This is a genomic window from Anoxybacteroides voinovskiense, from assembly GCF_014196205.1.
GTDB classification, from domain to species: Bacteria; Bacillota; Bacilli; order Bacillales; family Anoxybacillaceae; genus Anoxybacteroides; species Anoxybacteroides voinovskiense.
In genome coordinates this window covers 1-57,671 of record NZ_JACIDE010000016.1, presented here as the reverse complement: position 1 = coordinate 57,671, position 57,671 = coordinate 1, and the positions used below count along the sequence as shown (strand labels likewise).

Here is a 57,671-nt window from a genome sequence, read left to right as displayed (position 1 = left end):
TTCTTGTAGACGTTGCACTAATTCGTCATTCACATCGACAAACACGACTTCATAGCCTGATTGTGAAAGCAAGCTCCCAATAAATCCTCTGCCGATATTCCCTGCACCAAAATGAACGGCTAACATATTAGTTCACCTCGTTTAACAGTTCGAGAATTTCTTCTTTCGTTGTCGCTTGAATCATTTTTTCCACATTTTCTGCTTCGGAACAAACGAGCGCGATTTTTGATAAAATTTCTAAATGCTCGTTATCTTTTCCGGCAATACCAATCAATATTTTCACGATATTCCCTGCGCCAAAATCAACGCCGTTTGGCACTTGGATAAACGAAAGCCCTGCTTTTTTCACAAGCGCCTTCGCTTCTTCTGTTCCGTGCGGAATCGCGATAAAATTTCCCATGTATGTCGATGTTAACGCTTCTCGTTCAAACATTTTGTCGATATACACGTCATCCACATAGCCCTGTTCGACTAACACTTTCCCTGCTAAGCGAATCGCTTCTTCTTTGTTCCCTATTTCAGCACCTAGTACGATGTTTTCTTTTGTTAACACTGACACAGTTATTCACTCCCTAGTTGAATAAAATGGTAAAAAAATGCTTCAAACTGCCGGCTTAAGAAAGCATGAAGCTGTGCTTCCGTTCCGTGTGCAAATAATGAAATGCTTTCCTCGTCTTTAATAATGAGCGAGCTTAAATGGCTGAGCACAGAAAGCATCGCTTCTGGCGCTTCACTTGGCGCCAATAACAACAACATGCGCTCCATCTTCATCGGCTGTTGATCCATGCCCATGACGGTCTGCGGGTGAGAAAGCGGATAGACCGTAAACGTAGGACGCAACACATCCGGGCTTCGCGCATGGTACAACGCTAACGTTGTTTCTGGAATCCCTAATCCTCCCGCTTGTTCTCTTCGTAACAATTCATTCACGACCGATTTGGCGTCTCGAATCGTTCCTTTCTTCTGTAGCTGTTGGCACGCCTCGACAAGCGCGTCGTGGACAGAATCGGTAGTTAGCGGTTGAACCGTTAATTCCTTTAGTAACTGTACAATCGTTTCGCTCACGACTTGAATGGCATTCATTTTTTGAATCATATTTCCAGCAGCGCTCGACTCTACTGGTCGCACTTTCGCTTTTTTGTCTTTAATAAATCGGCGAATTGCCACTACTTCGTCGTCTTGCAGCATCGGGCTGACGAGAAAATACGGCTCTTCTAACGAAATCGGCACAGTCGATACGATTAAATCATAGTGGCTAGGCTCAATGTACCGCAAGTCAAAAAACGATTTTTGCTCAATTTGCGAAATATCTGGTATTTCTTTTTTCAGCCGTGTTGCTAAGATTTTTGCTGTTCCTAACCCGCTAGAACAAATAACGAGCGCGTGCAATCCTTTCTTCCCACGCAATAATGCCGAGGCAAAATGAAGAACGACATACCCAATTTCTTCTTTTGGAATAACGACTTCCGAAAAGACATCGTTCATCGCTTCCTCGACGATGTGAAATAATTCGGAATAGTCTTTTGTAATTTTGTCAAGCAGCGGATTCGAAATGCCCATATTATGTTGAATGCGATAGAGCGCCGGCTTTAAATGGACGACTAAATCTTCGTACAGTGGATAATCATCCGTTAAATCGACATGCAGTTTATCGCTGACATATCGAATCAATTCCTGCGTTTTCATGCCGATTTCTAGACTTGCTTCCTCTAGCATATATCCTTGGCGGTCGCGCATCTTTGCACCCATTAAATGCATCGTAATATAGCCGATTTCTTCTTTTGGAATCGAAACCGAAAACGCTGCTTCTAATGACTGTGCGATTTTTTCTGCTGTTTTGTATTCTTTTGTCGTTTGAATCGTTTCTAAATATTGCGCCTCAAAGTTAATTGGCTCTCCTTGCATAATGCGCTCAATCGCTAGCGCCAGATGAATGACGAGCGCGATATACGAACTGTCCGCGATCGTAAACGGAAGTTCGGCCTTCATTTGTTCCATTTGTGCTTCGATGACAAACAGCTTTTTCTTATCAACTAGCCCAAGCAGTTTTTCTGTCACGGTGTTGATTGTATCGGCCGATTTTTTTTGAATCGATTCTTTCATAAACGAAAGAAATTGCGATTCATCAAAATGGCGGAACAACAATTCGCTCATCATTTTCCGCTTCGCTGCTTCTGACCCGGCAATTTCTACGCCATAGCCTCGTTTGCGAATGAGCGAAAGGCCTTGTTTTTCCAGTTCTTCTTGAATTTTGTCCAAATCGTTGCTGATGGTGGCGACGGTTACGTTTAAATCATTGGCTAGCGATAACAATTTGACTGGCTCTACCGCTTCTAATAACGCAATTAAAATCATCGTTTGGCGCTCTTCTGGCGTATACTCTGGATGCGATAAGTGAAAAAGGCGAATTTGCAGCTCGCGCTTTTTCTCTGCTTCACCGCTAATTTGAATGCCGACCCCTGCTTTTTTCACTAGCGCTAGTTCGTAGTCTTCTAAAAGGCGCTCAAGCCCTTTTAAATCGCGGTGAATCGTCCGTTCGCTCACATCAAGCATAGCGGCGATTTCCCCGATCGTAATTCCTTTCTCATGCGACAATAAAACGTCTAATATTTTCCGTTCCCTTGCCGATATATACACACCGTTCACCTCCTTAGCAACGATTTGTTGACAAAATTGAACATCATCTGCACCTTTCACTTTCAATTGTAAAACGCTTACCGAACAATCACAACCAATAGAAAGCATTGTTTCGTCCGGTTGATTGTTGACATTTTTTAAATAGACCAAAAGGTAAGTACGCGTACTTACCTTTTGGTGGTTTATTATTTTCCTTCTTTTAGCATTTGGACAAGTTCGTCATATTTTGGACTGCTTAAGAAGTTGTCGACCGATACGTGATAAGCGTTCGGCAATTTTTCTTTTGCGCGTGCGGTTAACGTTTGCTGCGTAATGACAACGTCGGCGTCCGCCGGAAGTTGGTTAATTGCTGTGTTGATGACTTCGATGTCTAGTCCTGCTTTTTGCACCTTGTTGCGCATGATCGACGCACCCATTGCGCTAGAACCCATGCCGGCATCGCATGCGAACACAATTTTTTTCACGTTTGATGGCGTAGCGTTTGTTTTTAGCATTGTTGCAGCATCGCTTTTCTTTCCTTTTAATTGCTGCATTTGCTCTGCTGCTTTGCTTAAATCTTCTTCGCCTTCATTTTGCTTAGATGTTTTTAAGAAGAATGAAGCGACAAGGAACGATACCGTTGCTGCGACAAGCACACCTGCTAATACTCCTAAGTAGTTGCCACGCGGTGTCATCGCAAGAAGGGCGAAAATACTACCTGGCGATGGAACGGCGACAAGCCCTGCGTTGAAAATTGTGAAAGTGAACACGCCGCTCACGCCGCCAGCCATTGCTGCTAAAATTAAAATCGGTCTCATTAAAATGTACGGAAAGTAAATTTCATGAATTCCACCAAGGAAATGGATAATGATTGCACCAGGTGCCGATTGTTTCGCCATTCCTTTGCCAAATAACCAGTATGCCAACAAAATACCAAGCCCTGGGCCTGGGTTTGTTTCCAATAAGAATAAAATCGATTTTCCTGCTTTTGCTGCTTGCTCTACGCCGAGCGGGCTTAAAATTCCATGGTTGATGGCGTTATTTAAAAAGAGTACTTTCGCTGGCTCGATGAAAAGGTTCGCAAGCGGTAACAATTTCATGTTCACAATCGCTTCGACGCCAGCGGCTAGCGTTTTGTTTAATCCTAATACGACAGGTCCGACTCCTTTAAACGCAATAAGCGTTAACAACCCACCGAGAATTCCGGCAGAGAAGTTGTTGACTAACATTTCAAACCCTTGTTTTACTTTTCCATGAATGAGTTCGTCAAATTTTTTGATTAAGTACCCGCCAAGCGGTCCCATAATCATGGCGCCTAAAAACATCGGAACGTCAGCCCCGACAACAACCCCCATCGTCGCCGTTGCCCCGACGACACCGCCGCGAACGTCGTAAATCATTTTACCGCCTGTATAACCGATTAATAATGGCAATAAGTACGTAATCATCGGCCCGACAAGTTTCGCAAACGACTCGTTCGGCGTCCATCCTGTTGGAATAAATAATGCGGTAATAATCCCCCAAGCGATAAATGCACCGATATTTGGCATGATCATGCCGCTTAAATAGCTACCAAACCGCTGCACTTTCACGCGAAAGCCTGTTTGATTTTCCATCTTTGTTCCTCCTTCATAAATTGGTCTTGCTATAGCTTCATCTTAAAGCGCTTACAGTGTCGTTTCAATGTAAAGTAAATATCATTTTGTCTGACACATTCTTGTCATTTTTTTAATAACGGCAAACGTAAAGCAAAAAGCTGTGTGAACGAATGCCACACAGCTTGCTTTCCTCATATAAAAATTTTCCCCGGATTTAAAATGCCGTTCGGGTCAAATAGTCGTTTAATTCCTTTCATTAACATGACGGAATCGCCATGTTCTTCGTACAAAAAGCGGCGTTTTCCGATCCCGATTCCGTGCTCGCCTGTGCATGTTCCGCCGCGCGCTAACGCGTAGCGGACGATGTGTTCGTGAATTTTTTCGATGCGTGTTACTTCTTCTGTATCGTTCGGATCAAAAGCGAGTACGGTATGATAATTCCCGTCGCCAACATGGCCGAAAATCGCTGCGGTTAGCCCGTGCTCCTCCACGAGTTGGCGCGTGTTGCGAATGGCTTCGGCAAGTTCCGAAACAGGCACGCAAACATCGGTCGACAATAGCGCTTTTCCGGGATACGCGGCTTGAATGGCGAACGCCGCATGATGCCGCGCTTCCCATAACGCCGTGCGGGCGATGGAGTCGTCTTCCATTTGGAATGCCACGCATTGTCCCTCTTCACACAATTGTCGGACGATTTCCGTCCCTTCTTTCACACTCGTTGCACTGCCGCTTAGTTCGATAAATAACGTCGGCGCCACTAAGTAATTGGTCTGTTTGTACCGATTGACGGCTTCGATTGTCTGCTCATCGACTAGCTCTATTTTTCCGAGCGCCACCCCTGCTTTCATGATTTCAGCTGCTGTTTGTGCAGCCATAGGCAAAGAAACAAAACTCGCTTTCAAGGCATTTGTTGCTTCTGGAATGCCTTGAAGGCGAACGATCAGGCGTGTAAATACGCCTAACGTCCCTTCCGAACCGACAAATAGTCCCGTCAAATCATATCCAGCAGACGATTTCAGCGCCATGCCGCCTGTATGCACGATCGTTCCATCAGCGAGTACGACTTCTAGCCCAAGCACTTGATCGCGCATGACGCCATATTTTACGCTATTTGTGCCGCTAGCATTCGTTGCCGCCATTCCGCCAATGGTCGCATCGGCTCCGGGGTCGACAGGGAAAAAGAGCCCGTACTTTTTAAGCGCTTCATTTAGCTGCATTCGCGTCACCCCAGGTTCGACGACAGCTAAAAAATCATCTGGACGAATCTCGAGAATGCGGTTCATTTTTGTCATATTTAACGTAATCCCGCCATTGACAGGAATAATATGCCCTTCTAAGCTGCTGCCGGCGCCAAACGGCGTGATCGGTATGTTCCGCTCGTTTGCATACGCCAGCACCGCACTTACTTCCGCCGCCGTATTCGGAAAAACAACGACATCCGGTTTTCGTGGGGCATGGTACGCTAACCCTTTGCTATGCTGTTCCAGTACTGTTTCGTTTCTTGTCACTCGCTCGCGGTCGCCAATTCGTTCGACGATGTCTTCATACATTCCCATCGCTATCCCTCCTAATAGCGCATGAGCATTTGCACGCCTTCTATCATGCGCGCTGCGTTAGGCAGCCAGTCGTCTTCTACCGACGGCACTGGATACGGTGTATCGTAACCGGTTATGCGCACAATTGGAGCGGACAGAGAAAACAACGCCCGCTCGCCAATGAGCGCTGCAATTTCTGCACCAAATCCATTTGTTTTCACCGCCTCATGGACAATCATTACGCGTCCTGTTTTGGAAACAGAGGAATAAATCGTATCCCAATCGAGCGGCTGTAACGAACGGAGGTCAATGACTTCTATGTCCACTTTCCCCTTCATTTCTTCTGCGATTTTTGCCGCAAGCGGTACGCTTGCTCCCCATGAAATGATCGTCACATCTTCTCCTTCTTTCACCACGCGCGCTTTTCCGAGCGGAATTTCGTACGGCTCTTCTGGCACTTCCATGCGAAAAGCGCGATATAGCTTCATCGGTTCTAAAAATAGCACCGGGTCTTCGTCGCGGATCGCTGAAATGAACAATCCTTTCGCATCGTAGGCGTTCGATGGCATGACAATTTTCAATCCTGGTGAATGGGCAAACAATCCTTCTAGTGCATCGGAGTGAAGCTCAGGAGTCCGCACGCCGCCACCATATGGACTGCGGACGACAAGCGGACATGTAAATCTTCCTGCTGAACGAAACCGAAGGCGCGCCGCTTGTGCCGCCAATTGATCCATCGCCTGATAGACAAAGCCAAGAAACTGGATTTCCGCAATCGGACGAAATCCGTTTGCCGCCAGCCCAATCGATGTGCCGATAATCCCCGATTCCGCAAGCGGAGTATCAAAAACGCGCGCTTCGCCAAACTGTTCGAATAGCCCGTCGGTTGCACGAAATACCCCGCCATTTTTCCCGACGTCTTCTCCTAATACAATAACGCGCTCGTCTCGCTCCATTTCTTGCCGCATCGCGTCATGGATTGCTTGAATCATCGTCATTTCCGCCATCTTACTTCCCCTCCTTCACACGATTTCTTCGAATCACTTCCTGCTGCTGCTCATACAACAATGGACTTGGTTCGTCGTATACATAGCGAAATATGTCGGCAAGCGACGGTGCTTCCACCGAAGCCGCTTCTTCGTACGCTTTCGTCACTTCATCGTTTACTTGCGCCACCCATGCTTCTTCTTGTGCGTCCGTCCAAATGTTGCGTTTTTCTAGTAGCTTTCGCAGGCGATGAAGTGGGTCTTTCGTTCGTTTCCATCGCTCTACTTCTTCTTCGCTTCGATATTTCGTCGGATCATCCGATGTCGTATGCGGCCCTAGCCGATAGGTTAGCGCTTCGATTAATACTGGGCCTTTCCCTTCCCGCGCCATCTGAACAGCTTCTTTCGTCGTTTTGTACACGGCAAGCACATCGTTGCCGTCGACGAGCACCCCTTTCATTCCGTAAGCGAGTGCTTTTTGGGCAATCGTTCGGCTCGCCGTTTGTTTTTGGATGGGAACGCTAATGGCATAGTGGTTGTTCTGGCAAAAGAAAATGACGGGAACTTGATAGACAGCGGCAAAATTAAGCGCCTCGTGAAAATCGCCTTCCGATGTAGCGCCATCTCCAAAATAGCAGACGGACACATGCCGTTCCCCTTTCAATTTCGTTGCCCACGCGCATCCTGTCGCATGCAACGTTTGCGCTCCGATAATAATTTGAATCGGGAAAATGTTTAGGCCATCTGGTGTTTTTCCGCCAAGCACATGTCCTCTCACGTAATGAAAAATTTGCGTCAATGGCATTCCATGTGCCAAACATGCCGCAATTTCTCGATAGCTTGGGAAAAGCCAATCTTCTTTATCTAACGCCAATACGCTTCCGATTTGTGCAGCTTCTTGTCCACTAAATGGGGCGTATGTGCCGATTCGGCCTTGCCGCTGCATTTTTAACAGCCGTTCATCAATCACCCTTGCTTTTCGCATCCACTGATACAGCGTAAGGAGAAGATCGTCGGAGAAAGATTGTAACGTTTCTTCCTCCCCGTTTCCGTTTTCATCCAATAGCTGCACCATCTCGATGCGCAACTCGTTTTGGTCTATCATTTTCCTTTCCCCCTTGAATTTGGATGATTTGCTAAGTTACCGGACATCTTGTTGGCAACATCGACTCCATTCCGCCGTTGGTAAGTTATCGGACATCTAGTAAAAGTTGTTCCGGTTTTTCTAACACGCTAGCGACTGCCGACATAAACTGTCCCGCTGGCTCCCCGTCGATGACGCGGTGGTCGAAGGTTAGCGAAATGCCCATCATATCCCGAATGACGATTTCTTCTCCGACGACGACTGGTTTTCGCTTTATCGCATGGACACCTAAAATTGCAACTTCTGGATAGTTAATAATCGGCGTCGCAAACCAGCCGCCGTTTGCTCCGGTACTTGTAATCGTGAACGTGCTTCCTTGCAATTCATCGACACGAAGCGTATGGCGATGGGCTTTTTCCGTCAACTTGGCAAGTTCTTCCGCAAGCTCGCGAATCGATTTTTGGTCGGCATGGCGAATAACTGGAACGACAAGCCCCTCTTTCGTCGCCGTGGCAATTCCGATATGATATTCTTTTTTCAGTACGATTTCGTTCGTCGCTTCATCGAGCGTTGCGTTAAACAGCGGGTGTTCCTTTAACGCACGCGTGACTGCTTTAATAACAAACGGCAAATAAGTAAGCTTTATAGACGTGCCTTCTAGCTGCTTCATTAAACTTGTCCGAATGTCGACAAGCTTTGTTACATCGACTTCATCCATTCCGGTGACATGTGGGGCAGTGTATGCTGATTTGACCATTTTCTCTGCAATTTTTTTTCGCAATCCGCGAATCGGAAGGCGTTCTTCCGCTTGCTTTAGTGGAGGCACCGTCGCCTCTATTGTTTCTAGCGCAGGGGCAACCGCGGCCGCTGCTCGTTCGGTTGCATACCGTTCTAAATCGGCAAAGACGACCCTTCCTCCTTCGCCTGTTCCTTTCACTTCTTCAATTGGGATCCCCATCTCCCGTGCCCGCTTTCGAACGGACGGCGCCGCAATCACGTGCTTTTTTCGGTGAGGGACAGGTTGCTCTATCGCTTGTTGTGGCGCAAGTGTTGCAATTGCCTGAGGCGACGCAGACGGTGCCGCCTGCTGCGGTGTATATGGTGCAACCGCTTCCATTTTTTCTTGCATATCGACGATGATAAGCGGCTCTCCTACCCTCACCACTTCTCCCTCAGATCCAGCAAGAGCAACGACTTTTCCCGCAACAGGGGTGGAAATTTCAACCGTCGCTTTATCGGTCTGGATTTCTGCAATTGGCTGATCGATTGCTACTTCTTCTCCTTCGTGAACGAACCATCGAACAATCTCCGCTTCATGCAGCCCTTCACCGACGTCCGGCAGTTTAAATTCGTAGCGCATCGGTATCTTCTCCTTTTCTTTCTTCATCGAACATGATGCCATGGAAGTTCATAGATGTGGGTCATCGATTCTAGATGTGAGGACAGTGTAGAAGCAGTTGTTTTTTTCGGCAAAATAAATAAGTCGAAATATTCTGAATGATATATTTATCATAATGGGCATTTTCTTCCACGTCAATCTCTATCTTTTAGACATTTTTCGCAAAAAAACGCGCGATTGGCGCGCAAGATAATGTTATGGTGAAATACAGTTGATTATGATGGAGCATATCGTCTACGTTAGTCCATAATAAAAACTCCTACCACGAACACATGGTTAGGAGAAAAAACGTCCTTCGATTAATTTCATCATGTCTTCAAAGTCAAACGGGGCTTCGCTTTTCAGCTTTTCGGCAAATGCGCTGATCGTTTGTAATACGGTTACGCTTTCTACTGGATGCTTTCCTGTGGCGCTTTCTGCCGATAACATCACCGCATTCGTGCCGTCGAGCACCGCTTGAAAAATGTCAGTCACTTCGGCGCGCGTGGGATTTTCTTGCTCCACCATCGACTGCAACATTTGTGTTGCTGTAATGATATACGTATGAGAGCGATTGCATTCGTAAATCATCGCCTTTTGTAAAAGCGGAACCCACGCCAAGGGCAGTTCGACTCCTAAATCGCCGCGTGCTACCATGATTCCGTCTGCTGCCTCGCGAATGGCTGGAAAGTTTTTCACCGCTTCTAACGTTTCTATTTTGGCGATAACTATCGGCTTTTTCGCATTGCCCATGGAAGCGATGAACCGACGAGCTTCATGCAAATGAGCTGCTTCCCGAACAAATGAACACGCGACCATATCGACTTCCTCACGCAACAAGAATTCCAAATCGCGCTCATCTTTTTTCGTCAAAGCTGGCAATGATAGTTTCGTTCCTGGCAAATTGACACTCTTCCGACTCCCAATTGGTCCACCGGTGATTACTTCTGTTTCGATTTCTTGTTCTCCTATTCGTTTGACGACCAATTCTACCGCTCCGTCATTTAATAAAATTTTTGCCCCGATGGTGACGTCTTTCGTCATTTGCTCATAGTCTACCCCTGCTTCCTTGTCTGTCCCGAGGCAGTCGGTCGTCCGTAACGTAAACCGTTGTCCTTTTTGTAATACGACCGTTCCGCCTTGTATGTCGCCTAACCGAATTTTTGGTCCTTGCAAATCCCCTAATATTTTTACTTTCTTTCCGAATTGTTTATTTAACGAGCGAACCGTTTCGATGACCTTTTGATGGTTACACTGTTCCCCGTGCGATAAATTGAGTCTTACAACCGTCATTCCATGCTCCATTAACGCTTGAATCATGTCCCGACGATTCGTCGCTGGTCCAATGGTGCAAATGAGATCGATTGCCATCTTTTCATCTCCTCTTTCACAAACATTTTCCTTTAGTTTGCCGCGATAGCCCGGTGGTTAAACAACATTTCTGCAAAAAAAGACGAACGAGAGGTAAACTCGTTCGCAAAAGGCATGGGGCAGCCGACAAGCTAAGCGTTGCTGACTACGGAAAAAAAGACTCGCTAGTTGTCCAGTGCTTGCTATGCAGCTATATGTCTGTCGCTGACGCTTCTCGACCATATTTTTCTCAAAGGCACTACTAAAAGGAGGTAAACAGAGCCAAAGAGTGCGAAACTGATAGCCAAAATTTTTTGCGGATCGGTATAAGCATGCAGCACCAAAAACAAGATAATTCCAATCATCCGCCCCAATCCTAAAGGAATTTCACGAATAACAATATAATCTAAACGCCGTTCTTGATAGGCTGGATCTTTTTCGATCGAAGCATACGTCCACGCATTAAACGTTGTTGTAATAAGATTAAATCCAATTGTTGATAGAATCGTATACACAACGAGAATCGAAAATGTTTGTTTCAGGCTAAGTAAAATCGATGAACCACAAAGCAACAACGCTCCGACAGCGTAAATATTCAGCCTCCGTTCCGGTCTAGACAATCTTGATAGCACGAATGAGGTAAACATGCCCATCACCGCAGCAAACGTAGCAAATCCGCCAAGGGCGAGCTCGCTTTTTAAGATCGAATAAGACATCATTGTCACAAGAAACGTTGAATACGTCCCTTCGACAACACCAGATCCCATAGTCACCCAATACATCCCTTTCCATTCTCGAGACGGGTTTTTCCATACTTCTATCAACTGTGATTGCCTCGGTACTTGTTTCCCTTTTAGCCTAAAGGACATTACCACAACTACTAAAAACCAAAGAAGAGTGAGGCTGAAAACTAGATAGTATCCTTTCATCCCCGCGTAACGTTCGATAAAATACCCCGCCACTATCGGTGCAATCATTCCACTAATGCTATTTAATACATTACCTAAGTAAAGAAAACGATCTCTCTCTTTGTCTTCCGTACTGTCCAACGATTGCATATGCATTCCAATGGCAAAAAAACTCGCTCCTAATCCCATCAAAAAGCCGATTTCGTAAATATGCGCTGCACTTTGTTCTTGATAAAACAATACGAAACCGAAAGTTAAAATAAAAAAGATAACGCCCAAACGCAAACTCGCCATCGGCGTTTTTTTGCGAGCATAAGAAGCACAAAGCGGAAAACTGACTAAAATGACAAAAGACCAAATGAAACTGTACTTGGCCAAAAAAGTGTACGATGAGTTCAACTTCCAAAGAAATACGTTGATGAACGTATTAGACATTCCGAATGCAAACGTAAAAAATGCCATCATCCACAAATATAAGCGAGCTTCTTTTGTCATTTCCCTACACCTTTCTAGAATAAAAGTTCAGGCGTGTTGATTAACCATTAAAAACCAGTTGAAATCGCTCTATTCCTAGCTTTTCTGCCGTAGTCGGCAAGCGGTTCGCTTGCCGACTGGGCATGCTGTACGCATGCTCTCCTCGAACAATGAACGCTTTGCGGGCAAATGACATTTGCCCGCCGGCGTTCTTGTTCGAGGGAAGAGGCAGAAAAGCTTGTGTTCAGTCAAATGATTCTGTGTTTTTAGTAAAATATTGGATAATCAACACTCGTGATAAAAGTTTCCTTGAAACCATTCACGTATGTAAGCAAAGAACGAATCTGCTGCTATCGATGTCTTTCCTCCCCCCTTTTCTCTTTTTTATGGAATCGATTTCATTTTTTCATTGAATAGCGCTCCGGAACACGTACACCGTATTCCCAACCACCAAAAAAGCGACTTACGCTTATTATTTAGTAAAACATATCTGGAAAAATAAATCAAAGCTAACGCCCTTTTCACAACAGACGCGATAGCGGAGAGAGAACGCCTAACAAACGAGTGATTGCCTAGCGTTTCTCCATACATTTTGCACATTTCTTTTTTATAATGATGGTACGATACAAGTGGATGGAGGGAAAGCGATGAAGAAATTATGGTTAGGAATTGTTTTAGCAGGAGTGGTTGCGATTAGTGCAGCTTGCTCCAATACGATGCAAGGACACGATATGTCCAACATGCATAAGAAAAAAGAAACTACTTCCAATAAAGAGAATTTGCCTTTGGCAACCGCTACAGAATCGCTATCTGGGAAAGAGATTCACCTTACCGCGAAGGAAGCATTATTACAAATTAACGATCAAGTCAAACTCCCGGTATACACGTATAATGGATCGGTACCCGGTGCGCAAATCCGCGTAAAACAAGGGGATCGCGTAAAAATTGTTTTTAAAAACGAATTACCTGAGCCGACAGCGATTCATTGGCACGGCTATCCTGTTCCAAATAGTCAAGATGGGGTTCCAGGCGCTACGATGAACGCCATTAAACCAGGGGAAACGTTTACGTATGAATTTACGGCAACCGTACCTGGAACGTATTGGTATCATTCGCATCAAAAAAGCGCCGAGCAAGTGGACAAAGGATTATACGGTACATTAATCGTTGAACCGAAAAATGAGGAAAAAGTCGATCGAGACTATACGCTTGTGTTAGACGAATGGATGAGCGATCCGAACGCAGAAAGCAATATGAACATGAATATGAGCGGCATGGATCATGGCAATATGGATATGAACAGCATGGGACATAACATGAATATGTACGATATTTTCACGATTAACGGAAAAAGCGGAACAGCCATTGAGCCTTTAAAAGTGAAAAAAGGGGAAAAAATACGGCTTCGCCTAATTAACGCAGGGTACATGTCCCACAAGCTTCATTTGCACGGACATAAGTTTCAAATTGTCGCAACGGATGGTCAGCCGATCAACAGCCCACAACCAATCAAAGACGAATTGTTAAATATCGCTCCAGGTGAGCGCTACGACATTGAGTTTATCGCGAATAACCCGGGTGAATGGCTGCTGGAATGCCACGGCGATATGAAAGGCACCGATGGCATGAAAGTGAACATTCAATACGAAGGACAAGCAAACAATACGGACAAAGCGAACGCAAAAGAAAATCTCCCTGTGGTAGATATTGAAAAATACGGAAAATATGAGACAGGTCCATTTACGTTAGACCAAAAATATGATGTAGAGTACACGATGGATTTAGGAACGGCGATGGGGAAAAATGGGATGATTTTCACGATTAATGGGAAAACGTATCCTGACACAGCGCCAATCAACGTGAAAAAAGGCGATCTCGTCAAAGTAAAATTCGTGAACCATTCACCGATGGATATACACCCGATGCATTTACACGGACATTTCTTCCAAGTATTAAGCAAAAACGGGAAGCCAGTCACAGGCGCTCCATTGATTAAAGATACGTTAAATATAAATCCGGGTGAAGAATATGTTGTCGCATTTCAAGCAGATAATCCAGGAAATTGGATGTTCCATTGCCACGACTTGCATCACGCTTCAGCGGGAATGGTCACCGAACTAAAATACAAAGACTACAAATCAAGCTATACGCCAGATCCGAATGATACAATGAATAAGGGAGAATAACGATAAACACCCCTCCAAATAAAAGCGTTGGAGGGGTGTTTAAATCTCTCTCTCATTTAGCAATTGCTTAATATGTTGCTTTAGCTTAGGGATTTTATTTTGGACAACATCCCAAACAATTCGGTAATTAATAGAGAAATAACCGTGAATCATCATATCCCTCATGCCAGCCATCTTTCTCCATTCGATATGTGGGGATGCCTGTCTCATTTCGTTTGGAATGTTTTTTGCTGCTTCTCCGATTACTAATATGTTTTTAATGACCGCATCTGATATTAAGTCATTATCTAGAAAGTCATCATAAGAAAGCCCTTGGGTGTACTTCTCAATTTTTTCTGCAGCGACCAAAATGTCTTGTAAAAAAACACTAGGCTCTCTCTGCATACTTAGCACTCCTTAAAATAATTGGCTTTAATGCCGGCTTAATATCATCTACAATCACTAAATCTACCGGTTTTTGAAAATGATCTTCCAAACTCAGTTTCAACTCCATATAATGATCAAACGTCACTGCATCATCCATAAATTCTACTAACACATCAATGTCACTCGATTCCCTTTGTTCTCCACGACTGTACGAACCAAATAACCCGATTCGCTTTACGCCATACTTTTTGCTCCATATATCTAAATTTTTTGACATTTCACGAAGTATGTCTTGTTGTGATAACAAATGAATCACCACCTTTTTCTTCGTATCTGCTATTTTCATTATAACATCTCGGTGAAAAAAAATTTGCGCTATTGAAAAGGGGTGCCCGATTCTTTTCGGGACACCCTCTCTCTCCTTACTTCACATCATATCCTTGCTCTTCAATCGCTTCTTTCATTTTTTCTACGCTAACCTTTGTTTCATCATACTCGACATCGACCGTACCTTCTTGCAAATGCACCTCTACACGGCTAACGCCATCCAATGCTTGAAGGGCGTTCGTCACCGCTGCTTTGCAATGTCCGCATGTCATTCCTTGTACTTGTAATGTAATCGTCATCATCCATTCCTCCTTAAATGTTTATATTTTCACGCGTTTCAAACGAAGCGCGTTTGTCACAACGGATACAGAGCTAAATGCCATCGCTGCCCCAGCGATCCATGGTTCCAATAATCCGAGAGCGGCTACAGGAATGCCAACTGTATTATAGAACAACGCCCAGAACAGATTTTGCCGAATGTTTTTCATTGTTTTGCGGCTTAACTCAATCGCTTTCGGGATATGCGCTAAATCCCCGCCGACCAAGGTAACATCGGCCGTTTCGATCGCGACATCTGCTCCTGTGCCAATCGCCATCCCAATATCCGCTTTCGCAAGAGCTGGAGCGTCGTTAATGCCATCGCCGACCATCGCGACTCGTTTTCCTTGTTTTTGCAAATCCTCCACGATGTTCGCTTTGTCTTCTGGAAGCACTTCCGAGTATACGTGTTCAATGCTGACTTGTTTCGCGATTGCTTCGGCTGTTCGTTTGTTGTCTCCCGTTACCATATACACGTCGATGCCCATTTGTTTTAATGTTTGAATCGCTTCTTTGGAGCTTTCTTTTACTGTATCCGCGACAGCAATGATGCCGGCAAGCTGTCCATCGATGGCAACGAGCATCACTGTTTTCCCTTGTTTTTCAAGCTCTACCATTTTATCTTCATGCACAGAAATCGCTACAGAGCGTTCCTTCATCAATTTTCGCGTTCCAATAAGGATGCTTTTTCCGTCAATGACAGCTTCAATTCCGTGGCCGGTAATGGCGGAGAAGTGCTCCAATGGCTTCATCGAAATCGCTTGTTTCTTCCCGTATTCGACAATCGCATGAGCCAACGGATGTTCCGAAGCGCTCTCGGCTGAAACGGCATAGTCAAGCATGTTTTCTTGGAATTGTAACACATCTGTCACTTCCGGTTTTCCTTTTGTCACTGTTCCTGTTTTATCGAGTAAGACCGCGTTGATTTTATGCGTTCCCTCTAGGTACTCACCTCCTTTAAAGAGAATCCCTTGTTCTGCCCCTTTGCCTGTACCGACCATAATCGATGTCGGCGTGGCAAGACCGAGCGCACAAGGACACGCAATGACGAGAACGGCGATGGCCACTTCAAGCGCTTTTGCCAAATCACCCGGCGCAACAAAGAAGTACCATATAATGAATGCAACGATAGCAATTCCTACAACAATCGGTACGAAAATACCTGAGATGACATCGGCCATTCGCTGAATCGGAGCTTTCGAACCTTGCGCCTCTTCGACGATTTTAATGATATTGGCGAGTGCTGTATCTTTCCCTACTTTTTCTGCGCGAATGGTCAGCACACCATTTGTATTGATGGTTGCCCCGATCACATAGTCGCCTTCCTTCTTATCAACCGGAATCGATTCACCGGTAATCATCGATTCGTCTACGGAAGATGCTCCGGCGATGACAGTACCGTCTACCGGGATTTTTTCTCCTGGCTTAACAATAATCGTATCCCCGATCATCACTTCTTCGAGCGGAACTTTTATTTCTTCCCCATTACGAATGACAGTAGCTTCTTTTGCCTGCAGGCTAAGTAGCTTTGAAATCGCTTCTGTTGTTCGCCCTTTCGCAAGAGCCTCAAAGTATTTTCCGACAAGCACAAGCGTAATCAAGACGGCACTCGTTTCAAAATATAATCTTGGCATATATTCAGGATTCCCAAGTGTCCGAAAAGCTTCGTACAAGCTGTAAAAGTACGCGGCCGATGTTCCAAGCGCCACTAGGACGTCCATGTTCGCGCTCTTATTTCGTAACGCCCGGTACGCCCCGACATAGAAAGGACCGCCGATGTAGAACTGAACCGGTGTAGCTAAAAGAAGCTGGAACCACGGATTCATCAGCAAATGCGGCATCGGCAAGCCTATATCAAACGGCATATGGGCAACCATCGTATAAAGTAGCGGCAACGATAAGATGATGGAAATGGCGAGTTGCCGTTGTTTTTGTTTAAGCCGCTCTTCTTTCCGGCCAGCATCGTCTTGTTCTTCGTTTCGAATTTGCCCTTTGTACCCAAGCTTTTTGATTTTCTCTAAAATGTCTTCGACCGACGTTACGCCTTCTTTATATTCGACCACCGCACTGTTTGTCGCTAAATTCACCGTAGCGCTTGTCACGCCCTCCATCCGATGCAATCCTTTTTCAATCCGTGTCGCACATGCCGCACATGTCATGCCTTCAATATCGAGCGTCACTTTTTCTGTCGCAACGCCATACCCTAACTTTTCAATTTTCGCTTCAATATCGGCAAGGCTATATTTATTCGGGTCGTATTGAACGGTCGCTTTTTCCATCGCTAAATTGACCGTTGCTTCTACACCGTCCATTTTATTCAACACTTTTTCAATGCGGGCAGAACAGGCGGCACATGTCATGCCGGTCACCTTCAGTGTCACCGTTCGCATCCATTTCCCCTCCCTTACTTCGAAAATTGATTAATGACCTCCATTAGCTCACGAATGGATTCTTCTCCGCTTCCTTCGCGGATCGCTTTCGACACACAATGGCTGACATGGCGTTCTAACAAACTCAATCCGACTTTATTTAACGCGGCCGTGATTGCAGAGATTTGCACTAAAATATCGATGCAATACCGATTGTCTTCGACCATTTTTTGCACCCCGCGCACTTGTCCTTCAATGCGCTTCAAGCGCTTAATAATGCTTTCGATTTCCTGTTCCGTTCGTGGAACCATTTTTTTATCCATATGTTGATCTTCACAATGGTTCATCAAACATCACCCCTTCAATTACATTATACCGGTAATGGGTATGAAACGCAACTAGGACATCTTACAATCATGTTCGCCAACAAGCCATAATAAACACTAAGTAGGAAAAATCCCATTTTCCACAAAAAATTCACAATTTTATTTTACAGTATCGTTATTAAGATTGAAGAGAGAGGATCGATCAATATGAACGATATCAATGTATTTCTAGCTTTCGGAGCGGGATTGCTGTCTTTTATATCCCCTTGTTGTTTACCACTATATCCAGCTTTTTTATCTTACATTACTGGAGTATCCGTTGATGAAATAAAGAAAGAGAATGGGATGCTTCAAAAACGCGCAATACTCCATACATTCTTTTTCTTGCTCGGTTTTTCCGTCATCTTCATCGCTATTGGTTTTGGGACTTCTGTAATAGGAAAATTATTCGTTAATTACCAAGATTTAATCAGACAAATTAGCGCCTTGTTCATTATCTTTTTTGGTCTCGTCATTTTAGGTGTATTTTCACCTTCCTTTATGATGAAAGATAAACGGTTAGTTTTCCGCAACAAGCCTTCCGGTTATTTTGGCTCTATTTTAATCGGAATAGGATTCGCAGCGGGCTGGACTCCCTGCACAGGTCCAATTCTTGTATCAGTGATCGCGTTAGCCGCTACCAAACCGAGTGCAGCCATGTTGTACATGTTCGCATATGTATTAGGGTTTGCCGTGCCTTTTTTCATCATGTCATTTTTTATCAGCAAGTTGAATTGGATAAAAAGATACAACGCTGTCATCGTCAAAGTCGGAGGAGTTCTTATGATTATCATGGGAATTATGCTGTTTTTTGATTGGATGACAAAGATCATTATCTTTTTTACAGGTTTGTTTGGTGGGTTCACAGGTTTTTAATATACTCCCGAAATCCCCTTGAGTGAATAGTAACAATTTTTGTTATTATCCACTCAGGAGGGATCGTTATTTAATTTTTATTGAATATTCGAGATCATGCGATCCATCGTTTCATAAGACATAGGACCTATATACTTATCTCTAATAACCCCGTTTTTATCGATGATATACGAAGTGGGGATCGTTATTGCACCGTATAGATTTCCAATTTCCCCTTGCTCATCAAGAACAACTTTAAATGTCACTCCCTTATTTTTCACAAAATCGTTCACCGCATCAGGACCTCGTTCGCTATTCGTTAAGTTGACTGCCAAAATTTCTACATTGTTATTTTTATTGTTTTCGTAGAACTTTTGCATTTCTGGCATTTCAGCTCTGCAAGGGGGACACCAAGTAGCCCAAAAATTCAATATCACCGTTTTTCCACGCAAATCAAACAATTTTATTTTATCCCCTGTAATTGAAAGTAATTCAAAATCCGGGGCAACTTCTCCTTTATTCGTTCCGATTTTTTCCGAATCCAATGAAGTAGACACGGTCGGCTTTGGTTTGATCTTTCCTGCTTCCTGTTGATTGTTAAAAATAGAAGCTACAGCAATACTTGCCATCATCACACCTAAAGCGAGTTGATTGATTGCATTTCTCCGTCCTTTATTCCCTTCCTCAAGAACCACTTCTCTTTCTCGCCTCTCTAACCAATATGAAATACATATAAAAGCGATAACGAGAGAGCCATACAACCACACTTCTTTTGATATGATTACTGTATTTACAAAATATTTTTTATACAAGGCTAGTTCGAATTGGATGAGATGGAACCATATAAGAAGGTGCAATAAAGTTTTTTGAGTTTTGACTCGTGATGCTACTATAAAAAAACAAATCGCTACTATTGCTTGCAAAATGATGAAATAATTTTCTGAATTTTCCATTACCCGGATCGATGCAAAAGTACTAAAATAGCCAAAATATACTGGAACCATTGCCCGCGTATAAGAAGCCACAGGAATATTTTGCTTTTTTACGTATAACCAAGTATAGATGGTGATAAAAACAATCGCCATACTAATGCCAACATATCCCCCGTTAAAATAAAGGATTGTCATCGGATTTTGTAAAACTGAATTCGGATGTAAAACGACATAACTAAATTTCCAAATGAGTACACCGTTAATAAAACTGTTCAAAATTAAATCCATGATGTTTCGTTCTATTTTTAATATCTTAATACCGTAATAAAACATGACATAACTAATCAGTAAGCCGCTTACGAGCAAAAGATTTTCGCCTTGAACTACAATATTGCCGAATTGCAATACGCATCCCTCCAAAATTTTATGTAGTTGGCTTATTATAAAGAAAAAATATGAATTTATTATGGAGATAAAAAGACACGAGTGTTGATTATCCACTATTTTACTAAAAAACACAGAATCATATGGCTGAACACAAGCTTTTCTGCCTCTTCCCTCGAACAAGAACGCCGGCGGGCAAATGTCATTTGCCCGCAAAGCGTTCATTGTTCGAGGAGGGCATGCGTACAGCATGCCCAGTCGGCAAGCTAGCTTAGCCGACTACGGCAGAAAAGCTAGGAATAGGGTGATGTCAACTTGTTTTTATTGGTTAATCAACACGCATGATAAAAAGAAGTTGTTGACAATGTAATCAACAACTTCCTTCATCTATGAAATGAAAAAAGGGGGGAGCAATAGTAAATCGCATCTCCTGTATAATATAACGACTACAATTTTTTGGATAACTGTTCAAATTCGTCTAAAGAAATCTCTCCTTTGGCTAGCCTCATTTTCAAGATTTCCAGCGGAGAGAGTTCTTCTTTACGATCATTGATAAAACGATATAAGAGATAAAAGCCAACAACGGTTAATACAACCCAAAAGAACATGATCCCAACCATCATGAAAGAACCGCCAAACATCATTGAGTTTCCCTCCTAACTTTAAAACCAATAAGTGATCGTATCTAATATACCAAGTGAAACCAGCACGATTCCGGCTGTTTTTTGAACAATCCCCCCTACCTGCCTTCCTTTTTTCATCAGAGTGCCGCTAAATCCTAAGTACCAAAGGACAAAGATAAAGAAAATAACAGGTACAGAAGTTCCAACGGCAAAGATGCTCGGTAATAGCACCCCATAAGACGTTGAATAGACGAGAGGCATGAGAGTGACAAAAAACAGCACAAACATCGTTGGACAAAAAGCTAATGAAAAGCCAAATCCCATGAAAAACGAACCGATTTTTCCTTTTCGCCATCTCTCAGGCACTTTGAACAAGGTAACGTTCCAATACATTTTAAAAAGCCCTAACAAATATAAGCCTACAAGAATGAGAATGGGACCAATGAGCTTTCTTAACCACGGAAAATACAATGTTAGCGTACTTTGAATCTCTTTCCCCATGAGCCAGACAATCAAGCCTAAACCGGAAAAAGCAACGATTTTACCGAAAATAAATAAAAGCAACTCTTTCCAAGCCATTCCTTTTTGCAAAGACTGATTACTGTATAATGTGATCGCTCCTAAATTACCAGTGAGTTGACACGGAGCCATCGCTCCCACGATGCCAAGAAGAAAGGCTGACAAAATAGGAATCGCTGTCATGCTATTTGCCATATTGAGAAACGGTTGACTTAGAAAGTTACTGATTTGACTCAAGAACGAATACACCCTTCTTCTCACCTTCTTCTTTATCTGATGCTTATATTGTAGCAGTGAATTTTGCAGAAATTGTGGAGCGATATATTTTCAGTAAGCAAAAAGACATGCACCCGCATGTCTTTTTATAGTTTCCCTTTCGATGCTAGTTTTGTCCAGCTTTCACCGTTATTTTTTGTCATGAAAATATCCCCGTTCATCGTCGCAATCACTATTTCGTTGTCATTTGTTGGATTAGAGGTGATATACATAATATGATCTTTTTTATCCAATGCAGGAACGGAAAGAACTTCTTCTTGTTTTGTGTCTAATGATTGTTTGATGAGGATCGGCTTATCGTTCTCTACCGCTGCAAATACAATCGATTTTTCTTGGAACGCAAACGTCGTCGTATTGATTTTTCGAGTGAACCGTTCAAACGTATTCCCATTATCTCTTGAAACAAAAATTCCTTCCGATGTACTAATTCCAACCATCTTTTCATCCGTTGGGTGGGCAGCAATCGTTCCCGCTGCTGTTTGCGGCAGGCCGTTCAATTGACTTGGCGACCACGTTTTGCCGTCGTCTTTACTGTAAAATACCCCTTGTCCGAGCGTTTTATTTTCTTCTTGGTTCACTACATAAATGGTATGGCTTTTATAGCCAACGGTCATATAATGAAAATCAGATTCTTTATAAAATCCTAAATTCATCAATGTTTGTCCATTATCAAAACTTTTCACGAGACCAAGTGGATTTCCTAACGATGAACCTTCTTCCGGATGCCCTGATGAATAAAAGCCGTCGTCTGTAGCCGAAAAGCCCATATAATCATGCTTATTAGAAATCGCTTCATACCATTTGTTATTTTGGTAAACGAATAACCCTTCATGTGTCGCAAAGTAAACCGCATGTTGGTTACCGGCGTAACCGATTCCGTGTAAATGTTCGATCTTTCCTTCCTTTTTTTCTTGAAAGAAAGGATTATTAGTAACAGATACATTCGATTTTGCTTGTTCTTTGCTTGTAATAAAGGCTTGCTCTTTTTCGTTGGATGAGGAACAAGCGCTTAGAAGAAAAATGGCTGATGTCATGATGATCGCTTTCGTCATTTTTGTCATGATTGATTCTCCTTTGTATAAACGTAGATTTTGTATATGCAAGATGTAATGGGGCGTTTACGTCTTGTTCTGAACAACTTTTTTCCAAGTAAATAGAAATAAAAAAACAGCAAAAACAGTCGATATCACTTTCCCTTGCCATGTCCAATTCATCACTTGATACACCGAATATGCCTCTAACAAAAGTGCTGGCAGTTTTCCAATGGAGCTGGCAATGATAAAAATCAGTAAGGAGGTGTGCCCGATCGCTGCCACAAACGTCACAAATCCCGACGGAACAAAAGGAAGAAGACGCAAAGACAGAATAAGCGAAAAGGCTTCTACCCCTTCTGCCGCAAGCAAACGTTTGACTTTCGGATAGGAAAACCATTTCGTTTCCGAAAGTTTGCGAAATCCTTTTCGATATAAAACGAAAGAAACAATCGCCCCAACCGCTTCCCCGACAAACGATACAAAAGTGCCTTTCCAAAAACCGAATACCGCCAAGTTAGCCGCAGTGAGAAAGACGCTCGGGACAACGCCTAAAATACTAATGATGACATTCGTTGCGATACTGATTAAAAAAGCAAATGGTTCATATGTTCGGAATAACGCAATCATCTGTTGTTCCATTTATGCCTCCCATTTATATCCTACTCCCCAAACGGTTTGCAGAAACTGATCAATCGGAAAACCAGCCTGGCGGAGCTTTTCGCGAATATTTTTCACATGCGAATCGATGGTCCGTTCTTCTGTATTGGCGTTATACCCCCATAATGTCACGATGAGTTGCTCTCGGCTAAATACTCGGTTTGGATGTTTGAGAAAAAGTCCTAAAATGGCAAACTCTTTTGGCGTGAGAAAAATATCGTGCCCTGCATATTGGACTTTATGCTGCGCTTCATCCCAAACTAAGCCGTGAAACTCCAGTTTCGTTTGTTTTCCGACCGAACGGCGCAATACCGCTTCGATCCGAGCGAGCAATTCGGATTCGTCAAACGGTTTTGTAATATAATCATCTGCACCGATTTTTAGTCCTTGAACAACATCTGTCGTTGCATCTCTTGCGGTAACCATAATAATTGGGACATTCGAAAACTCTCGTATTTGTTTGCACGTTTCCCATCCGTCCATCTCTGGCATCATGACATCAAGCAACACAAGGTCTGCTTTATTATTTTCTAAATAGCGAATCGCCGCTACTCCTGACTCGCATTTGACACAACGGTATCCATTCGGGGTAAGATACAGCTCTAATAAATCCAACATTCGTTTTTCGTCATCCACTAGTAATATCGTGTACACCTTCATCCCCCCTCGGCAATGTAATGATCATGTTTGTCCCTTTTCCGAATTGGCTCGTTGCGTAAATCGAACCACCGTGCGCTTCGACAATTTCTTTCACAATCGCCAACCCGAGTCCAGTCCCTCCGCCTGTTCTCGATCTTGATTTATCCACCCTATAAAATCGTTCAAAAATATGCGGCAAATCTTTTTCGGGAATGCCGACTCCTTCGTCGGAAATCATGATCATCACGTTCTTTTTCTCCATTCTTACATCAATGGAAACGGTAGAACCTTGATGAGAATATTTTAACGCATTGTCCAAAAGATTCATCATCACTTGCTCAAAACGCTGTTGATCGATATGGACGGCAATGTTTTCCTCGCAGCGGTAGACAAGAGACATATTTTTCGTCTGAAAAGCAGGATACATTTTCTCGTATATTTTTTTCAAAAAAAGGCACAGTGGGGTTGGCTCTTTCTTGATTTGAAACGAATGTTGATCCATTTTCGCGAGCTCAAACAAGTCTTTCACTAATTTTTGCATATGCTCTGCTTCTTCATAAATAATGGACAAATATTTTGCTCGTTCTTCTTCGGCTATATTCGGTCTGCGCGCAATGTCGGCATATCCTTTCACATATGTAAGCGGTGTGCGCAACTCGTGTGAAATGCTCGCTAAAAATTCGTTTCGTTCTTTTTTCAAATATTCCAAATCGGCCGCAAGTGTTTGAATCGCTTTTCCTAACTGTGCCAACTCATCTTCTCCTTTTACTTGCAGGCGGACAGAAAAGTCCCCCTTGCTCAATTTTTCGGTCGCTTGTTTCATCCGAATGAGCGGAATCGTAATGACTCTTGATAAGAAAAAAATCGTCATAATCGTCAAAAAGACAGAAACAATCCCAACAACAAGAAAATGATGTTTTAATTTAGAAATCATATTTTGAATGGAAGCTGTCCGCTGAAACATGTACACATACCCTTTTATCTCTCCGTCCATCCGAATCGGGCTGGCGGTGGCGATATACGGTTGTTTTTTCCAGTTGTTTTGTACGACCATCCCGCTATGAGAAATGTGGCGAACATCGACAGACGGAATGAGTTTTTTTGCAAACGGCAAAATGTGATCAGAAAAATATAAAATATTCCCGTTCGCATCGGTAATGACGACATCCGTTTCTGCTTCCGACTCCATCATCACGACATGTTCTAACGTAGAAAGATGATAGCTTTTTTCCAATACATCCCGATGATTATTCCCTCTTGCCAACAACTGCTCAAATTCTTCATTAATTCTCGCGTTCACAAGCGTCACATACAACGACGCAAATAACACCGTTTCGATTCCTAGCACAAAGACAAAAAATAATAGTCCTAACTTAAACGAAAGTTTTCGCACAAAGATTCCTTCCTTACAGGCGTTTTTCTTTATTATAGCAGAAAAAATGTGGAGAAAATGTGGAGGGACGACATGCGCCTGTGAGGTTGAGACAGGGGACTGCACGATATCTAACCAGATTAAAGATTAGCAAAAAGAAGTAACCAGCTTCATCCGTTAGTTTTAGGGAAGTGGTTACTTCTTTTGGTTTAGTTTATATAGTGATAATCAATGTCCACATTCCAATGATGCCTATTCCTTAAGTAACTTATTTAGCTTCTTATCGAACGTATATACCTGGTACCCCTTCACTTTATTATAGGCATATAAAAGAGTATCAACAAAGTCTAGCCGTCTTTCTTTAAAGAGAATGAGCGCTTCTTCTAATATTTCCATATCATCCACGTCGATATTATCGTACTTAAACAGTTCTAAAAGAGTATCACATATCTCGTCGTTTTTTACTCTGTACACTTTTTCAAGAACATAAACAACTTCAACTACTACCTCATTTGGCAATAACACCTTGTTATTTTCAATAATCGCTGCGGCTTTCGCTGACAAATCATCATGATCATTAAGCAAATATCTTAGAACAATGTTTGCATCAACGATTTTCATATTTATCCACCACGTTTTTAGACCAAGCATCGCTTTCTTGATTTTGCAAAACCTCATTTTTGTACTTTGATAGAGCTCCCCTCAAGCTCTTTTTTTCCCCTTGTTCTATATCTTCTTGATCTGTATAAGGAAGGATAATAATCTCTACTTTCCTATTCTTTAACCCTTCAGGTATGTCTATAAATTTTTCCAAATCATTACTGTGTTTTATTACTCGTACAAAATCCATGCTTTTTCACTCCTTTCAATTAAGGTGGGACTTATTAAACATATTATACCATTTCACTATGTACGATAACATGAAAATTCGCTTTAATTCTGACAATTCCCCCTGCTTCTAAGAACCTTCTCCTCACACAATATCCTCTCCTTGCTCTTTTTCATCCGATCATTTTTATGACGCCATTCACGGTCTTGTGAATGTGGCGGCCGTCTTCATCGTATTGGTACGTCACAAACGGCGTGCTTTCGCCTTTTCGAGGGATAGCGACAAGCTGGTCGGCTTCGTTCCATTCATATTGGTACTCACCGTCTTCGGTCCGGTTGCCGTTCGCATCGTACGTGATCGTTTCATCGCCGAAACGAACCAATTGATTCGCCGCATGATAATCAGCTGTGGTCGTCGTCGACTGCCCATCTTTCGTTTCCACGATTTGCTTCCGATTCCCGAATCCATCGTACGTATACGCGATCGTCGTTCCATCCGGCCATTGCTCTTCCACTAGTTGATCGAGCGCATCGTAACGGTAAACGATCGCTTCTCCTGTCGGGGACTCGATTTTCGTCCGATTGCCGTTTTCGTCATAACGGTACGTTTCCGCCAATAACTCGGTTCCATCTGCCGTCCCCACTGACAGACTTTTCACCAAGCCGCGGTCATCATACGTGAAGGTGGCTCCCGCTCCGTTTCCAGTCGTAAACGTGCGAACGTGTCCTCTCTCGTCATAGTCAAAGCGATACGTATACGCTTCGTCTTGAACGATGGTATTTTGGTCCAAGGCGTTGTATTGGTACGTAATCGTTTGACTAAACGATCCGTGCGAGAATAGGAACTGTTGCAATTTATCCGAGGTGGTCGGATACGTCCATTTTTGTAATCCCCCGCGGTCGGACTGTTCGATGACCCGAATTCGCCGAGTCAAATTTTCTTGTTTTCGTCGTGCCATCCTTTACATATTGCACAGACAGTTCGTTTCCGTTTTTGTCGTAACGGAATTCGTAATACGGAACTCCATTGTAAGAAATCGTGTCGACCCGTTCCGTTTCGTCGTACATCCATTGAATTGTATTTCCTTTCGGTAAGACGGTTTTAATTTTATTGCCGTTCGCATCATATTCATTGGTTGTCACATCGTTAAGCGGACCGACCGTTTTCAGAAGTTTTCCCGTCTTATCATAAGAATAGGTAAATCTTTGTGACGGACCGCTGCTCGTTTGAATGACTTTAGAAGTCATGTTACCGTTCAAGTCATAATCATAGTTGACAGACGTTCCGTTCGCCAATAGGAGTTGTTTTAAACGATTGGATGGGTCATACTTGTACTGTTTTTGATTTCCCTTCTCATCGTATTCGCTCAACAGATTTCCTACGGCATCATAGTTCTTTTTCGTGACATACCCGGCTTCATCTGTTTCTTCCTCCACATAGTTGCCATTGGCGTCATACTTGTTTTTCGTTATGACGTTGCCTTCCATCAAGCGAATGGCGTCAAACCAGACCGTTCCTGTATAGTTTCCGCGGAAGACAGCGGATATGTCGATTTTATCCATTGGCTTGGAAGGTTGAATCGAAACGGCGGCACGGTTCCAATCTTGCGTGCCGATCGAAAAATCAGCCATATACGTTTGAGTCGTTCCGTCTACAAAATACACTTTCGCGGTAATGGAATAATCGCTTGCACTCACGGTACCATTGGCTTTGACATCCTGCGCTTTGGAAAGACCTGTGAGTGTCAGACGAAGCGGCGTATCACTTGAAGCTTGCCCTACGATCACCGTCTGCTTATATTCACTAGCTGATTGTGTGGTGCTGGTTCTCGATATTTTGCGAGAGTAAGCCCCGTCGAACGATTCCGTATGATCGACGCTTCCGCCCGTTCCGCTCCAATTCGTCACGCTTCCTTCGAAGCTGCTGTTTAACACTGGATTATAGCTGGAAGAAACTTGGGCTTCCTCTAATTGAACATTATCAAACCATGCTTCCCCTAATGCGGTTGGTGATTGATGCTCGACCTCTAAATAGATGCGCACTTTCACCACATTCGCAGGCGTCTTAAAGGTCAGTTGTCGATCCGTCCAAGGTCTTGTGCCCGTCAATTGGCTATAGCGATTGTCTACCCAAGCAATTCGGCGATTTTGGCTATCTAAAAATTCAACATTAAAGAACGCACGGGCTTTCGTTAAATGGGTTTTGATTTTTCCACTGAATGTGTATGCCACATTCGGTTTGACCGCAATTTCTTGCGTAGCGGCTACATAACCGGGTTCTGTGCTAAATGAAAGTTTTCGCACGTTTGTCCCTTCCTTATGAGAGCCCATTATGAGTGCTTTTTATTTTACAACATAAATTTGCAGAATCGATGGATTTTATGCAACCGTTAAACACACATGAACTTATAAATAGCATACAACAACAGGCAGACGAAAAAAACACTGTAGTTTTAAGGCTACAGTGTTTCCATAACTCTTCACATCATATACCCTTGTTTCATCTGTTGATTCATTTTGCCATTATTCATCATATGTTCCATCATTTGATCCATATTTTTAGTATTTCGGCACTGCTCATACATTTTTTGTAATTGTTCTTCTGAGAAATTTGGATGCATTTGTTTCATTAACGGCAACATTTTTCCCCAACTATTACTATCACTTGCTGCAAAAACAGCTGTGGCTAACCCAATAGCCGAAACAAATACAAGCAAACCTGAAATAAATTTTTTCATTTTTTCAACACCTCCATCCTTTTCTAGTTTTAGAATAAAGAAAAAGTATGGAGAAAGTGTTCATTAAACGTTACAAATTTTTGTCGCCGATTATCTCTTTACATTAAACTGTCCGCTCGCCACGTCATAGTATCAGCCTATTTGTATATTTTCAGCAACTGTTTATTTGCATTCATCGATACAGGATATCAATCTTTTTTCAATATCCTCCGCTAATTGTTTCAATTGCTCATTATTCATCATACTGATCAGCATCGTTGGTTTTGGCATCCCAATTTTTGTCGTTTCATTTTCTTTATACACCACGATTTTGCATGGCAAAAAATAACCTGCCAATAAATTTTCAGAAAGTACACGCGCTGCCTCTTGAGGATTGCATACTTCCAAAATCACAAACGGTGGTTGAAAATCGAATCCTTTTTCTTGAAGCTTTTCCGTGACGTTAAATTTCCACAAAAATCCAAATCCTTCTCTTTTTAAACTCTCCTCCAATATTTCCATCGTTTCATCCATTTCCCTTTGTACTTCAACCGTATAATGAAACACTTCCATCAACTACCTTTCTCCAACATATTTTTGTATGCTATTCCACTTAGTTGTATGTAAAACTTAATAATAATATCACGAGTGTTGATTATCCATTGTTTTACTAAAAAACACAGAATCATTTGACTGAACACAAGCTTTCCTGCCTCTTCCCTCGAACAAGAACGCCAGCGGGCAAATATCATTTGCCCGCAAAGCGTTCATTGTCTGCCTGTAATTGTGTAATCTGCTCCTGTGATTTCTTGATGGAATGATGATCAGAAGAATGATGACCAACATTCCCTGGAAATTTTGTCTCCTCCCCTATACCAGGACCAAATTGCACACCCGAAACCCGCTCCCACAACACTTTTCCCTTCTTATTCCACAAATAATTTAAAATGCTTTTATTTTATAGGATAAATTTGCAGAATTTATGAATTTCAATAAACTGTAACTATTTTAAGAAATTTTATTTTTGTTGTGAAATTCGTCACAGCGACTAAATATTTTTGCTAATATCATGTCTTCAAACACAATAAAGCAAAAGGAGGAAATACTTGATGCGTAAAACGATCATTGCGTTGTTAACCTTATTGGCGATGGTTATGTTTGTTTTAGGAGGTTGCGGAACGAATTCTCCAAAAAATAACACTGCTTTAGGTGAAAACAAACAGGCCGCAACCACCAAAAAAGAGCAAAGAAAGGAAACGAAAAAATATTACTTTACTGCTAATGAAGGCGGGAGTATTTCAAAAATTGATGTAGAAACGAATCAAGTGGTCGCAGCAATCAAAGTAGACGGTGCGGTTCATAACGTCCAAGTTTCTCCTAACGGAAAAATTCTCGGCGCTACGTTAGTTCCGGAAATGCAACACGGAAATGATCAATCAATGGATATGAAAGGGATGGCGTTGTTTTATAATACAGAAACGGACGAATTAATAAAGAAAGTGGAAGTAGGGAATCACCCTGCTCATATCGTTTTCACCGAAAATGGAAAATATGCTCTCGTTACCAATAATGAGGACAATAACGTTTCAGTCATTGATATGGCGAGCTATTCAGTCATACAAACAATTCCAACTGGAAAAGGTCCGCATGGTTTCCGGATCTCTAAAGATAGTCGTTATGCGTATATTGCCAACATGGGAGAAGATAGCGTCAGCATCCTCAATTTAGAAACGATGAAAGAAGAAAAGAAAATAAAAGTAGGGTCTACTCCTGTAACAACCGGTATTACTTCGGACGGTAAAACATTAGCCGTAACGTTAAATGCAGAGAATGCCCTCGCCATTGTTGACTTAGCAAGCGGGAAAGTGGAAAAAGTGCCGGTCGGAAAAGGACCAGCCCAAGTGTACATGGATCCTGACGATACATTTGCTTATGTAGCCAATCAAGGGACGAAAAATGCACCGTCTCATTCTGTAAGCAAAATAAACATAAAAACGAAACAAGTAGTTGCCACAATAGAAACGGGTAAAGGAGCGCACGGAGTTGTCACAAGTGCGAATCAAAAATATGTTTTCGTCACCAATATGTTTGACAACACGGTGAGTGTCATTGATAAAGAGCAAAGCAAAGTAATCAAAACGATTCAAGTAGGTGAAATTCCGAATGGAATCAGCATCATGCCATAAATAAAAAGCAGCAGGTTGAATTTTTCAGCCTGCTGCTCTTCTTTTCTATTTACGGAATGATGAAAAAAACAAGGGGATTTTCTTCTGATTTTCATTTTTATTGTGGCAGCATCCCTTTAGTCTTTTTATTTTTCTCTTTTTCTCGGGCTCAGTACAGCAATATAAACATTGCCATCTTGAATATAAGTGTCAAATATATCTAACGGTCTTGGCGGCGGTCCTCCTACATTGATGCCGTATTCATCATATTGCCCGCCGTGGCACGGACAAAAAAAGCGGACACCTTTTTTCTGCATATTCACTTCCGCATCTCCTATTGTACAGCCTAGATGGGTGCAAACTGGGGACATAATTAGCAAAGAGTTATCTTCCTTATTTTTATTGATATACACAAACCCATCCCTTTCCTGTTCGGTCCATGCATCTTTTATTTTTACTTTATACGGCACCTTTTTCGGAAACTCCCCCTTTTCTAACTCGCTTAAAGGACCTAGATTGGCCATGGAGCTTGTATCGATACTTTTCTTATCGTTACTACAGGCAGCTAGCCCTACAGGCAATACCGAAACAGCAAATAACCCAGCTGCTCCTTTTAACGATCTGCTAAGAAAATCTCTCCTATTCAACATAGCGCTCCCCTCCTTATCACCTTCAAGTATGGAAAGGATATCAGTTTTCCAATGTCATAGAAAAATCCCCTCTTCCATCGTGTGAAGGACGTAACAAAACGATAAGAGGGGAATGAATTGGCGTTCAGTCAGACAGCTTTTTTGCATGCTTGACCTCCTCCACCACTTACCTGCGGTTGAAGTGGGAGGCTTCTCGGCTAGAATGATAAAATATCCAAACAAAAGAGCCTCCGAATGGCCGGACGTCTATGGTTGGAACGACCCGAAGCTACGCTTAGAAGAAACGAAAAGTCGCTTTCATCATAGTGAAAAGTTCTCACTTCAAGCGTTCGCTAAGTCGCAAGTAGTTCACGGTATCTTGTGTTAATCTTTATTACGTAATGCGAGTTTTACTGCAAAATAGACAACCAATCCAATGACGAGCAAATTAAGGAACCAGCCGAGAATTCCAAAGCCCATCATCCCCCAACCACTCATCATACCACCCATCATGATCATCACCTCTCAAATTATTTAAACATTGCTCATCGTTATTCCTTTAGGTTCCATGTGTTCAACGTTTTACTTAGCGCTGCACCATTTGTACCAAGGCATGGATAATACATTTCTAGCTTGATTTCAGATAAATTAGGTTTTTTCTTCGTAGGAGCATCTGACCGAAATTGAAAGTATCTTCGCCCACACCATTACGATTTGCAAATACTTCAATTTCTATTCCTAATACTAACGTAACAACAAAGACCCCTTTTACAATTTTTTCTACCATCCCCTTTCTTACTGTGATTTTAGAATAAAGAAAAAGTATGGAGAAAGTGTTGATAAAAATCTACAAATTTTTGTCGCGGGAGTTATTGATATCAGCGCCTTTGTTGCTTAATAAGTCAACATATGTCGGACAATTGACGTATCAAAAGACACGCTTCGTCTGAAGCCGATTCATCTCATGATTAAAATCACGAGTGTTCTCGGTTAAATAAGAAAAGCGCAAAGCGCCCGCCTATCGGCGAAGATCACACAAGCCCCACCGAGGAGGCTCAGCCAAAGCAAAAGCTTTGGCTTGCGTGGGATATTTCAAAGAAGCGAACTCAGTGTGTCGCCGCCGGAAGAGGCGGAGCGCATCACACCGATGGCGCTTGGAGCTAGACAACGCTCCACCTAATCGTAAAATTTTATACTTTCCTATCTTATAAAATAAAAGCCGAGAATGTCTCGGCATCCATTCCGCTTCTTTAAGAAACTTCGACGAATCCAACCATACCAGATTCTTTATGCCCAGGAACTGTACAATAAAATCGAAACACGCCGCTTTTTATTGGTATGAACGTCATCTCCGCTGTTTTTCCCGGCAAAGAATGAATATGAACGGTTTGATTTTTTGAATGATTCCCATGACCACTCTGTTGTAAAAGAGGGGCTTTCATATTTTCGAATTCAATATCATGTTCCATTTCACCGCTATTTTTAAAAATTAAGGCGACTGGTTGCCCTATAGTAAGTTTGAAATCCTTGGGGAAGTAAGCAAATTCGGTTGCTTCAATGACTACTTTTCTCAACTTTGCATTCGAATTCAACGGCGAAACAGATAACTTATGATTGGTCATAGAGTAATTCATAGGGGAGTTTCTTATTGACGTATGATTGTTTTGATCAAGCTCGTGATATAAGCGGTTATATGTGTAGAAAAACAGCAAAAAGGCGACTGCTAATAACAGCGGATTATGAAATACTTTGTTCATAAAAGATACACGATTAAAACCGGTTTCTTGTTGAAGCATGTACAAAACAATCAAAATCATCCCAACAAATATGACGAGCATGACACGAATCATTGAATGTTGGTATTCCGGTGAAATCATTTCTCCTAACATCGCTCCCATCATCCCACCCATAATGCCCGACAAAACCCCGTCCATCATCGCCATGATACTAACCGGTAAACCGGCCAAAAAACCGGCTAACAATCCAATTCCTGTTCCTAAAACGGTTGAGAAAAAGAGGTTACCGCTGTACAAAATGCCGACCTGCAAACCACCTGTTAGTCCGACTAGCATTCCTAAAGCCATCGCCACCATCATGCCAGTCATACATGTAATTTTCTTTCTTTTTATAAATACGAAAACAATAACAATCAAAGATAAAGCCGCTACAATGATCCCCGTTAATAAAATCGACAATGAATTGTCCCTCCCCGTAAGTTCTTATTTGTATACATATATGTGGGCAAGCAGTTCGTTAGTCCTTTATTAAATGAATGAATTATTTTTTACTAAGTTAGCCAAATTAAGAAAAAACTTTTCATCAGGTGACTAATTATGAAAGAAAACATTATTTCAACTGACCATCTGATCATCATCGTGACAGCTACTATTGTCGGAACAATGGCCCGAGCTTTAACCATTAAAGAAGATTTTAGACAATATCCCACTTATCCTAATGGATATTTAATACATCTAGTGACCGGTTTTGTTGCCGCTTCGTTAGGAGCAGTCGCTATCCCAGCCCTTATGACGAAAAATTTTGTCGCTGTTACTTTTTTGGCTTTAGCAATACAACAGTTTCGAGATGTTAGAAAAGCAGAAAAAGAAAGTTTGAAGGATTTAGAAAATACGGAGTCTGCTTATCGTGGTGATGCCTATATCGACGGGATTGCCAAGACATTTGAGGCACGTAATTACTTTGCCTTAATCGTTTCCTTTACAACCGCATTAACAATCCAGTTGGTCGATAGTAAATTCATATCGATCAATATCATGTCAGGAACAATAACAGGGCTTATCGTCCTTTATGTAATAAAGCGTTTTTCCAAAGGAAAAGTGCTTGGTGATATTGCTGACGTTAAAGAAGGAAAAATAGAAGTCAGAGAGTCGGAGCTTTTTGTCGACGGTATTTTTGTTTCCAATCTCCTTGGTACCGAAAACGCCGCAAATATGTTTCAAAAAGAAGGGCTAGCCGTTGTCATTATTCCACGTGAAGAACATTTTAGAATTGCTTTAGACCATTATGGTCAAAGGCAGGCAGCCTTATTCGAAGCAACTCGATCGGTTGGAGTAAAACGTTATCACTTTACACGAAAAGAGTACGAAAAAGGAAAAATTGTTATCACATTAGTCCCGATTATCAAAGATGTTAACAAACTGATCGAAGCAGTAAAAAAAACACCCGTTCTCGAGAGTGTAAAAAAGAGCCATTCCGTAATGGATACAAACTTATTTGGGAGGGAATAGCGGATGGGACGTGAATCATCAGAACGACCTACCTACACAATATTAGCCATTATCACTTTAAAGAAAGAACGAATTTTAGGTGGGAGCCAGCTAGCGTTGTGGGCGGAGAATGAGGAACAACAAAAAACGATGACACAAGATATCGCAAAAGCAATGAAGGCAGATGTGGTAAAAATGAAAAACGGCGATTACCTTATCATCAGGGTTTAAATCGACATCTATGACGCCAAAAAAGTACATCACCCGCGGAAGGATGAAAACGCCCCTTGCCAAAATATTTCCTTGCCGCTGGGTGCTAGATCAATGATGAATAAACTAGTTCCAATTGGTTTTTATTGGTGAATCAACACGCTGAACTTGCTCAATGCTTGTCGTTTCGAACCTTGCAAACGATTAAACAATGATTTCACTACTTATGCGATACATGTAATATAAACCATATACGATACTAATCAACGAAACGGCTTTGATGGTGAACTGGTAAACTATTTGTTTACGTTTCATCCAAATAAATGGTAAACCGAGAAATGTCGTAAACAGCATCATTCCCATAATCGTTCCGACGCCAAATATCAATATAAATAGTACTGCTTGCAACCGTGTATCGACAGTCGTTAACGCCAAAAGCACCATTCCGGCGCTGCCGGCTAACCCGTGAACAATGCCAATCATCGTCGATTTTAGATGGAAATGACGCATGCTCACGTCTTTTTTATAAGAGCGATTTGCCGAGCGAAAACTCGTAATCCCTAAAACGACAATCATCACTCCGACGGCTAGTTCCAGCCACATCGCTGCGGTTTCCGGTATTTGTTGTTCCAGCCCGATGACGATCATTCCGACGACAAATAATGTGGTGGTGTGGCCAATTCCCCAAAAAATCCCCGCAAGCGACGAAAGCGAAAGCTTCCTTGTGCGGCTGGCAATCGTTGATACAGCAATGACATGATCCGGTTCTGTCGCATGTTTGAGCCCTAAAATAAATCCAAAAAGCAATGTCGGCCATACGGTGGTCACTAATGTTTATCCTCCCTTTTAGAACCTCTACTCTTTCATTCCATCTAAAATATTTTGTTCCATAAGCGCTGCGATTTCTTTCGAATGGTAGTGATCGACCGTTTTCAACCCTTTGATCAAGTTTTTCTGCCTTTGAATCGAATGGTTTTGGCTCAGTTTCCATTTTCCTTCAATTTTTTGGATGTTGATTTTGAAACAAACCGTTCCTTCCATTAGATGTTCGGTAAAGTCGTCAAATTCTACTTTCCAAGGAGTTGGCATCGATGATTCGTAAAAATCGACGGTTTTTTCTAGAAGATGTTTCATCATTTCTTTGTCGTCGATTAACTGAAATGTTCCGTAAACATGGACGGCTACATAATTCCAAGTCGGAACGGTATTTGGTTCGTGATACCAAGTAGGTGAAATATACGCATGCGGACCTTGGAAAACGACAAGCACTTCTTTGTTGTGTAAGTCCTCCCACTGAGGATTTTGCTTCGCCATATGACTCCATAACGCATGATTATTTTCCTCTAACAGAAATGGCAAATGGGTCGCAAACGGTTGACCGTCCACCGTCGAAAATAAAATTCCAAAACTATTTGCTTTAATAAATTGTACGATTTTGTCCTCGTCATCTACTTGAAAAACTTTCGGTGTGTACATAGCAATCCCCTCCATTTGTGCTTACACTTATATGTTACAACATATGCGCACAAATTTCTCGGAAAATTCTCCAAAAATAACAAACGCGAACAGCGCGAGGCACTGTTCGCGAATCTTCGCAAATTTACATTTCCATAGAGTTAGCGATTTGCATCTCAGATTCATGTTCTTTGCTTTCCATTTCTATCTCTTCTTTCCCTGTGGCTGTCATATCATACTTTTCAGGGGAACGCGCCACCTTGATTAACGCAAATACAACAAAAAGCTCATACTACATAATTACATACACACATTTATCAAAAATATATACTCCCTTTCTTACCTTTAAAAAAGAGACCCGCACTGCAGCGCCTCTTTTTGGATTGTACACACAGATGTTACTTAATTCCCCAATACATACACCCTCGCCTCATATGGACGCAGCGTGATTGTGCGAATATCGCCCTCACTGCTTACGTCATAGTTGCTAAGGAGTAAAGAATGTGTTTGATACGTGATATTCGCTGGCAATTCGAATAAAGGCGTATCGTTTGTAAAATTACATATGACAAGGAGCTTCTCTTCCCCTAACGTGCGAGTAAACGCATAAATTTGTTCGTCCTCTGCTACAATTAAATCATATGCGCCGTACACAATGATATCGTGTTGTTTCCGCAATTGAATGAGTTTTTGATAGTAATAAAAAATAGAATTCGGATCCTTTAATGCCGCTTCGACGTTAATGTCTGTATAATTCGGATTGACGTCAATCCATGGGGTGCCCGTTGTAAATCCCGCATTCGGTTCGCTTGACCATTGTACCGGTGTGCGAGCATTGTCTCGGCTTCGTTCATAAATCGCGGCCATCATTTCTTCATGCGTCATCTTTCCGCCACCGACTAATTCTTTGTAAGCATTTAACGTTTCAATGTCCCGATAATCGTCCAATTTCGGGAATTTGACGTTCGTCATGCCAATTTCTTCTCCTTGGTAAATATATGGAGTGCCTTGATGCATATGTAAGCATGTTGCCAACATTTTCGCAGACTGCACGCGATACTTGCCATCATCGCCAAAGCGAGAAACCGCGCGCGGCTGGTCATGGTTGCTCCAATACAGGCTGTTCCAACCATCCTTCGCCAGTCCGTACTGCCAATGGGCAAAGATTTTTTTTAACTCTGTCAGTTTCCATTCTCCTAGAGACCATTTTCCATACAATCCGTCTCCTAAACTCACATGTTCAAAATGAAACACCATTTGCAATTCATTCCGAGATTCCCCTGTGTACAGCTTCGCTTCTTCCACGTTCACACCTGGCATTTCTCCAACGGTAATGATATCGTACTTGGATAGGACTTCGCGGTTCATCTCTTGCAAATAATCATGCACTTTTGACCCGTTGAAATAATACGGACTACCGTCACCATATTGATGGCCAGGCTTCACTTCGCCATCTGGGAGCCCCTCGACTTTTGAAATCATATTGATGACATCCATGCGGAATCCATCGACCCCTTTATCGAGCCACCAACGCATCATATCGTAAATTTCTTTCCGCACGTTCGCGTTTTCCCAATTCAAATCCGGCTGTTTTTTGCTAAATAAGTGGAGATAATATTCTCCAGTCGTTTCATCGTATTCCCAAGCTGAACCGCCAAACGCAGCTCCCCAGTTGTTCGGTGGCTCTCCATTTGGTTTTCCTGGCCGCCAAATATAATAATCGCGAAACGGATTGTTCTCCTTTGATTTTCTTGATTCGATAAACCAAATATGCTCATCAGACGTATGATTGACAACTAAGTCCATCATAATCTTTATCCCGCGCTTATGCGCTTCTTCTAACAATTCATCAAAATCACGAAGCGTGCCAAACTCTTTCATAATATTTTGGTAATCGCTAATGTCATACCCGTTATCATCATTCGGCGATTGGTACACCGGTGACAACCAGATGACATCGATTCCTAACGTTTGTAAATAGTCTAATTTCGAAATGATGCCTTGCAAATCCCCGATGCCGTCACCGTTGCTATCCATAAAACTGCGCGGATAAATTTGATACACAACGGCTTCTTTCCACCATTGTCTCTTCATCATTTTCCCCTCACATGATAAAATCTTTCCTATCCCCAAATATCTTTCAATTTCCACGCATCGACGGAAAGGACAGTCACGTCCCCACCTTCTGTGAACAATTCGATTCCTTGGCTCGTTTCCGATGGGTAAACTCTTCCAGTCATGGCAAGACGCCCGTCGTTGACAAATAGTTCAACAGAAGAACGGTCAATGAAGAAATGAAACGTGACGACGTCTTCTTTCTTATCCAATGCAGCTCGACGAATGCCACCCTCTCCTTTTCCGGAACGGTTTCGGTCAAACGTCACGATGGAGTCTCCTGTATCATAGCGGAAGATCGTTTCTTCGCTTCCATCACCCGAGCAACGCACTTTCACCCCAAATGCGTTCCCTTGAAAATCGGCTAATGAAAAACGAACGAGCAACTCGAGTCGATCGCCCTTAACTGGAAGTGTGTACGTTCCGTCATTTACTGAGATCGATTCCAGCTTCGTATGCTCTTCGCGCAATAACTGCAATTCCGGCACCGGCTTCATCAACAGTTTCTCATCATCCGTCAAGTCCAAAAGACGCGGAATCGTTAACGCGCCGGCCCATCCATGTGATTGCGTCGGCATTTGTGACTCCCACATATCCATCCAGCCGAACAAAATGCGTCGTCCTTTTTCATCTTCAAACGTTTGCGCGGCGTAAAAATCAAACCCTTTATCGAGCTCTTCAAACGCTCCGTGCGCTAGTTTTCCCGTTTCATAATCGAGCGTTCCGACAAGGTAGCCGGTTTGATGAAGATTTTGAAAGCGATCGCCGGCCGGCTCGATCCCTTGCGGGGAAAATAGCAAGATATCTTTGCCGTTCAAGTGGAATACATCTGGACACTCCCACATGTATCCTAAACTACCATCGCTTTGTGCAAGGATGTTGACATATTCCCAATGACGCAGATCTTTCGACTTGTATAAAACGACTTTTCCGTTATTCCCCTCTCTTGTCCCGAGTACCATATACCAATCCTCGCCATGTTTCCACACTTTCGGGTCGCGAATATGGCCTTGGCACTCAAACGGCGGTTCAGCTAAAACAGGGTTCGCTTTGTCCTTTTCAAAATGAACACCGTCTTTGCTTGTCGCGATGCATTGATATTGCTTTAATTCTGTTTGTTCTTCATTTAGCCAAACGTTTCCGGTGTAAATAAGTGTGAGCATTCCATGATCATTCACCGCGCTTCCAGAGAAACAACCACCTTCGTCGTACCATTCGCTCGGCGCAAGCGCAATCGGTACACGCTCCCAATGCACAAGGTCGTTACTTTTCACATGCCCCCAATGCATCGGTCCCCATTTGGGGCTATCCGGATGAAACTGATAAAACACATGGTACTCCCCGTTCCATTGAATCAGTCCGTTCGGGTCGTTCATCCAGTGTACCGGTGCCATAATATGGTATGCTAGTCGGTATGTCCCGTCCATTTTTTCTTTTGCTCGTTGTACTCGTGTTTCTGCTTCCTTTACCATTTCCTCGTGTCTAGACAATGCAACCAACCTTTCTACATCATTTAATCGAACCATTCATAACTCCTTGAATAATGTGTCTTTGTGTGAATAAGTAAACGATGATTACCGGTATAATCGTCACTACTAACCCCGCCATTAATAATCCGTAATCAACAGAATATGTCCCGAAAAAGTAGAACGTAGACAGCGGCAGCGTCCGCTCTTCCGGCTTAATTAAAACAAGGGACGGCAATAAAAAGTCGTTCCAAATCCAAAGAACGTTTAAAATCACAATCGTCATCGTTGTTGGCTTTAATAACGGAAACACTACTTGAAAAAAGATTTGCAAGCGCGACGCCCCGTCAATCATCGCCGCCTCTTCTAATTCTAACGGAATGCTCTTAATTAATCCATGATAAATAAAAACAGCTAGCGATGCCCCAAACCCGATATACATATAAATCAATGCCCACTTGCTATTTAAAAACCCTATCGACCCATAAATTTGCACAAGTGGGATCATAATCGCTTGGAACGGAATGATCATGGAAGCGACCATTAAGAAAAACAAAAACTTATTTAGCTTATTTTGCACGCGAACAAACACATAAGCAGTCATTGCTGAAAAAATAGTAATTAGCGCCACGCTAAATACGGTAATGATAAGCGAGTTCATAAAGCTATGGGCAAAATTCATTTTCTCCATCGCGCTGAAATAGTTTGCTAAATTAAATGATTTAGGCATAGACAACGGATTGGAAATAATCTCTGTTCGCTCTTTTAACGAATTCAATACGACTAATATAAAGGGGAGAATATATAAACAGAAAAAAATGACTAAAACAATATAACGAACGAACTTCGTTAAGGTTTTGGATACGTTCATCACGCTTCAACCTCCCGCTTCTTGCTCACATACACTTGAATCAGTGTAACAATGGCTACAATGAGAAACAAAACAAACGCCTCTGCTTGTCCGGCTCCGTACTTTTGTGATAAAAATGCTTTTTGATACACATACATCGACACAAGCTGTGTGCTCTTGTACGGGCCTCCGTTCGTTAACGCAATATTTAAATCGTACACCATAAACCCTCTTTGAAGCGATAAAAACACGCAAACAATAAACGATGGAACCATTAGCGGTAAAATAATTTTCCGCAGCCGAACAAATGCGTTCGCACCGTCGATGCTTGCTGCTTCTAACAATTCTTTAGGAATATTCATTAATCCCGCTATATAAATGACCATCATGTAGCCAGAATATTGCCAAGTTGTCACAATGACAAGCGTCCAAAACGCTTTGTCCGGATCTGCCAACCATGAAGAAGAGAAAATGCCGATTTTAAAATGTTCGCCGATGTAAACAAGCACGTTCGAGAAAATGAACTGCCAAAGAAACCCAAGGATAATTCCGCCGATTAAGTTAGGAGTAAAAAAACCTGCGCGGAATAAATTTTTGGCGCGAATTTCCGTCGTCAACATATATGCTAAAAAGAATCCGACGACATTAATCAAAATAACCGTTAATAGTACGTATTTCATCGTTTTATATAACGATGTCCAAAACGCAGCGTCATCTAGCACCGCTAAATAGTTCTTCATTCCGACAAACGAGTGACTTGTTGAAACCCCGTCCCAGTTAGTGAACGTCAAATAAATCCCATATAAAAACGGCAAAATAACGACAGTAAAAAAAGCAAACAATGTCGGTCCTGAGAACAAAAGCTGAACTTTTAATCTGTCAAAAAATTTTTGGCTGGACATGCGTTGTCATCTCCTCGCTAAAAGTTGTGGAATAACGGCTAAGCACGTTATTCCACATAAACTAACACTCTATTATTGTTGTGATTTCCAGTAACCTTCAATTTGTTTCAACAATTGTTTTCGATCGATTTTATTGTCTAAATATTGCTGCATAAACGCACCAACTTGAGACCAATGGTCAGGTGGAAGTGTCACCATGGATCGAAGCGTTTTATTATTGTTCATATATGCTTTAATCGATTTTGCTAATGGATCTTGCGGCTCTAATGTAATATTTTTGAACGCTGGGATGATGTTCGCCTTATTGACTAAAAAGTCTTGCCCTTTTTCATTATATACTAGCCACTCTAAAAACTTTTTCGCTGCCGTCTGTTGTTCAGGAGAGTTTTGCTCTTTGTCAATGATCAAACGCTTCGTCACACCAACAGAGATTTGTGAGTTGCCGTAGTCATCTGGATTATCACTAATTGGCACTGGCAAGAAACCGTAGTTGCCGTTTGTTGTATCAAACCCTTTAATTTGCGGCCATGCCCAGTTCCCCATAAACCAAAGACCGACTTTCCCTTTTCCTAACAACTCTGGTCCTTGCTCATACGTTCCTGACATCGGGTCTTTTTTATTAACGTTATTTTCTTTTAATAAATCAAACGTATCTAATAGCCCGTTTAATTTTTCGTTTTTCGTCAAATCTTCTTTTCCTTCTTTAAGGTTTGTTAAAAACGCTTCCACTTCTTCAAACTTATTTGATTGTACGCTATAACCAATTGTTAAATAATGAGCCCCTAACGACCAATCCATTGGCGATTGCAAGTTGGAAGCTACTCCTGTTTTTTGAATTTTTTTGATTAGTTCTGCTAAGTCTTTTCTCGTTTTAATCGAAGCAGGGTCGAAATTTCCGCCTACTGCTTTATCAAGAACGGCTTTGTTATAAATTAAACCGTATCCTTCAACCGCAAACGGGAAGGCAAGAATCTTTCCATCTTCTGTCTTCGCATCATCTAAACTACCGTCAATAGCGTCTTTCACCCATTTTTCGTTTGATAAATCAAGCGCCTTATCGGCGAATTTTTTCACATCCCCAGGGTCTACCATCGAAATCGTTGGAGCGTTCCCTGCTGCATACATAGAGGAAACTTTCTCAAACGGGGATTGTCCTGCAGCTGCTGGGATGACTTCTAATGTCGTTCCAGGATTTTCTTTGCTAAATTCTTTTGCTGCTTCTTCCAATTGTGCTTGAATTTCCCCTTTCGAGTTGAGAAGGGTAATTTTCACTTCGGAGCTAGCCGTTTTCTTCCCGTCTGATGATTGGCCTTCCTTTGTAGAATTCCCACAACCTGATAACAATAAAGATAAAGATAGTACTGCAGCGGACATCATTTTAAGTTTTCGCAAATTAGCTCCCCCTCTTTTTAGAAATATTTGTACTTCTACCGTGATTATATTAAAGCGATTTCAATATGTCAATCGTTTGACATAAAAAATGTTAAACGATTGACATATCATCAAAAAAAGGTGTTGAAACGTTTATCGCTTTCAACACCTTCCTTACATCATCACGTCGTCAACCGTTCCATCAACTGCACTGGAAAGACATTTTCGCGTTCAAACGGCTCTTCGTTTACTTGTTTCACAATCAACTCCACCGCACATTTTGCCATCTCTTCAATCGGTTGGCGAATAGTCGTTAGCGGTGGGACAAATAACGACGCGAGCTTAATATCATCGTAACCAACAATTTTAATATGCTCAGGAATTCGTTTATTTAATAAGTAACATATTTGAATAACATATGCTGCCATGACATCACTACTCGCAAAAACACCATCGATATCAGGGTGTTTTTCTAACAAATTTCGAATCATCGTTTCATATTGAGTGATGTCGAAAACGTTCAATTCTGTCTCCACAATCACCGATTCAACCCCATGTTCTTTGCTTAATTCGATAAATGCTTGTGAGCGTTGATTAGCAAGCAATTGGAGCTGCAAGTTCCCGCTTATATGGGCAATTTTTTTGCATCCTTTTTGAATAAGCAAATTGGTAGCTAACTTCCCCCCACCGTAGTTATCGGAAGAAATATAAGGAATTTCTTCGCTAATACGTCGGTCAAATGTGACGATTGGATAATTTACGTTCATGTACTCTTCCACTTCTAGCGTGTGGCTCCCCATAATAATGCCGTCTACCCGATTGCTTTTGAGCATCTCGATATACTCTTTTTCTTTTTTTCGATCCAACAATGAGTTACAAATTAACACTTTATACCCGATTAAATGAGCATAATATTCAATAAAACCTGCTAACTCCCCGAAAAACGGATGAGATACGGTTGGGATAATGAGCCCTATTAACTTTGATTGTCGGCGATGCAAAGACCTTGCGATTTCATTTGGCTGATAGTTTAATTCTTCCATTGCCTGATATACTTTTTGGCGGGTTGCATCGCTAATATATCCGCGATTATTTAATACACGGGATACCGTCGTTACCGTAACACCCGCTAATCGCGCCACATCTTTAATCGTGGGCATACCCTTCCTCCTTGCTTTTACAGTAAATTCACAGAAAAAGAGCACCTCTTTCCTTACAAAACGAGATGGGGAAAGAAACGCTCACTATAAAAAGCATAGCATATCCAAAAACGCATATTCAATGCCAAGTGTGAAAACCTCTTCAATTTCTCATCTTCCCCCACGCTTCTACATGATGAACAGCGATGCCGGCGAAGCTAGGGGTGCGGTGGTAGTGGGCTTGAACCGCCGCAAGTTCCTTAGTCATATACGCTTCCCCTTCGTCAAAAAAAGAGACGTTGTCGCCTTCTGTCGTCGGTGCTGTTTCGACACCAATGACGACTTGTTTCCCGTATTGCTTTGCGATGTTCATCTCGTGTTTTACGACATCGATAATTGCCGCTGCGGTGTCGCGATACGCCATAACGGTCACACGGTCGGTTTGGGCAATCACCCAATCTGCTAAGCGCCCTTGCCCATATGCATTATGATAAAACACGTCATCATACCAAAACGGCACGTCCACTTCTAATGGCAACGATAAAGAAGCTGCTTGCTCTTTCGCCTGTAAAAGGAGCGCTTGATATGCCGCAATCGCCGTTGGTTGCTGTTTTGTCCAATGAGCATGCAAATACGGTTCGATGTCTAAATGAACGCCGGAAAACTTCTCTTCTTCGCTTACACTTCCGTTGTAATCAGCTACGAAGCGAAAAAAACGAGCAAGCTCCTCGGGATGTTCTATCCAGTTTGGCGCACCATCTAACGCATAGACGTGAATGCCTTTCGCCGTCGCGTCCCGAATAAACGCGCGATACACGTCCGCTGGCACTTCTTCATCGACTTGCAAATAAAGGTCGGTTCGTTGTTTTTGCTCAAGAAAAGCAAGGACGATGGCTTGTTGCTGCACAAGCAGCCACGGATTCCAAAGCCATGTCGCCTGAATCATAGGACGAGACACCGCTTCAGAACGAACCGCTCCTACCATAAAAATAAAAAGACAGATAGCTGCCGCTGCTTTTTTCACACTATTCTCTCCCTACAAAAAATAAACCGCTTTTCTCCATTATACTATTTTTTGACGGCTAAAAAACGAAAAACAGTGAATTTTGTTCCCGATTTTTTGGCATGCTATGCATGAATACATTACGAAAGGATAGTATATATGCTGCTTTTCTTTTTATCATTATCCATCGTCATTAGCTCCGTTTTTTCGGCTAACGAAACGAACAAAATAAACGAAATCGTCTGGGACGTCCCGACAACGAAAAAAGTCGTCGCGCTTACGTTTGACGACGGACCTGATGTCCTATATACGCCGCAAATTTTAGACATTTTAAAAGAACATCGCGCCAAAGCAACATTTTTTGTCGTTGGCTTTCGTGCGGAAAACTATCCTGACATTATCCAACGGCAAATAAAAGAAGGACATGAACTAGCGAACCATACATATAAGCATCTCGATTTCCGCGGCAAATCAACGGAAACGATTACGAACGAAATAAAAAAAACGGAAACGATTTTATACGAACTAACGAAAAAACGCCCAACGCTCTTTCGTCCGCCGCTCGGTTACTTCAACCAACGCGTAATGAAGGCCGCAACAAACGAAGGATACACGGTCGTCATGTGGTCGCGAGAGCAAGATACGTACGACTGGCAAAACCCCGGGACGCAAAAAATTGTCCGCCGCGTCGTTCAGCATATTCAACCAGGGCAAATTATTTTATTTCACGACCACGGAAGCGGAAGCCGCAAACAAACCGTTCAAGCGTTAAAAGAAATTTTGCCGATTTTAAAAGAAAAAGGCTATACGTTCGTCACCGTTTCCGAGCTATTAAAGCTTCACCCTGACTATCGCGATTTAAACTTGTGAGCCAAGCCAATAACCAACAAACGCAAACGATATGCCGAAACAATACGTCAACGCTAAATAAATCATAGCGCTTTTCGTTTCGCCACGAACAATCATTTGCACGTTCTCCCATTTAAACGTCGAAAACGTCGTAAACGCCCCCATAAAGCCCGTCCCAAGGAAAAGCTGCCAACTTTCCGCGGGGGCGCTCCCAACTAACAAGCCTAACAAAAACGACCCGAGCCAGTTGACAAGCAACGTGCCGATTGGAAACGATTTGGCGCGCGGAATAAACCATTGGCTAACGGCAAAACGGCAAATCGCCCCGAGGAAACCACCGCTAATAACAAATAGTACAGACATTATAAAGCCTCCTTTCGTGTCGTCTGTTTCGCGACTCGAAAACCGCTCCATGAACAAAGCAACCCACCAAACATACTAAGAAAAACATAGAGAAATGCCATTTTCCACGCATGGTGTTGCACAAGTTGCAAAAAATCGACGCTAAACGTCGAAAACGTCGTAAATGAACCGATCAAACCAGTCGCAATTCCTGTTTTCAGCCAAAGGGGAAACGATGGACGCGCCGACCATGTCGCAAACCAGCCAAGCAAAAACGAACCGACAAAGTTAACGACTAACGTCCCAAGCGGAAAGCCAAAAAACGATGCGGTCGGCAACAACACCCCGACATAATAGCGAAGCAGTGCCCCTAACATACCAGCAATGCCTACAACAACGTAAACCAATTCCTTTCCCTCCTAAATTTTCCTTAAAATGAATAAACCCCCACCAGTGTCAACTGGTAGGAGTCATCAGCCTTCCGGCAATTGCGGCGAACCCCATCGCCTATGTGAACGAAACCGCTTATATTTTATCATAATCGTTCAAGAAGTCATAGTCCCTTCCCCTTTGCGGTACGTTCTTTTGTCCGCCATGCTCCTGCAAAAAGTAGGTGATTTCCGAATTTTTGTTATTAATCTTATTGTATCCTACATGACAACTAGCAAACGAAATGATAAAAATAATTATATAACAGATATTGATTTTTATAATCTGTTATATTACAATACACATAACAACATTTTTATGGAAGGAGCCGATAAGGATGGAAATGTATACACAAGCGTATCAGCGGTATTTAGAAAAATGTAAGGAGTTTGGCATTCAAGCGATTGACCTTATTGAGTTTATTCGCACGTTAACGATCGAGCAAGTCGAGCATATGCTGCAAGGAGGCGCACGATGAACCAAACGGATGTCAACGTATAAATCCCCCATCCGCTCTAGCGAAAGAATTGGATGGGGGATTTCATTTTCACGCCGCTTAACCAAAATCTCCAGACGCTTTTAGGCAAGAGCGTTTATTTACGAGGCTTTGTTTTGCTCGTTCTCATATAACGTTTACGTTCATCATAGAAATTTTCCCGCGTTCCGGCTAAAATAACGACAATGACATTGCCATTCTCATCGTATTCAATGATATACGCAATTTCGTAGTTTATCCCTCGATGATAAATATCGTACCCGTACACTCCCGCTAAGTCCCCTGTCTTTCTCTTCCCTGCCTCTAACGGATGGAAAAGAATTTCCTGAAAAGCGGTATAAAACTTCTCTTGCAATTCTTTATGATGCTTTGTTAGTTTCTTAATCGCTTTTTCCGCTTTCGGAAGGATAGTTAAGCGATTATTCATCATCCTCGTGGAATAGCTCCTTTAACGTTTCCAACGTATACGTTTTCGCCTTCGGTCTTTCCTCGGAAACCAGCTTTTCTAACGCATGGGATAGTTGAGATTTACGATATTTAAACGATTCGTACAATTCTTCGCCTGTATACCCTTCGTTAATTAAATCTTTTAAAATAAGATCGGAAAAATCAACATGATCTTCACGTATCGGGCGAATAATGAGTTTATTATCGGCCAACTCGATTAACACTTCATCGCCAATGCCTAGCGCATCATAAAAGTCCTTTGGTATCGTAATTTGTTTTTTACTAGATACAGATATACGTCTTACGAATTTTTTCTTGCGATCAGGGACGTTGTCCATCGGTACTCGCTCCTCTACAACATGTTGTAGTACCATAGTATTCCCTCCTTTTGAAAAAAATACTTCAAAGAAACTTTACTTCTTTGTCTATATCATATCATTTCCATATAAAAAACAACGATTCCCCATCCGAAAATTGGGTGGGGAATTTTGTTATAGCTGCCGGTGCAATTTTAACAGCTGTAATACGGTTTCTTCTTTCCGGTGAGAGTCCGCTGGTTCGATTTGTTTGACGATTTCGCCGTTTTTCATAAACAGCACGCGGTCGCCTACTTCCGCCGCTACGTCCATCATATGCGTCGAGAAAACGATAATCGTCCCGTTTTTCTTCCTCTCTTTCAGAATATCGACAAACCGATCGACCCAAAACGGATCGAGGCCGTTCGTCGGCTCATCAAGAAGCAATAGTTTCGGCTCTCCTAGTAACGCTTGCCCGAATAATAAGCGCTGCCGCATCCCTTTCGATAAATGCTTGATCCATTCTTTTTTTTGCTTTTCCAGCCCGATGTCATGAAGCGTTTTTTCTATTTTTTCTGAAGACACGTACCGTAAAGACGCATAAAAAGACAAAAATTCTTGCACAGTCATCATTGGTGGCGCGTGGAAATCATCTGGCATATACCCGATTTGCGAAATGTATGCTTCACGGTTTTTTTGTAGCGACACGCCATGAAGCGCCACCGTACCAGCCGTCGGGGCAAGCACCCCTGCTAAAATATGAAGCAACGTGCTTTTTCCCGCTCCGTTTCCTCCGCATAATACAACGCACTCTCCGCTAGTTGCTTGAAGCGACACCGGCATGAGCGCATATTTCGTCTTATATGTTTTCGCCACCCCTGCTACATCAAGCGCTGTCATCTCACTTTCCTCCTCGCTAACTTCCGTGCCGCCATCATCCATAAGATGCATCCATACATAACCGCATACGTCATTAAGATTAAACCGAACCGCTTCTGCCATAGCCAAAGCAAATGGTCATACGCTTGCCCGAAAACAGCGCTACCACCTAGCTGTACGACAAATGCCACCCGCAATACTTCCGCTGGATTAAGAAGCGTCAAGCCTTGTAATAACGGGGCAATGAAGGGATATGGTACAACGTTTAGCACGGCAATTAACATCGTTGGCCAAATCATAATAAATAAAAACCAAATGCCAACCGATACGGTCAACGCCTGCCACCTTGTCGAAACGAACGAGCCAACCGCCAAGCCGAGCATAAGAAAAAAAGCGATTAACAATAGCGAAAAACTATATAGTGCCACCACCCATTTCAGCGGCAACACCGTGCCGCTCCATAAGCTAAGCACCAAACTAATGCCAAAACTAAGCGTAAACAAAATCACCTGCCCAAGCCATTGCCCGAGCCATTTTCCGGCTACATACGTTGCTGGCGGAAGCGGATACGTCCGTAACAGCCGCCACTGTCCACTCTCCATCTCCCCAGCAATCGCAAACGAACCGGCGATTAACATAAACAGCGGCAATAAATATAGCATCATATTCGCAATCGTCCCTGTCACGTTCGTATAACCAGCAAAATCGGTATTATTCCGCGCGATGAAAAACAGTAGCGACAGCACCACAGTCCATAATATAACGAACGAATACGAGGAATATTGCCGCATCATAAGCCGCCATTCCATTCGTGCGATACTTCGCATCATATCCCCTCCCGATAGAAAAAAGGACAACTGGCGCTCAGTTGCCCATATCGTCGCTATGCTCATCCATCTTCATCTTTCCGCTTTTCATTTTCATCATCATCTCTTTATTTCGTTCCCACGTATGGTCAGCTAGTTGATCATGTGTAAGAAGCGTGCCGCCATTTTTTTCGATAAATTGCTTCGCCTCTTTTTCGTCTTGAAACGAAATGACGTTGTACGCCATTGGCGTGCGAATGTTTTTGTCATACACATAGGTTGCCTTGTCTGCTTCTATCCAATCGCTCGTTTTATAATCACGAACAAACGTTGCGGTGATTGCCTCTTTTTTATGTTCGTGCATCCATTTATACATACAGCCAATGTCGTCAAACTTGAGCACTTTACCATTTTCTAAAATGAGTTCTGTCGCAAATTGGTCATTTCCGACCGCCATATGGCACGTGTCGCATTTGTCATTTTTTTCATCAATCGCTACCGGCTTTGCTTTTTGGCTACAACCAGCGATGACGAAAATAACGGCTGCTAAAATGGCGAAAACTGCTTTTCTTTTCACTATCGTTTCCTCCCTAACATTAATAAACTAATACTTCCTACTGCCATCGCCACGCTCATCATATACAATGGGCTTGTCGGTTGGGCGTGTTTTTTCTCTAAGACAAATTCTTTCATCCGCGGTGCTTGGTCGATGAGCACTTCTTTATCTGGGCTGCGCAACAGTTTTTGCAAAACAATCATGCTTGGCGCTTGGAAAAATAACTGGTATTCCGGCACATTGGTCGTAAGCGCTAAGAAAAATGGGTCAGCGCGATACGGGATGGCGCTAAACCCTTTGCCTGTGACATCGAGTTTCAGCGCGGCGTCCCAATAGTTATGGATGATCGTATTATTAGTGCTATGAATAGCTTGCGCATCGTGAACGTTGCCGACAAACGAATTGTCCGCTACGCGATTTTTCGTTGACGCATTCCACTGCATTCCGATAAAATTGCGGCGAATATCGTTTTCTAGCAGTTCGTTATAACGGGCGTTTTCGACATACATGCCGACACGATTCGCAACGATTTCGTTTCCTCTCACCACCGTTTCTGTCGCATCGTACAAAAGAAGCCCTTGGGAATGAACGTTGCGGTTATTTTCGCGAAACAAATTTTGTTCAATCGTCGTCCGTTTCGTCCCCATCACCATCGCACCCGCGATATTTTTTTCCGACACGTTTTTTCTTAATACAATCCCGTTTGAAAACATCACGTGAATGCCGTAGCGCGCATCGCGAATGTTGTTTTCGCTTAGTATATTTTCGTGGCTATTTTCCATGTAAATCCCGTCTTTTACATGACGAATCGTTGTGTCTTGGATATTGTTTTGCGACGATTCCCATAAGTCAATGCCGTTGCCGTTTTTCTTTCCTTGAATGACACAATGAACAATTGTTGTCCGGCGCGCCTTGTCAAGCTGAATGCCACGCTCGGTGGCGAATATATGCACACGTTCCATCGTATGATCATGCCCTGTGACATAAAGCGCTGCACGATCACTAGCATTGCCGCACTGCTCGATCGTCACATTCCGCAACACAACATGATGGCTAGAGATGGTCACAACCGGCGAACGACACGAGCGTATCGTCACTTTTCCAACTCCCTCTAACGTAAGCGGTTTCGCCAAGCGAAGCGATTCGTCATATACGCCACTAGCAAGCTTTACTACTCCATAAGCTGGCGTTTTGTCAATGGTAGCTTGCACCCCTTCTGCGCGTACCGATAACGGAAAAACAAGCGCGAAAAGCAGCACCCATCCTAACGTTCTCATCTCCCTCACCACCTTCTCGTGCTAACGATACCAAACAATCGTGTGAAGTTTGTGAAAGCGTTTTGTCGATTTTTTGACAACCAACTAACAGGAAGTGCAAAACTACTCAATTGAAGCAAAATGAAACATTATCGAGCTACTTGAATCGGAAGATGATCTTGTTTAAAATACATATATGGGTATATTTCAACAGGAAGGAGATCCCGAAGAAACATGAAATGGTGGACTGTTTTTTTATTTTTCACAGGACTACTGCTCGCTAGCTGTTCTGCAAATACAGGGTATACGAACGTGTCTGTAGCAGAAGCAAAAAAAATGATTGAAAAAAAAGAAGTGACAGTAATTGACGTTCGCACCGAAGAAGAGTTCGCTTCTGGGCATATCCCAAACGCGAAACTGCTCCCGCTCCAGCAGCTGCAAGACCGGCTCGGCGAACTCGATAAAAACCAAGCGTATTTAATCGTCTGCCGCTCAGGCAACCGTTCTGCCCAAGCAAGCGAAATACTAGCAAACGAAGGGTTTTCCGATATTTACAACATGACCGGTGGAATGAGCAAGTGGGATGGTGCGGTGGAGACGAAATAAGGATAATAAAACCTCTCTCCCCGCAAAGTATGATAGGAGAAATTCATTGATACAAGTGCATCTTTATTATTATTTTCTAGCAACAATCTTTTAAAGAGTTATATAGGTGCACTTTGGAGCTTTAACATTTTCCGTTTAGTATGGCTAAACAAAAGCTTTTCTGCCGATTCCGGCAGAAAAGCTAAGAATAGAACCATCCAAGCTAGTTTTTATTGGTTTTGTCCAAGCGATTGCGCGACACTGCCGAGTCGTTTTAGTTTGTTCCAACCTACCTCTATTCCTTGAATAGCAGAAAGTATAGATTTAATAACAACGTAAGTCATTAGCTGGCGATAAGCAAACCGTTGCACAATTAACCAAAGCAATGGTTTCGGATTTTCTCTTTCCAACCAAAAGGCAAAGAGCGATGCAAGCATGTCAATGACAAAGAATAAAAGATAAAATCCTAACACTTTTAACGGATGGCTACTAAACAATCCAATCACCATTAATATATCGGCAAACGGGGAAACGGATTGCGAAAAAAACTGGAATATCCACATATTTGGCAAAGCAATAAATCCTAAGGATTTATGCTTTACATTAAACAGCGCTTTTCGATGTTTCCATAAGCACTGTAACGTACCGTATGACCAGCGGTATCGCTGTTTAATGAGACTTTTGACATCTTCTGGCGATTCGGTATAGCCATACGCTTTATCTTCATAAACAATCCGATACCCTTGACGCAAAAGCGTTAAAGTAAGATCTGTGTCCTCTGCTAGTGTGTCTTCACTTAAATACCCCGCTTCTTTCACGAGCTGCTTTCGCCATGCTCCAATGGCGCCTGGCACAACTGTAATACAGTTCAACTCATCGAACGCTCTCCGCTCTAAATTAAAGCCGGTAATATATTCAATATGTTGCCATGTAGTTAATACATTTCGTCGGTTTCCTACTTTCACATTCCCCGACACAGCCGCGACATGAGGATCTGCAAAATGGCGAACCATTAAAGAAATTGTATTAGATGCAAGAATCGTATCCGCATCTAATGAAACGACGATATCCCCGCGCGCTTCTTGGAATCCTCGATTCACCGCGGACGATTTCCCGCCATTTTCTTTCTGGATTAAGCGAACGTTCGGGTACTCATTACTGATTTCTTGAACGACTTTTGCCGTACTGTCCCGTGAGCCATCATCTACAACAATCACTTCCAACTCTGGATAGTCACTGGCCAAAATCGAGCGAATCGCTTTACCAATGACCTTTTCTTCATTATAGGCCGCTATGACAACACTTACGAAAGGCTGGTAATCGGTGATAGAACGAGATGTATCCCTTCTTTTTTGCTTAAACGAAAAGTACATTAAAAATAAGAAACGGAAAATTCCTAGTCCAATCGTCACGTAAAAAATTGTTGTTAATATTTTTGTAAAATATTCCATTCCCGAAAAAACCGCTCGGTCATACGGCAGCCACGACGCATCATAGGAATAAACACTTGGCATTACATCCTCACGTTTTTTCCCTAATAGCTCAGAAATGGTGACAAAGCGATACCCATGCTCTTTCAAATCTTTAATAATCATCGGCAACGCTTCTACCGTATGCGTACGATCGCCTCCCGCATCATGAAGAAGAATCACGTTTCCTTCCCCGTTATATATAGGCGTAAGCACACGCTTTACTAGTTCGTTTGTTGCTGGCTGCGTCCAGTCTTCTGGGTCCACTTTTTCTCCAACCATAATATAATTCATCTTTTGCGCCCGCAAAATCGGTAATATTTCACTCGCTAAATAAGGCTCCGCATCCGCTTCATATGGTGGTCGAAACAAAACGGTAGAATGGCCAGTGATTTCTTGAATAAGCCGCTGGGTCGTGTTTAGTTCTAACTTTGTACGCAACGGGGACGTATAGGCAATGTTCGGATGCGTAAACGTATGATTGCCTACCTCATGCCCTTCGCTATACATTCTTTTAATAATATCAGGGTACTCCTCCGCATTTTCTCCGACGATAAAAAAGTCCGCTTTTACATCAAATTGTTTTAAGATGTCGAGAATTTCTGGCGTATATTTAGGATCTGGCCCGTCATCAAACGTTAAGACTACTTGTTTTCCTTTCGGCTGTCCGTATCGTTGAACTTCGTACGATGATGGAAAAGACTGATACACTTCATCGGTAAGGTACCCGTCTTTATCTACTTGAAATCCTCTTGAACCATTTCGGCCGACGTTTGTAATTCTTAAAATTTCTCCTTGTCCAGAATAGTTGACTCGGTCGGTGCTAGGAATTTTATGCAACAGGCTGATATGGCTTTGTATCTTTCCACAGTCCTTTAACAGATCCCACACCGTCGGATCTTCTGAGCCTAATCTCCAGATTGCAAATCCTTTCGTTCCATTCTCGAACGCCATTTTCATTCCGTTATAGAAAGTTACACTATCTAAAAACCAAACGATATGCTTGTCCTCTCCATCTTCATATTGAACATACGGGTTCCCGCTTAGTTTATCCCATTTAATTTTTAAATTAGAATCATGTGCCATCTCCATAATATCTGAAAAAGTTAAGGACGTAGCTGGAGCTTTGGCACCTGTCGTCCAATCATACCCATAGTTTCCGAGAGAAACAATGAGCTTTTCTGCAGGGATCGGTAAATGATCGAGCGTATGTTGAACCCAGTCAGCGGAAGCAATCGGCCCTGGCTCTCCCCCTGCATAATGTTCGTCATACATCATGACCATTAATCGATCTACTTCTTTGGATAATGCGCGATAATCAAAGGCACGATCATCCGCCGGCACATCTTGTGTTACGAGCAAATGGTGTTGATGAAACACATGAGCAAGCTCTTGCATAAATTTCGTGAATGCCTCTCGGTCTTTCTTAGGAATGGATTCAAAGTCAATATTAATACCTGCGAATTGGTTTGCCTCTATTTGTTTTTCTAAATCATCAATAAATTGCTTTTGTTTATCCACAGGGGCATGCAACAACCGATCGATAGTAGTGCCGTCTGGTCCAGCATCTTTTTGGGTAAAATTGTTAATTAACGGCATGATTTTTACATGATTTTCCTTTGCCAATTCCATAATATCAGGTTTAATCTCGCTAACAATCGTGAAATCTGTGTTCACATGGTACCATTCCGGCACTAATACCGTTAATGAACGAATATGCTCTTTTAACGAAGTCGTGCTATTTTCATCCCAGTTTACATAAAACCCATACACTTCATTAGGCGCACTGCCATCTCCTCTTTTTTTCCAATGGTTCAGATGATGAAAATGCTTAAACTTTTCTATTTTCAACTCTTCCTGTAGCTGCAAATAACTAAGTTTTTCGTCTATCGATATGATTTTTTTATATGCATTCGGAAATAGTTTTGCGTACGGAAGGTTTATCGGCGCAAAAACACTCTGAAAGAAAACGTAAAAAACAACGGCGGCAACAATAATTGCCAAGCAAAGAACGGATTTAAAAATTATCTTCCTCCTTCCTTTCGCATCATAAAAAATAAAGCGAGGCACTGTTTCTTGTCGGTGCATGTCCTTTTTCATCTGAGCTCCACTCCTTTTTCGGCAAAAATAACTAGCCTACTCAGCCATTCGTTTTGCCACACGTTCGTATAAAATAATCTTTACATCCTCGTGTATATCACTAACCAATGACGCGTATCAAGTAGGATTCATTCCGATTTGCTTAATATTTCATGAGAAATCCATCAACTAGATTTAATCTTTGTGTTGCGGTGCTTCAACCTCCTTCCTTGCCACAAAAATGATGGAAACAAACGGTTTTCATCATCTAATACAAAAAGGTTCAGACTCTCCGTCTGAACCTTTTTTCGGTTAGCTTGCTTTTTGGTTAGCTAGACTATGTTCCCTTTTTAACTTCCAATAGACCGGAATGCCGATGAGCATAATGCCGATTGAGAACAATGTGTCGATTGGGGAGTTGATGAGCGTGCTCACAATAATGTACGCTGTACCGACAATCGCAACGATCGGTGTGACTGGGTACAACGGAACTTTATATAAGTCGGCTGCTTGGCGCTGTTTGCGAAGCAAAAATACCGCGTAAAAAGACAATCCGTAAAAGAACAGCACCGCAAAAATTGCCATGTCCGTCAAGCGATCTGGATTCCAAAACACCATCATCAATAAAGCGATCGCTACTTGCATGACAGTCGCTCCGACTGGTGTCTTCCATGTCGGGTGAATGCGGGAAAAAATTTTCGCTACCGGAAGAAGCCCTCGTTCCGCCATCGCGAAAGGAACGCGCGGAAACGTAAGAATTTTTCCGTTTAAACAGCCAAAAATCGAGATTAAAATACCGATGGCTAAAATTTTTCCGCCAACTTCTCCAAACAAGATCGTCGCCGCCGTCGATGCCGCGTTTGGACCGAGCGCCACGATTTTTTGTGCAGGCAATACGTGAAGCAAGGCGATATTGACCGATAAATACGCAACGATAACGACTAAAAGCCCAGAAATAATCGCGCGCGGAAGGTTTTTCGCCGGATTTTTCATTTCCCCTGCCATAAATCCGACGTTCATCCAACCATCATACGCCCAAAGCGTCGCTAAAATCGCCGCGCCCATACTTATATGTTGCACACTGCCGCTTTCGACGTTAAACACCGCCGCATCGCCTTTCAAAAGCCCGAATATCGCAATGAGCGCAATCGGAATAAGTTTTCCAATCGTCGAAGCCGTTTGAATAAAGCCGCCCAAATGGGTGCCGAGAATATTTAACACCATAAGCAACAACACCGTAAAAATCCCGATGAGGACGCTGCTATTTTTCGGAAAATGAAAAAAGTCCGCAAGCAACGTCCCAAAATAAAGACCTAATGCACCAATGACTGCCGGGCCATAAACGATCGTTTGCACCCAGCCACATAAAAAGCCCCATGTCTTTCCGTAGATTTCTTCAATGTACGTGTACAATCCGCCGGTCTTTGGAATGTTGACGCTTACTTCCGCCATCGTCAATCCGCTTGCGAGAGTAATAATCCCACCGATCACCCAAGCGAAGAGCGCCAAATTGGAAGTACCGGTCGCAGACAAAACGACCCCCGGTTTCATAAAAATGCCGGAACCAATCACCGTCCCGATAACTAACGACGTCGAAACGAAAAAGCCAATATTTCGCTTTAATTGCATTTCTTTTTCCATCCTCTGTCCCCCTTGCGTGTACAAATGTATTTTTGTATGGATAATAAAATTAACCAAATAAATAAAAATAATTAAAAATTTTTATAAAAATAGTTATTTTTGATCTGGCAATATGTTATCATCATATTGCGAAAGGTGGTGATTCCAATAAAAGCAAAAGAAGTATTAGAATTGCTTCAACTATCAAGACCTACTTTAACAAAATACGTTAAAGAAGGGGTAATCAAAGTAAATATTCTACCTAATGGTAGATATGATTATGATAAAGATAGTGTGTATAAGTTGTTCAACAAAGGGGTAGAAAGAAAAACTTATA

At 42.5% G+C, this 57,671-nt stretch carries 57 protein-coding genes, 2 pseudogenes and 1 riboswitch (1 of these 60 running past the window's edge); of the genes and pseudogenes, 9 read left to right on the top strand and 50 right to left on the bottom strand.

Annotated features, from left to right (window positions below; all coding sequences use genetic code 11):
• The 11 genes from GGR02_RS11245 to GGR02_RS17595 all read right to left on the bottom strand — a co-directional run.
• Positions 1-126: the start of a mannitol-1-phosphate 5-dehydrogenase gene (locus GGR02_RS11245; protein WP_183184933.1), read on the bottom strand. The gene continues 1,026 nt to the left of window position 1, outside the view; the window shows 126 of its 1,152 coding nt (coding positions 1-126); the start codon lies at positions 124-126; the stop codon falls past the left edge of the window.
• A 1-nt stretch (position 127) separates the two neighbouring features.
• Positions 128-565, bottom strand: a complete 438-nt coding sequence (locus GGR02_RS11240) for a PTS sugar transporter subunit IIA (RefSeq protein WP_183184968.1) — start codon at positions 563-565, stop codon at positions 128-130.
• A complete protein-coding gene (locus tag GGR02_RS11235; RefSeq protein ID WP_183184931.1) occupies positions 562-2,637 on the bottom strand; it encodes a BglG family transcription antiterminator in 2,076 nt (691 codons plus the stop codon). Before GGR02_RS11235 ends, GGR02_RS11240 begins: the two co-directional genes overlap by 4 nt.
• Before the next feature lie 185 nt (positions 2,638-2,822).
• On the bottom strand, positions 2,823-4,232 hold the full coding sequence (locus tag GGR02_RS11230) for a PTS mannitol transporter subunit IICB (RefSeq protein ID WP_183184929.1): 1,410 nt from the start codon (positions 4,230-4,232) through the stop codon (positions 2,823-2,825).
• Between the two features lie 173 nt (positions 4,233-4,405).
• Positions 4,406-5,770 carry an FAD-binding oxidoreductase gene (locus GGR02_RS11225; RefSeq protein ID WP_183184927.1) on the bottom strand — a complete coding sequence of 455 codons (1,365 nt, stop codon included), beginning with the start codon at positions 5,768-5,770 and terminating at the stop codon, positions 4,406-4,408.
• A gap of 11 nt (positions 5,771-5,781) precedes the next feature.
• Complete coding sequence (locus GGR02_RS11220) at positions 5,782-6,756, bottom strand: alpha-ketoacid dehydrogenase subunit beta (RefSeq protein WP_183184925.1); 975 nt, start codon at positions 6,754-6,756, stop codon at positions 5,782-5,784.
• Between the two features lies 1 nt (position 6,757).
• Positions 6,758-7,840 carry a pyruvate dehydrogenase (acetyl-transferring) E1 component subunit alpha gene (gene pdhA, locus GGR02_RS11215; RefSeq protein ID WP_183184923.1) on the bottom strand — a complete coding sequence of 361 codons (1,083 nt, stop codon included), beginning with the start codon at positions 7,838-7,840 and terminating at the stop codon, positions 6,758-6,760.
• A gap of 85 nt (positions 7,841-7,925) precedes the next feature.
• Positions 7,926-9,179, bottom strand: a complete 1,254-nt coding sequence (locus GGR02_RS11210; protein ID WP_183184921.1) for a dihydrolipoamide acetyltransferase family protein — start codon at positions 9,177-9,179, stop codon at positions 7,926-7,928.
• Positions 9,180-9,494: 315 nt separating this feature from the next.
• Positions 9,495-10,568 carry a pyruvate kinase gene (gene pyk / locus GGR02_RS11205; RefSeq protein WP_183184919.1) on the bottom strand — a complete coding sequence of 358 codons (1,074 nt, stop codon included), beginning with the start codon at positions 10,566-10,568 and terminating at the stop codon, positions 9,495-9,497.
• Between the two features lie 182 nt (positions 10,569-10,750).
• Complete coding sequence (locus GGR02_RS11200) at positions 10,751-11,950, bottom strand: MFS transporter (protein ID WP_183184917.1); 1,200 nt, start codon at positions 11,948-11,950, stop codon at positions 10,751-10,753.
• Positions 11,951-11,990: 40 nt separating this feature from the next.
• Positions 11,991-12,125: a hypothetical protein gene (locus GGR02_RS17595; protein WP_260175078.1), complete on the bottom strand. Its 135-nt coding sequence runs from the start codon at positions 12,123-12,125 to the stop codon at positions 11,991-11,993.
• Between the two features lie 451 nt (positions 12,126-12,576).
• Between GGR02_RS17595 and GGR02_RS11195 the strand changes: the two genes are divergently transcribed.
• Positions 12,577-14,115 carry a multicopper oxidase family protein gene (locus tag GGR02_RS11195; RefSeq protein ID WP_183184915.1) on the top strand — a complete coding sequence of 513 codons (1,539 nt, stop codon included), beginning with the start codon at positions 12,577-12,579 and terminating at the stop codon, positions 14,113-14,115.
• A gap of 39 nt (positions 14,116-14,154) precedes the next feature.
• Here GGR02_RS11195 and GGR02_RS11190 read toward each other — a convergent pair whose 3' ends face one another.
• From GGR02_RS11190 to GGR02_RS11170, 5 genes are all read right to left on the bottom strand, one after another.
• Positions 14,155-14,499 carry a HepT-like ribonuclease domain-containing protein gene (locus GGR02_RS11190; protein WP_183184913.1) on the bottom strand — a complete coding sequence of 115 codons (345 nt, stop codon included), beginning with the start codon at positions 14,497-14,499 and terminating at the stop codon, positions 14,155-14,157.
• The gene (locus tag GGR02_RS11185; RefSeq protein ID WP_183184966.1) at positions 14,483-14,758 is read right to left on the bottom strand and encodes a nucleotidyltransferase family protein; all 276 of its coding nucleotides are present in this window, start codon (positions 14,756-14,758) and stop codon (positions 14,483-14,485) included. The genes GGR02_RS11190 and GGR02_RS11185 overlap by 17 nt, the downstream gene beginning before the upstream one ends.
• Positions 14,759-14,903: 145 nt before the next feature.
• On the bottom strand, positions 14,904-15,107 hold the full coding sequence (copZ, locus tag GGR02_RS11180; RefSeq protein ID WP_183184911.1) for a copper chaperone CopZ: 204 nt from the start codon (positions 15,105-15,107) through the stop codon (positions 14,904-14,906).
• A gap of 21 nt (positions 15,108-15,128) precedes the next feature.
• Positions 15,129-17,516 carry a heavy metal translocating P-type ATPase gene (locus GGR02_RS11175; protein ID WP_183184909.1) on the bottom strand — a complete coding sequence of 796 codons (2,388 nt, stop codon included), beginning with the start codon at positions 17,514-17,516 and terminating at the stop codon, positions 15,129-15,131.
• 14 nt (positions 17,517-17,530) lie between these two features.
• Positions 17,531-17,842 carry a metal-sensing transcriptional repressor gene (locus GGR02_RS11170; protein WP_183184908.1) on the bottom strand — a complete coding sequence of 104 codons (312 nt, stop codon included), beginning with the start codon at positions 17,840-17,842 and terminating at the stop codon, positions 17,531-17,533.
• A 186-nt stretch (positions 17,843-18,028) separates the two neighbouring features.
• Here GGR02_RS11170 and GGR02_RS11165 point away from each other — a divergent pair, with 186 nt between their 5' ends.
• Positions 18,029-18,736, top strand: coding sequence for a cytochrome c biogenesis protein CcdA (locus tag GGR02_RS11165; RefSeq protein ID WP_144329731.1), 708 nt, complete (start codon positions 18,029-18,031; stop codon positions 18,734-18,736).
• Positions 18,737-18,813: 77 nt separating this feature from the next.
• Here the strand turns inward: GGR02_RS11165 and GGR02_RS11160 are convergent, their stop codons facing one another.
• The 12 genes and pseudogenes from GGR02_RS11160 to GGR02_RS11100 all read right to left on the bottom strand — a co-directional run bounded on the left by GGR02_RS11160 (position 18,814) and on the right by GGR02_RS11100 (position 29,263).
• Positions 18,814-20,052: a TlpA family protein disulfide reductase gene (locus GGR02_RS11160; RefSeq protein WP_229706186.1), complete on the bottom strand. Its 1,239-nt coding sequence runs from the start codon at positions 20,050-20,052 to the stop codon at positions 18,814-18,816.
• 425 nt (positions 20,053-20,477) lie between these two features.
• The gene (locus tag GGR02_RS11155; RefSeq protein ID WP_183184906.1) at positions 20,478-20,675 is read right to left on the bottom strand and encodes an SHOCT domain-containing protein; all 198 of its coding nucleotides are present in this window, start codon (positions 20,673-20,675) and stop codon (positions 20,478-20,480) included.
• Between the two features lie 18 nt (positions 20,676-20,693).
• Positions 20,694-21,422, bottom strand: coding sequence for an urease accessory protein UreH domain-containing protein (locus tag GGR02_RS11150; protein ID WP_183184904.1), 729 nt, complete (start codon positions 21,420-21,422; stop codon positions 20,694-20,696).
• Between the two features lie 113 nt (positions 21,423-21,535).
• Positions 21,536-22,510, bottom strand: coding sequence for a F510_1955 family glycosylhydrolase (locus tag GGR02_RS11145; RefSeq protein ID WP_183184902.1), 975 nt, complete (start codon positions 22,508-22,510; stop codon positions 21,536-21,538).
• 57 nt (positions 22,511-22,567) lie between these two features.
• Positions 22,568-23,122, bottom strand: a complete 555-nt coding sequence (locus tag GGR02_RS11140) for a TVP38/TMEM64 family protein (protein WP_183184900.1) — start codon at positions 23,120-23,122, stop codon at positions 22,568-22,570.
• Positions 23,123-23,794, bottom strand: coding sequence for a response regulator transcription factor (locus tag GGR02_RS11135; RefSeq protein ID WP_183184898.1), 672 nt, complete (start codon positions 23,792-23,794; stop codon positions 23,123-23,125).
• A complete protein-coding gene (locus tag GGR02_RS11130; RefSeq protein ID WP_183184896.1) occupies positions 23,769-25,172 on the bottom strand; it encodes a sensor histidine kinase in 1,404 nt (467 codons plus the stop codon). The genes GGR02_RS11135 and GGR02_RS11130 overlap by 26 nt, the downstream gene beginning before the upstream one ends.
• 231 nt (positions 25,173-25,403) lie before the next feature.
• Positions 25,404-25,772, bottom strand: coding sequence for a PIN domain-containing protein (locus GGR02_RS11125; RefSeq protein ID WP_229706187.1), 369 nt, complete (start codon positions 25,770-25,772; stop codon positions 25,404-25,406).
• Positions 25,759-26,001, bottom strand: a complete 243-nt coding sequence (locus GGR02_RS11120; protein WP_183184892.1) for a hypothetical protein — start codon at positions 25,999-26,001, stop codon at positions 25,759-25,761. The genes GGR02_RS11125 and GGR02_RS11120 overlap by 14 nt, the downstream gene beginning before the upstream one ends.
• A gap of 166 nt (positions 26,002-26,167) precedes the next feature.
• Positions 26,168-27,677: pseudogene (locus tag GGR02_RS17590) on the bottom strand (Wall-associated protein); the annotation flags it as partial.
• 782 nt (positions 27,678-28,459) lie between these two features.
• Positions 28,460-28,717, bottom strand: a complete 258-nt coding sequence (locus GGR02_RS11105) for a hypothetical protein (RefSeq protein WP_183184890.1) — start codon at positions 28,715-28,717, stop codon at positions 28,460-28,462.
• A gap of 162 nt (positions 28,718-28,879) precedes the next feature.
• A complete protein-coding gene (locus tag GGR02_RS11100; RefSeq protein WP_183184963.1) occupies positions 28,880-29,263 on the bottom strand; it encodes a DUF302 domain-containing protein in 384 nt (127 codons plus the stop codon).
• Between the two features lie 542 nt (positions 29,264-29,805).
• On the opposite strand from GGR02_RS11100, the gene GGR02_RS11095 reads away from it, so the two are divergent.
• The gene (locus GGR02_RS11095) at positions 29,806-30,882 is read left to right on the top strand and encodes a YncE family protein (RefSeq protein WP_183184888.1); all 1,077 of its coding nucleotides are present in this window, start codon (positions 29,806-29,808) and stop codon (positions 30,880-30,882) included.
• A 125-nt stretch (positions 30,883-31,007) separates the two neighbouring features.
• Here GGR02_RS11095 and GGR02_RS11090 read toward each other — a convergent pair whose 3' ends face one another.
• The 3 genes from GGR02_RS11090 to GGR02_RS11085 form a co-directional block, all read right to left on the bottom strand.
• Positions 31,008-31,511, bottom strand: a complete 504-nt coding sequence (locus GGR02_RS11090) for a QcrA and Rieske domain-containing protein (RefSeq protein WP_183184886.1) — start codon at positions 31,509-31,511, stop codon at positions 31,008-31,010.
• Positions 31,512-31,874: 363 nt separating this feature from the next.
• Positions 31,875-32,000: a hypothetical protein gene (locus GGR02_RS17585; protein ID WP_260175084.1), complete on the bottom strand. Its 126-nt coding sequence runs from the start codon at positions 31,998-32,000 to the stop codon at positions 31,875-31,877.
• Between the two features lie 740 nt (positions 32,001-32,740).
• On the bottom strand, positions 32,741-33,685 hold the full coding sequence (locus tag GGR02_RS11085) for a plastocyanin/azurin family copper-binding protein (RefSeq protein WP_183184884.1): 945 nt from the start codon (positions 33,683-33,685) through the stop codon (positions 32,741-32,743).
• A gap of 138 nt (positions 33,686-33,823) precedes the next feature.
• Between GGR02_RS11085 and GGR02_RS11080 the strand changes: the two genes are divergently transcribed.
• Both GGR02_RS11080 and GGR02_RS11075 read left to right on the top strand, forming a co-directional pair.
• Positions 33,824-34,735, top strand: a complete 912-nt coding sequence (locus GGR02_RS11080; RefSeq protein ID WP_183184882.1) for a YIEGIA domain-containing protein — start codon at positions 33,824-33,826, stop codon at positions 34,733-34,735.
• A gap of 3 nt (positions 34,736-34,738) precedes the next feature.
• Positions 34,739-34,945: a capping complex subunit for YIEGIA gene (locus tag GGR02_RS11075; RefSeq protein WP_183184880.1), complete on the top strand. Its 207-nt coding sequence runs from the start codon at positions 34,739-34,741 to the stop codon at positions 34,943-34,945.
• Between the two features lie 183 nt (positions 34,946-35,128).
• On the opposite strand, the gene GGR02_RS11070 is transcribed toward GGR02_RS11075, so the two are convergent.
• The 9 genes from GGR02_RS11070 to GGR02_RS11030 all read right to left on the bottom strand — a co-directional run bounded on the left by GGR02_RS11070 (position 35,129) and on the right by GGR02_RS11030 (position 45,246).
• Complete coding sequence (locus tag GGR02_RS11070; RefSeq protein ID WP_183184878.1) at positions 35,129-35,752, bottom strand: HoxN/HupN/NixA family nickel/cobalt transporter; 624 nt, start codon at positions 35,750-35,752, stop codon at positions 35,129-35,131.
• 27 nt (positions 35,753-35,779) lie between these two features.
• Positions 35,780-36,400, bottom strand: coding sequence for an FMN-binding negative transcriptional regulator (locus GGR02_RS11065; protein WP_183184876.1), 621 nt, complete (start codon positions 36,398-36,400; stop codon positions 35,780-35,782).
• A 381-nt stretch (positions 36,401-36,781) separates the two neighbouring features.
• Positions 36,782-38,473: a glycoside hydrolase family 13 protein gene (locus GGR02_RS11060; RefSeq protein ID WP_183184874.1), complete on the bottom strand. Its 1,692-nt coding sequence runs from the start codon at positions 38,471-38,473 to the stop codon at positions 36,782-36,784.
• A 29-nt stretch (positions 38,474-38,502) separates the two neighbouring features.
• A complete protein-coding gene (locus GGR02_RS11055) occupies positions 38,503-40,020 on the bottom strand; it encodes a glycoside hydrolase family 32 protein (RefSeq protein ID WP_229706188.1) in 1,518 nt (505 codons plus the stop codon).
• On the bottom strand, positions 40,004-40,831 hold the full coding sequence (locus tag GGR02_RS11050; protein WP_183184872.1) for a carbohydrate ABC transporter permease: 828 nt from the start codon (positions 40,829-40,831) through the stop codon (positions 40,004-40,006). Before GGR02_RS11050 ends, GGR02_RS11055 begins: the two co-directional genes overlap by 17 nt.
• Positions 40,831-41,712, bottom strand: coding sequence for a carbohydrate ABC transporter permease (locus GGR02_RS11045; RefSeq protein ID WP_183184871.1), 882 nt, complete (start codon positions 41,710-41,712; stop codon positions 40,831-40,833). Before GGR02_RS11045 ends, GGR02_RS11050 begins: the two co-directional genes overlap by 1 nt.
• 72 nt (positions 41,713-41,784) lie before the next feature.
• Positions 41,785-43,104, bottom strand: coding sequence for an ABC transporter substrate-binding protein (locus tag GGR02_RS11040; protein ID WP_221210817.1), 1,320 nt, complete (start codon positions 43,102-43,104; stop codon positions 41,785-41,787).
• Between the two features lie 161 nt (positions 43,105-43,265).
• Positions 43,266-44,243 (bottom strand): LacI family DNA-binding transcriptional regulator, encoded by a 978-nt coding sequence (locus GGR02_RS11035; protein WP_183184869.1) that lies wholly within the window; start codon positions 44,241-44,243, stop codon positions 43,266-43,268.
• 142 nt (positions 44,244-44,385) lie between these two features.
• The gene (locus GGR02_RS11030; protein WP_183184867.1) at positions 44,386-45,246 is read right to left on the bottom strand and encodes an amidase; all 861 of its coding nucleotides are present in this window, start codon (positions 45,244-45,246) and stop codon (positions 44,386-44,388) included.
• Positions 45,247-45,384: 138 nt separating this feature from the next.
• Here GGR02_RS11030 and GGR02_RS11025 point away from each other — a divergent pair, with 138 nt between their 5' ends.
• The gene (locus tag GGR02_RS11025) at positions 45,385-46,095 is read left to right on the top strand and encodes a polysaccharide deacetylase family protein (RefSeq protein WP_183184865.1); all 711 of its coding nucleotides are present in this window, start codon (positions 45,385-45,387) and stop codon (positions 46,093-46,095) included.
• Here GGR02_RS11025 and crcB (GGR02_RS11020) read toward each other — a convergent pair.
• Together crcB (GGR02_RS11020) and crcB (GGR02_RS11015) are read right to left on the bottom strand one after the other, a co-directional pair.
• Complete coding sequence (gene crcB, locus GGR02_RS11020; protein ID WP_183184957.1) at positions 46,084-46,440, bottom strand: fluoride efflux transporter CrcB; 357 nt, start codon at positions 46,438-46,440, stop codon at positions 46,084-46,086. The two genes, GGR02_RS11025 and crcB (GGR02_RS11020), sit on opposite strands and share 12 nt — an antisense overlap.
• Positions 46,437-46,823 carry a fluoride efflux transporter CrcB gene (gene crcB, locus GGR02_RS11015; RefSeq protein ID WP_183184863.1) on the bottom strand — a complete coding sequence of 129 codons (387 nt, stop codon included), beginning with the start codon at positions 46,821-46,823 and terminating at the stop codon, positions 46,437-46,439. Before crcB (GGR02_RS11015) ends, crcB (GGR02_RS11020) begins: the two co-directional genes overlap by 4 nt.
• A 50-nt stretch (positions 46,824-46,873) precedes the next feature.
• Positions 46,874-46,933, bottom strand: a riboswitch (Fluoride riboswitch).
• A 249-nt stretch (positions 46,934-47,182) separates the two neighbouring features.
• On the opposite strand from crcB (GGR02_RS11015), the gene GGR02_RS11010 reads away from it, so the two are divergent.
• Complete coding sequence (locus tag GGR02_RS11010; RefSeq protein WP_169806997.1) at positions 47,183-47,323, top strand: hypothetical protein; 141 nt, start codon at positions 47,183-47,185, stop codon at positions 47,321-47,323.
• A gap of 115 nt (positions 47,324-47,438) precedes the next feature.
• On the opposite strand, the gene GGR02_RS11005 is transcribed toward GGR02_RS11010, so the two are convergent.
• The 6 genes from GGR02_RS11005 to GGR02_RS10980 form a co-directional block, all read right to left on the bottom strand.
• Positions 47,439-47,771, bottom strand: coding sequence for a type II toxin-antitoxin system RelE/ParE family toxin (locus GGR02_RS11005; RefSeq protein ID WP_183184861.1), 333 nt, complete (start codon positions 47,769-47,771; stop codon positions 47,439-47,441).
• Positions 47,761-48,162, bottom strand: coding sequence for an AbrB/MazE/SpoVT family DNA-binding domain-containing protein (locus GGR02_RS11000; protein ID WP_306415781.1), 402 nt, complete (start codon positions 48,160-48,162; stop codon positions 47,761-47,763). The genes GGR02_RS11005 and GGR02_RS11000 overlap by 11 nt, the downstream gene beginning before the upstream one ends.
• Before the next feature lie 117 nt (positions 48,163-48,279).
• Positions 48,280-48,984 (bottom strand): ABC transporter ATP-binding protein, encoded by a 705-nt coding sequence (locus tag GGR02_RS10995; protein WP_183184859.1) that lies wholly within the window; start codon positions 48,982-48,984, stop codon positions 48,280-48,282.
• Positions 48,981-49,790, bottom strand: a complete 810-nt coding sequence (locus tag GGR02_RS10990; protein WP_183184857.1) for an ABC transporter permease — start codon at positions 49,788-49,790, stop codon at positions 48,981-48,983. The genes GGR02_RS10995 and GGR02_RS10990 overlap by 4 nt, the downstream gene beginning before the upstream one ends.
• A gap of 37 nt (positions 49,791-49,827) precedes the next feature.
• On the bottom strand, positions 49,828-50,346 hold the full coding sequence (locus tag GGR02_RS10985) for a nitrous oxide reductase accessory protein NosL (RefSeq protein WP_229706189.1): 519 nt from the start codon (positions 50,344-50,346) through the stop codon (positions 49,828-49,830).
• Positions 50,346-51,602, bottom strand: a complete 1,257-nt coding sequence (locus GGR02_RS10980) for a right-handed parallel beta-helix repeat-containing protein (RefSeq protein WP_183184856.1) — start codon at positions 51,600-51,602, stop codon at positions 50,346-50,348. The genes GGR02_RS10985 and GGR02_RS10980 overlap by 1 nt, the downstream gene beginning before the upstream one ends.
• A gap of 213 nt (positions 51,603-51,815) precedes the next feature.
• Here GGR02_RS10980 and GGR02_RS10975 point away from each other — a divergent pair, with 213 nt between their 5' ends.
• Complete coding sequence (locus GGR02_RS10975) at positions 51,816-52,187, top strand: rhodanese-like domain-containing protein (protein WP_183184854.1); 372 nt, start codon at positions 51,816-51,818, stop codon at positions 52,185-52,187.
• 209 nt (positions 52,188-52,396) lie between these two features.
• Here the strand turns inward: GGR02_RS10975 and GGR02_RS10970 are convergent, their stop codons facing one another.
• Together GGR02_RS10970 and GGR02_RS10965 are read right to left on the bottom strand one after the other, a co-directional pair.
• Positions 52,397-55,735 (bottom strand): glycosyltransferase, encoded by a 3,339-nt coding sequence (locus GGR02_RS10970; protein WP_183184852.1) that lies wholly within the window; start codon positions 55,733-55,735, stop codon positions 52,397-52,399.
• A gap of 291 nt (positions 55,736-56,026) precedes the next feature.
• Positions 56,027-57,355 carry an APC family permease gene (locus GGR02_RS10965; protein ID WP_183184850.1) on the bottom strand — a complete coding sequence of 443 codons (1,329 nt, stop codon included), beginning with the start codon at positions 57,353-57,355 and terminating at the stop codon, positions 56,027-56,029.
• A gap of 147 nt (positions 57,356-57,502) precedes the next feature.
• On the opposite strand from GGR02_RS10965, the pseudogene GGR02_RS10960 reads away from it, so the two are divergent.
• Positions 57,503-57,671 (top strand): annotated as a pseudogene (locus GGR02_RS10960) (MerR family transcriptional regulator); the annotation flags it as partial.

Excerpts from the sequence above, each read along its gene's own strand:
- GGR02_RS11230 (WP_183184929.1), bottom strand. The coding sequence starts at position 4,232 with ATGGAAAATCAAACAGGCTTTCGCGTGAAAGTGCAGCGGTTTGGTAGC.
- GGR02_RS11225 (WP_183184927.1), bottom strand. The coding sequence starts at position 5,770 with ATGGGAATGTATGAAGACATCGTCGAACGAATTGGCGACCGCGAGCGA.
- GGR02_RS11220 (WP_183184925.1), bottom strand. The coding sequence starts at position 6,756 with ATGGCGGAAATGACGATGATTCAAGCAATCCATGACGCGATGCGGCAA.
- pdhA (WP_183184923.1), bottom strand. The coding sequence starts at position 7,840 with ATGATAGACCAAAACGAGTTGCGCATCGAGATGGTGCAGCTATTGGAT.
- GGR02_RS11210 (WP_183184921.1), bottom strand. The coding sequence starts at position 9,179 with ATGCGCTACGAATTTAAACTGCCGGACGTCGGTGAAGGGCTGCATGAA.
- pyk (WP_183184919.1), bottom strand. The coding sequence starts at position 10,568 with ATGGCAATCGATCTCATTTGCACCATTGGACCAGCGACGAATCGTCGG.
- GGR02_RS11200 (WP_183184917.1), bottom strand. The coding sequence starts at position 11,950 with ATGACAAAAGAAGCTCGCTTATATTTGTGGATGATGGCATTTTTTACG.
- GGR02_RS17595 (WP_260175078.1), bottom strand. The coding sequence starts at position 12,125 with ATGTCATTTGCCCGCAAAGCGTTCATTGTTCGAGGAGAGCATGCGTAC.
- GGR02_RS11195 (WP_183184915.1), top strand. The coding sequence starts at position 12,577 with ATGAAGAAATTATGGTTAGGAATTGTTTTAGCAGGAGTGGTTGCGATT.
- GGR02_RS11190 (WP_183184913.1), bottom strand. The coding sequence starts at position 14,499 with ATGCAGAGAGAGCCTAGTGTTTTTTTACAAGACATTTTGGTCGCTGCA.
- GGR02_RS11185 (WP_183184966.1), bottom strand. The coding sequence starts at position 14,758 with ATGTCAAAAAATTTAGATATATGGAGCAAAAAGTATGGCGTAAAGCGA.
- copZ (WP_183184911.1), bottom strand. The coding sequence starts at position 15,107 with ATGACGATTACATTACAAGTACAAGGAATGACATGCGGACATTGCAAA.
- GGR02_RS11175 (WP_183184909.1), bottom strand. The coding sequence starts at position 17,516 with ATGCGAACGGTGACACTGAAGGTGACCGGCATGACATGTGCCGCCTGT.
- GGR02_RS11170 (WP_183184908.1), bottom strand. The coding sequence starts at position 17,842 with ATGAACCATTGTGAAGATCAACATATGGATAAAAAAATGGTTCCACGA.
- GGR02_RS11165 (WP_144329731.1), top strand. The coding sequence starts at position 18,029 with ATGAACGATATCAATGTATTTCTAGCTTTCGGAGCGGGATTGCTGTCT.
- GGR02_RS11155 (WP_183184906.1), bottom strand. The coding sequence starts at position 20,675 with ATGATGTTTGGCGGTTCTTTCATGATGGTTGGGATCATGTTCTTTTGG.
- GGR02_RS11145 (WP_183184902.1), bottom strand. The coding sequence starts at position 22,510 with ATGACAAAAATGACGAAAGCGATCATCATGACATCAGCCATTTTTCTT.
- GGR02_RS11140 (WP_183184900.1), bottom strand. The coding sequence starts at position 23,122 with ATGGAACAACAGATGATTGCGTTATTCCGAACATATGAACCATTTGCT.
- GGR02_RS11125 (WP_229706187.1), bottom strand. The coding sequence starts at position 25,772 with ATGAAAATCGTTGATGCAAACATTGTTCTAAGATATTTGCTTAATGAT.
- GGR02_RS11120 (WP_183184892.1), bottom strand. The coding sequence starts at position 26,001 with ATGGATTTTGTACGAGTAATAAAACACAGTAATGATTTGGAAAAATTT.
- GGR02_RS11105 (WP_183184890.1), bottom strand. The coding sequence starts at position 28,717 with ATGAAAAAATTTATTTCAGGTTTGCTTGTATTTGTTTCGGCTATTGGG.
- GGR02_RS11095 (WP_183184888.1), top strand. The coding sequence starts at position 29,806 with ATGCGTAAAACGATCATTGCGTTGTTAACCTTATTGGCGATGGTTATG.
- GGR02_RS11090 (WP_183184886.1), bottom strand. The coding sequence starts at position 31,511 with ATGTTGAATAGGAGAGATTTTCTTAGCAGATCGTTAAAAGGAGCAGCT.
- GGR02_RS17585 (WP_260175084.1), bottom strand. The coding sequence starts at position 32,000 with ATGGGTGGTATGATGAGTGGTTGGGGGATGATGGGCTTTGGAATTCTC.
- GGR02_RS11080 (WP_183184882.1), top strand. The coding sequence starts at position 33,824 with ATGAAAGAAAACATTATTTCAACTGACCATCTGATCATCATCGTGACA.
- GGR02_RS11075 (WP_183184880.1), top strand. The coding sequence starts at position 34,739 with ATGGGACGTGAATCATCAGAACGACCTACCTACACAATATTAGCCATT.
- GGR02_RS11065 (WP_183184876.1), bottom strand. The coding sequence starts at position 36,400 with ATGTACACACCGAAAGTTTTTCAAGTAGATGACGAGGACAAAATCGTA.
- GGR02_RS11060 (WP_183184874.1), bottom strand. The coding sequence starts at position 38,473 with ATGAAGAGACAATGGTGGAAAGAAGCCGTTGTGTATCAAATTTATCCG.
- GGR02_RS11055 (WP_229706188.1), bottom strand. The coding sequence starts at position 40,020 with ATGGTTCGATTAAATGATGTAGAAAGGTTGGTTGCATTGTCTAGACAC.
- GGR02_RS11050 (WP_183184872.1), bottom strand. The coding sequence starts at position 40,831 with ATGAACGTATCCAAAACCTTAACGAAGTTCGTTCGTTATATTGTTTTA.
- GGR02_RS11045 (WP_183184871.1), bottom strand. The coding sequence starts at position 41,712 with ATGTCCAGCCAAAAATTTTTTGACAGATTAAAAGTTCAGCTTTTGTTC.
- GGR02_RS11035 (WP_183184869.1), bottom strand. The coding sequence starts at position 44,243 with ATGCCCACGATTAAAGATGTGGCGCGATTAGCGGGTGTTACGGTAACG.
- GGR02_RS11025 (WP_183184865.1), top strand. The coding sequence starts at position 45,385 with ATGCTGCTTTTCTTTTTATCATTATCCATCGTCATTAGCTCCGTTTTT.
- GGR02_RS11010 (WP_169806997.1), top strand. The coding sequence starts at position 47,183 with ATGGAAATGTATACACAAGCGTATCAGCGGTATTTAGAAAAATGTAAG.
- GGR02_RS11005 (WP_183184861.1), bottom strand. The coding sequence starts at position 47,771 with ATGATGAATAATCGCTTAACTATCCTTCCGAAAGCGGAAAAAGCGATT.
- GGR02_RS11000 (WP_306415781.1), bottom strand. The coding sequence starts at position 48,162 with ATGGTACTACAACATGTTGTAGAGGAGCGAGTACCGATGGACAACGTC.
- GGR02_RS10995 (WP_183184859.1), bottom strand. The coding sequence starts at position 48,984 with ATGACAGCGCTTGATGTAGCAGGGGTGGCGAAAACATATAAGACGAAA.
- GGR02_RS10990 (WP_183184857.1), bottom strand. The coding sequence starts at position 49,790 with ATGCGAAGTATCGCACGAATGGAATGGCGGCTTATGATGCGGCAATAT.
- GGR02_RS10980 (WP_183184856.1), bottom strand. The coding sequence starts at position 51,602 with ATGAGAACGTTAGGATGGGTGCTGCTTTTCGCGCTTGTTTTTCCGTTA.
- GGR02_RS10975 (WP_183184854.1), top strand. The coding sequence starts at position 51,816 with ATGAAATGGTGGACTGTTTTTTTATTTTTCACAGGACTACTGCTCGCT.
- GGR02_RS10970 (WP_183184852.1), bottom strand. The coding sequence starts at position 55,735 with ATGAAAAAGGACATGCACCGACAAGAAACAGTGCCTCGCTTTATTTTT.
- GGR02_RS10965 (WP_183184850.1), bottom strand. The coding sequence starts at position 57,355 with ATGGAAAAAGAAATGCAATTAAAGCGAAATATTGGCTTTTTCGTTTCG.